Here is a 57671-nt window from a genome sequence, read left to right on the forward strand (position 1 = left end):
GGGGTGCCGCTCGTGCTCACCGCACGGGAATTCGATCTGCTCGCCTACCTCATCTGGCGACCGTCGAAGGTGCTCAGCCGCGAAGACCTGATGCGTTCGGTGTGGGGCTGGGAGTTCGGCGACCTCTCCACAGTGACGGTGCACGTGCGACGTCTGCGCGAGAAGATCGAGGCCGACCCGGCGCATCCGTTGCTGCTGAACACGGTCTGGGGCGTCGGCTACCGTTTCGACCCCGTGTTGCTGGGTCACCAGGACCTGGATACGGCTCCGACCGCCCCCGCGGCTCCGACCGGCGCTACCGCGTGACACCCGCCGGATTGGCCGCCGTGGCCACCGCGGCACTGCTCTGCTCGATTGTGTTGGGCGGGCTGGCGCTTGTCGCGATCGTGGTGGCCGCGCGCAGCATCCGTTCGGCACGTGCGGCGCCCCCAGCGGATGCGGCGGCTCCGGTGCAGCCAGAGTTCGCGTCACCCTCGCAGCTGGCCGAGCGAAACACCCAGCTGGCCGAAACGGCCGCCCGGCTCGCCGCGGCGCACCTGCTCGAGACCCGCATTGAGGCGAGCCGTCGGGAGCTCGTGGCGTGGATCTCCCACGACCTGCGCACGCCGCTGGCCGGTATTCGCGCCATGGCCGAGGCACTCGAAGACGGTATGGCGCCCGACCCCGAGCGCTATTACGCGCAGATTCGCGGGCAGGTCGACCAGCTCACCGGCATGGTGGATGACCTGTTCGAGCTGTCGCGCATCCACGCGGGCACACTGCGTCTCTCGCTCGAGTGCGTGTCGCTCTACGACCTGATCAGTGACACGGTGGCCGAACTCGCGCCGGTGGCCACGCACAAGAGGCTGGACCTGAGATTTGAGGGTGAGAGCGGCCTGTCAATTCTGGCCGATCCGCGCGAGCTGTCGCGGGCGGTGGGCAACCTCGTGATGAACGCCATCCAGCACGCGCCGCCCGGCAGCCCGATCGTGGTGTCGGCGACGCGGCACGACGACGGGCGGGCCTCGATCGCCGTGCAGGACGCCGCCGGCGGTATCGCGGAGCAGGACCTGGCGCGGGTGTTCGAGGCCGGCTGGCGGGCAAGTGAGCCGCGCACCCCGGCCGCTCCCGGTACGCCGGCCGGTGGTGGCGGGCTCGGACTCGCCATCGTGCAGGGGATCGTGCAGGCGCATCGCGGCGAAGTTGTGGTGCGCAATGTGCCCGGCGGCTGCCGGTTCGAGGTACTGCTGCCGCCGGCCGAGAACGCGGCACGCGTTCCGGTCTGACCCGCGCCGCGCAAGGACGGCGTAGGGTCTCGTCATGGACATAATCCTCGTACCCGGATTCTGGTTGGACGCTTCCTCGTGGTCGCAGGTCACCCCCTCGCTCGTCCAGGCCGGGCATCGCGTGCATCCGCTCACGCTGCCAGGGCTTGAAGCGCTCGACGCACCGCGAGCCGGCATCGGCCTGCGTGAACACATCGATGCTGTCGTGGCCACAGTCGATGCCCTCGACGGTGACGTCGTGCTGGTGGGGCACTCCGGCGGAGGCGCCATTATTCATGGGGTCGTCGATGCGCGCCCCGAGCGGGTCGCGCGCGCGGTCTACGTGGACAGTGGCCCGGTCGGCGACGGCGGCGTCATCAACGACGAGCTTCCCGCGGTGGGAGACGATGTGCCGCTTCCCCCGTGGGACGACTTCGACGACGCCGATCTCACCGACCTCACCGAGGAGTTGCGGGCCGATTTTCGTGCTCGCGCCATTCCGCAGCCGCGCGGTGTGGCCTACGACAAGCAGACGCTCGGCAATGTGCGCCGGTTCGATGTGCCGGTCACGGTGATCGCGTGTGAGTTTCCCACGGCGGCCCTGATCGGCTGGGTGCAGTCCGGCGACCCGCACGTGGCCGAGCTCGCGGACATCACCGATGTAGAGTACGTTGACCTGCCCACGGGGCACTGGCCACAGTTCACCAAGCCGGTCGAGCTCGGTGCCGCCATCCTGGCCGCAGTCGACCGCTGACCCGCGGCGTTACCGGTGCACCGGGGCTAACGGTGCACCGCGGCCCGGAGCGGGGCCGTGGCGAACTCACGCATGCCCTCTTCGAAGGTGACGGCCGGCATCCACTGCAATTCCGAGCGGATGCGTTCCGATGACGCGGTAATGTGCCGCACGTCGCCGAGGCGGTACTCCCCGGTGATCACAGGCGCGGGGCCGTGCGCGGCGGCGCTGAGCGCCTCGGCCATTTCGCCGATCGTGTGCACCGTGCCGCTGCCCACGTTGAAGGCGCGGAAGAACTGCTCGGCGGCCGTCTCGGTGAAGTCGATGGCAGCGAGGTTGGCGGACGCCACGTCGTGCACGTGCACGAAGTCCCGGCGCTGGGCGCCGTCTTCGAACACTGTTGGGGCTTCACCTCGCTCCAGGGCGGATCGGAACAGGGAGGCGACGCCCGCGTAAGGCGTGTTCTGCGGCATTCCGGGCCCGTAGACGTTGTGGTACCGCAGGGCGATGGCTCGGCCACCGGTGGAACGGGCCCAGGCCGTGGTGAGGTATTCCTGGCCGAGCTTGGTACTCGCGTACACGTTACGGGGGTCGAGGGGGTCGTCCTCGGAGATAAGGGCGGGATGCAGGCGGTCACCGGTGACCTCGTCGACGGGGTCGAAGCGGCCGTCGTCGAGGTCGACGGTGCGTCGCGGACCCGGGCGGGCGTGGCCGTGACGGCCCACGTAGCTGCCCTCGCCGTAGACGACCATCGAGGAGGCGAGCACGAGGCGGTCGGTGCCGGCGCGGGCCATCGCCGCGAGCAGCACGGCCGTGCCCACCTCGTTGCTCGTGACGTAGTCGGGGGCGTCGGCGAAGTTTACGCCGAGCCCTACCTTGGCGGCCTGGTGGCAGACCACATCGACGCCCAGAAGGGCGGCGTCCACGTCGGCGGGCACGGTTACGTCGCCGTGGATGAAATGTACTCGGGGGTCGATCACGGGCGGGGCGCCGTGCACGTCGGAGCGCAGGGAGTCGAGAACACGCACCCGCCAGCCGCGTTCGAGGGCCTGCTCCACGATGGCGCCGCCGATGAAGCCGGCTCCTCCGGTGACGAGCAGGTGCGGCGTTGTCATTCGACGCTCGAGGCGTCGGAGAGAGCGGATGTCGCGGCACCGGTACCGGCCGGCGGCGCCGCGGCGGCACTGTGACTGGCGGTTCGCGTGCGGGGCGTGCGCTCGAGCGCGATGCGCACCTCGGCGGCGGCCACGAGCTCGCGTGGCGCGTAGTCCTCCGGGAGTCCGCGCAGAATGCCGTCGATCGCGGCGAGGATGCGCGGCTGGGCCTCCCGCAGTCGCTTGAAAACGAGCGAGGCCGAAACCGTGTCCTCGGTTTCGAGCGGGGACAGTCCGGCATCCGCATCGGTGACGAACGACAGGTTGACCGTGCCCATGTTCAGTTCGGCGGCGAGCACGACCTCCGGGTACTGGGTCATGTTCACGATGTGGGCGCCCATGGAGCGAAACCAGGTGGATTCGGCACGGGTGGAGAAGCGCGGGCCCTGAATGACGACGACGGTTCCGGTGGGCGCGAAGTTTTCGCCGAGGGCCTCGAGAGACGCGATGGCCGCTGCGCGCAGCACCGGGTCGAACGGGTCGGCGGCGGCGAGGTGCTGCACGGATCCCTGATCAAAGAAGGTGTCAGGGCGGCCGGTGGTGCGGTCGATGAACTGGTCCGTGACCACGAGCATGCCCGTCGGGTAGTCCGGGCTGACGCCGCCTACCGCGGCCGAGGAGATGATGGCCTTCACGCCGAGGGAGGCGAGAGCCCAAATGTTGGCGCGGTAGTTGATGAGGTGCGGCGCCTCACTGTGCCCGGTGCCGTGGCGGGGCAGGAAGGCGACCTGCCGGCCGGCGCGCTCACCCACGGTGACCTGCGCGTGTCCGTAGGGTGTGTCGATCTCGAGAGTGGTCGATTCGCCCGGCTCAAAGAGCTCGTAGAGGCCGGAGCCGCCGATGACGGCGATCTGCGCCGTTGCGCTCAGGTCGGTCGCGCTGGTGTTGGTGGTCACGGATGGCTCCCAATATTCATGATCAAGTCGAACAATTCTTTCACGCTCCCGTTCCCCTGGTCGAGGAACGCCGTCTACGGCGTGTCTCGAGCTGAGGAGGCGCTTCGCGCCATCGTGGGATGCGGAATGCGTCGCGGTTTTCCCCTTTCCGCTGGTCGAGGAACGCCGTCTGCGGCGTGTCTCGAGACCGGGTGAGCCGAGTCTGAGAGTCGGCCTGCGCGGTCTCTGTAATGGTTATAGCTGGTCTGGTTATCAGCTGGCAGGCTGGTCTTGATTCGTGTGGGTTGCGTGACTCTTTTGGTCTCTGACCCTCTTCACGGAGGTGTCTTCGTCTCGACATGTCCGCTCCACGCATCGAATCGAGGCCGGCCTGTGACCCTCAGAGTGACTTGATTAGAAGCCTGTCCGTACCCCCGACAGGGTCGTGACTCATTACAGAGATGTTCTCCGAGGAACCCCAGACCGGCACGACATAACACCCATCGAAGGAGTTATCGTGACCATGGTCTCACAGCAGTTCAGTTATGTCATCGGGGTGGATACCCATGCCAAAACGCACACGCTGGTCGCCCTCGACCATCTGGGCGGCAAACACGGCACCGCGCAAACATTCCCGACAACTCCGCCCGGACTCAAACGGGCTCAGGCGTGGATCGAACGCGAAACAACGGGGCCGGTTTTGGTGGCCATGGAGGGCACCGGGTCCTACGGAGCCCAGTTCTGCGACCTCCTGACGGCCGCCGGCGTGCGCGTCACCGAAACCAGGCCGCCCAAGCGCGGCGTTCGCCGGGCCGGCAAAACCGACCCCATCGACGCCGAGCACGCCGCCCGCTACGCCCTCGCCCTGCCAATGGAGCACCTCATCACGCCCCGCAACCACGCTGGGCACCACGCAGCCTTGACGGTGCTACTGACCGCGCGCGCCGCCCTCAAGAAGGCCCACAGCGCCTCCAACAACCGCCTCACAGCGCTGCTGCGCGGGTACGGTTTCGGCCTGGACGTTCGCCTGGCCCTCACCGCCGAGCAAGTCAAAGTCGTCGCAGCCTGGCGCGCCCATCGAAACGATGACGTCGGCATGGTCACCATCCGCGCCGAGGCTGCCCGCGAAGCGCGAGAGATCCTCAGCCGTCAAGCCGAGCTCACGGCGAACGAGAAGGGCCTCCTCAAGCACGTGAAAGCCCTCGCCCCCTACCTGCTGCTTGAGCACGGCGTCGGCGCGATCGTCGCCGCGCAGCTGATCGTGTCGTGGTCGCACCAGGGACGCATCCGCTCCGAGGCCGCGTTCGCCCGCTTCGCGGGCATCGCGCCCATCCCCGCGTCATCGGGCAACACCATCCGCTACCGTCTGCACCGCGGCGGCGACCGGGCGCTCAACACCGCCATCTGGGTCACCACGTTCTACCGCTACCACCACGACCCGGCGACCGCCGCCTACGTCGAGAAACGGACGAAGGAAGGCAAGACACCCAAGGAGATCCAACGCGTCCTGAAACGCTACATCGCCCGGCACCTGTTCCGCGTCCTCGATAACCACACCATCTAAAACGTCACCACCGCCCAGCGGACAGGCCATCTTCGACGGCCCGCCCGCCACCCTCACGCGCCCAAAAACACGCCACACGACTCACAAAACATCATCAAAAAAGACCTCAACAGCTTGACAACTCCCATAGAAGCGTCGAGACGCTCGTGCCTCGCTCCTCGACCAGCGGGCTTCGTAGACCCCGTGGGCCAACCCTGCAACGCTGCACCGGGCACACTTCTAGCCCGATGCGGAGCTGGCCGTATTGGCGCGGTGGGTGGCGGCGGGCCGCCAGGAGCGGGTGGGGTCGAAGAGTACCGGACCTCGCACCTCGGGACGGCCTCGCACCATGCGTATCTCCCACCCGGAGCTGTCGATGGTGGCGTGGTGGTACCAGCAGAGCAAAGTTCCGTTGTCTATGTCGGTCTTTCCGTGGTGTTGCCACGGGATGATGTGGTGAACTTCGCACCACGCCGCCGCTACCGTGCACCCCGGTATGACACATCCGCCGTCCCTCGCGGCGATGGCCCGGCGCTGGGCGGTGGTGAAGAACCGCTTCTTTTCACCCAGCCGCAGTACCTCGCCGTCTTCGCCGAGGAACACGTTCTGGTAGCCGCCGGCGCACATCTTCTGCCTCACGGTGCGGAGTGAGATCGGCGCCTCGACCCCGTCGACCCACCCGACACCGGTCCCGCTCTTCAAATCTTTGGCGTTTACGTGCACCATCACCACGGGTGCCGCCCCTCCCATAGTGGGCGTCTTCGCGTCGCGCGCCTTCGACTCAAACACGCCCCGGAGGATGTCCGCTCGTTTCTCACCGCCGGTGCGCGGGTCGTCGAATTCTTCCGCCCCGGGAATCAGCTCCCCGGCCTCGATCAGGGCCTGCTGCTCCGCACTGGGGAACGCGGGGGCCGCGTGGGCCGAGAGGAACGTGTTGAAGATGCCGTCCATGATGCCCTTGAGTTCCGGCGTCACCCCGCCCCGCAACGGATACAGCCCGGCCTTGAAACGGCCGAACCCCACCGTGCTCTTCGCCGCTGTCTGCTCGTCACTGGGTGCGGCGCCGTCGGGGTCGAGTCGCGCTTCCCATTCGTGGGCCTGCGCCCGGATCAGGTCGGCGGAGAACGCGATCCCCGCCCCCGGCAGCCCCTCGGTCTCGGGCGTGATCGCCCCCGTCGCCGACGCCACCAGCGCCCGCTCCGCCCGATCCAAAACCTCCGGAGCAACCCGCCGCGACAGCGGCTCGAGGGCCGTCACAATCACCTCCGCCGCATCCACCCCCAACTCACCCGACGCGAGCCCCTCGGCGACCGCCGGATGTTGCACCGGGATCTCCTGCCCGAGCAGCCCGCTGGCGGAGTGGGCCGCGCCGCTGACCAGGCCGCCGAGCCGCATCCGCCGCTTCGCTTCCGAACCCGAGATGCGTGTCACGGCGGTGATCAGCTCGTACTTACCTCGACATCCGTTCTTATACGCCAGCGACTCATGACCCAGGGCCGCATCCGCCCGGCTGGCCACGTCTGTCGCCGACGCCACCCTCGCCCCATCCGCCCGGCGCCCCAGCTTCTCCACCGCCGCCATCACGGCCAGAGCCTCATCCCCGGTGAACTGCTGGAAATTCACCTCCGCCAACGCAGCAGCTACCGAGGCGTCTGCCCTCTCCAGTAGGGCGACCACCTCGGAACCTGACTTCTGCATCGTTAACATGCCCCCATTCTCCCACCAATCGAACACGAATGCGAGGATAACTCAGGTTAGGATGCAAAGAAATAGAAACTTTGCTCCAAGACTTCGACAGGGGGTTTCGAGAAAGCGCGCAGAAGTTATCCACAGGGCGGGCGGCATCCGCTTGTCACTGGCTACTGTGGAAAAGAACGAGGAGAGGTGTCGCCAGCATGACCCTCGATGCGCTCGCCCCGCCGAACACCACGCCAGACGTCTATTCAACGTGGCAGGCTCCGTACCCCACCAGTGTCGCCCTCACCCTCTCGCGGCTGCGGCGCGGGGCGGGCGATCCCACGCACCACGTGGCGACGGACGGAACGCTCTGGCGCACCACTCTCACCCCCGACGGCCCCGCCACGATGCGATTCACCCAGTCCGGACTCCACACGATGCGCTGCGAGGCCTGGGGTGAGGGCGCCCGAGCAGCCATCGACGCCGCGCCCGTGATGGTGGGAGCCCTGGACGACCCTGCGGGATTTGTGCCCGGCATCGAGAGTCTCGCGGTGGCGCACCGGCGCCTGCCTGGCCTACGAATCCCCTGCACCGGGCGGGTGATGGAGTCGCTCATCCCGGCCGTGCTCGAGCAGAAGGTGATCAGCCAGCAAGCCGCGGCGGCGTGGCGCCGCCTCGTGCGCGCCTATGGCACCCCCGCACCCGGGCCAACCCCGCTCGCCATGCTGGTGGTGCCCACCGTTCGCGCCTGGCAACTTATTCCCTCCTGGGAGTGGCACAAAGCCGGCGTCGACCCCCGCCGCGCCGGCATCGTGCAGGTCTGCCTCGGCTTGGCTCGCCAGCTCGAGGGCGCCACGAGCCTCTCGACAGCGGATGCCTCGGCCCGCCTCCGCGTGGCGCCGGGGGTGGGCGCGTGGACGGCGGCTGAAACCGCGCAGCGAGCGTTCGGGGATGCCGACGCCCTCTCGGTCGGGGACTTCCACCTGTCGGGCATGATCGGCCACACCCTCACCGGCGAGGCCTACACCGACGAGCAAATGCTGGTGGCCATGGAGAAATGGCGCCCGCACCGGTATCGGGTGGTGCGGCTGCTCGAGGCGAGCGGCCTCGGGGTCAAGCCGCGCCGCGGCCCGCGCGCGAGCTTCGTCGACCACCGCAAGCACTAGTCGACGAGGCGTAGCTCCATGTAGACGCTGTTCGGGTCGAGACTGTAGTCGGCGAAAGGTTCGCAATCGGTGAATCCGTTTCGGGAGTAGAGCCGGCGAGCCGGCGCAAAGTAGTCCTCAGTTCCCGTCTCCAGGTTCACCGTTTCGTTTCCGTCACGGCGCGCGGCCTCGATGATGCGCGCGAGCAGCAGAGTTGCCACGCCTCGCCCACGGGCGCCGGCGGTCGTGCGCATGGACTTGATCTCACCCTGGCGCGACGGCAGTTGCTTCAGAGCGCCGCAGCCCAAGAGGCCTCCGTCTTCGCGGGCCGTCCAGAAAGATATCTCAGGCTCACACAATTGGCGAACATCGAGCGCGTGCACGCTTTCGGCGGGCGAAGTGGCGAACATGTCGGCCAGATGCTCGCCGAGGAGCTGGCGCACATCCGCTCCAATGGGGGCCTCGCGTTCGATCTGAATCATGCCCCCAAATCTACTCGCCCGGCACGGAGGAACGACTTCGGGCCCCTGCACGCTCCGGGTCGGGTTGCCGGGAAAACCATGGGGTGAAATGCGACGCATCACGACGCGACTCGCCAACAGCCGCTTCATGGAGTCGCCGGCATGGGCCGCCCCGAATGGCCTGCTCCAGAGGGAAACGCAGCTCCGGGTGGTACAACGTGAGGGTTGGCCTAATGAAAGGGATCCCGATGAGCACTCTTCCCATACCCGTCGATCCTCCACAGGCGGTCCGCAGCCCCGCATTCGCCCAGGGCATGATCCTTCCCGCCGGGCCGACGCTCTATGTCGGCGGCCAGAACGGCATTGATAGCTCCGGCACCCTGCTCAAGGGGCTGGGACGGCAGACCGAACAAGCCCTGCGTAACGTGCTCGCCGTACTCGCCGAGGCGGGGACTGGTCCTGAGCATGTCGCCAAGCTGACTATTTATCTCGCCGCCGGAATCGATCCGGGGGCTGCCTTCGCCGCTTCTCAGTCCGTGTGGGGAGAGCGCCGCACGGCCGTCACAGTGCTCGCAGTCCCGATGGCGCGGCCCGGGGTTCTCGTTGAGATCGAGGCAATAGCGGCCGTGCCGCAGAGCTGACGGAACGACGCGTTAGGCGGTGCTGAAGAGGCATTCGGCGCGAGCACACGGATCGTACCTCGCCACGAAGTCACGTTCCTAGGGCGCCCACACCTCGTCCCACAATCTCTCGTGATCGGGGCCGAGCTCGCGATCTCGCCTTGCCACGTGTGGTCGCAACCTCGAGCGACAGGTCAATCCAGACCACGACGAAGAAGGCTCCGGCCATTTCGGGGTGGAACAGCGCGACCGCATCGACCACAAGCACGCGCCCGCGCCCGCCGGGAATCAACTCGGATTCGCCGAGCCCCCGGACACTTCAGTCGTATCATCCTACGGACGCGCCTCCCGGCGTCAACCAACAGGTGGCGGCGCGTGAGCCGGAACGACCTCGATTCCGAAGCAGACTGTTTCCGTCTTCGGGCGGCCGGTATCCGCATCCCGAACAACAACGGTGCGGCAGCGACTGAGGCGAATCTCGAACGGTACATAGTCCGGAGTCGGCTTGCCAAGCCGCCCGCCCCAGCCCAGCGGCACCAGATCAAGATGTCTGGGGAGAACGATCCCAAACTCGATCAGGGTGGCATCTCGGTCTTCGGCAAAGCGTCGCCCGACACTCGGGTCTTTCCAGATGGCTGTCGCGAGAGAGATGACGGGGTCCGTGATCGCGAACTCCTCCGCCTCGAGCACAAGGTCAAATTCACTCTCCATGGTGATCCTCCAGTTATTTGCCGGTCCTCGAATTCGTCACGTTCGACGTCGAAGACACTGCTCGCTTTTCCCCGGTCTGTCAACCGTGAGACTCCGGTCGCCGCCGGACAGTGCGTGCTGAGGCGACGTCAGCCTAGTGGGGGTACACGCGGATCGTGGCGGCGAGCGGCCCTGCCGGGCGCACGGTGTAAGACGAGAGGATGCCGTCTCCGGAATATCCCACTGAGGCCACGATGGCGGTCGGTCCGGACACCGTGTAGTTCGTGCCCGCAACGAGCGGAACGTCCACCGGCTTGCCGGCCGGAACCGCGACCGTGACGCGGGTGCCGTTCTCGGGCGTGATCGCGAGGCGGGCATCCGTTCGCGCGGTGTTGACCAGGTGCAGCACGGGCCCCGCGCCCTCGGCGACGCTCACCAGGAAGTCATCGTTGAGCGGTTCGGAGGCCGTGAACCAGGCGAAGTCCTTGCCCTCAGCGCCCACGGTCTCGGTGCGGGCCGCCGCCACGACGGGCTGGTCGGCCGTGACCGACACCGAGAAGGTACCCTCGGTGAGCTCCGGAAGCGGAACCTCGCTGGCGATGCCCGGCTCGAGCTCGACCTCCACGGAGGTGCCGACGGCCCCGTCTGTCGTGCTCGTGACGCCCACCTGAACGGTGGCCGGCTCCGTGCCAGTCACGAGAACGCGCACGCTCGGCGTGCCGTCGGCAATGCCGGCGTCGGTTCCCGAGATCTCGGCGGCGGGCGGCGCGAGCAGGCGCACTCCCGCGATCACATGCTGGAGCGCGGGAGTGGTCGTGGGCGCGATAAGCTCCACGCCCCCCGGTTCGATGCCACGGATGCTGCTCTGCTCGAGTGTGGCCGTGGTCTGGCCGCCGCGTGACTGAACGTGCACCACGGGGGACTTGAGGTTGGGCGCGAGTCCCGCAAGACTCACGATGCGCTGCTCGCCGGGCTGCACGAGAATGCCGGTCGAGCCAGGGGCGTCGACCGGTCCGGCCTCGCCGAACACGTTAAGGTCGACCGTGGCGAGCACCGTGGTTGGGTTGCTGAGCAGCACGAGGCTGGTGCGGCCCACGTCGGTGGAACCGCCCACCAGCCACGCGTCGCTCGTGGCCTCGGCGCACGCCGCCGCCGCGAAACCGCGCAGAGTCTCGGTGGCGACGGTCTGCGACTGGCTCCCGGCCATGAGGGGCGCGGCGGTCGAGTCGGCCTGCACCGGCACTGTCAGCAGCAGCGCCGCCGAACCTCCGGTCGAGTTGTCGACTGCGGTGATTTCGCTCGTCTCAACAGCAACGTTCTGCGAGCTCGACGCCGACTCGCGCGCCGTGTACACGGCCGCGGCCTCGCCAACGGATGTGGCGGCTTGCGCCTGCGTGGAGTCCTCCGCGAGCGTGAGCAGCGGCCCAGGACACACCCGCTGCTGCTCGCTCGGAGTGGGCGTCACCACTTCCGACACTGGAGCCGCAGCGATGGTGGGCCAGGGCAACAGGACGCCGCCGCCCACCACGCCCACGGCCAATGCCACGCCGATGAGGCCGACGGTGGCAGTGAAGGCTCGCTTTCCGATGCGGGCCGGTGCGGAATTACTTGGCATTGTCGGCCTCCTCGGAGTCAGGCGTTTCGGTGTTCGGCGCCGCGGGAGCGGGCGCCGCGGGAGCGGGCGCCGCGGTAGCGGGCGCCGCGGTAGCTTCAGGAGACTGCTCGTCGTCACGCTGCGCGGCCCTGACCGCTGCCTGGGTGCGCGCCTTGGCGTCGGCCTTCGCCGCAGATTTCGCGGCGGCTTCGGCCGTCTTGGCTGCCGCAGCCTCGGACTTCTTCGTCGCCAGGGAGGCCTTCGCCGCCGCGCGCGCGTCGCGCTTCCCGCCGGCGACCGATGCCCCAGCCGCCGCAGCGGCCGCAGCCGACGATGTGGCCGAGCCCGCGGCATCCGCTCTCGAAGGCTTGCGCCCCGTCCATTTCTTGACGCGGCCGGCACGCTTCTTCGGCTTGGTCTGCTTGGCCTGCTCGCGGGCGGCGCGGCGGATGGCGTCGCGGTTGGCCTGCCGCACCGCTTCCCGGCCGGCGCCGGTGGGGATGGACAGCAGCACCGTTACGCCGATCACCACGATGGCCGCGATCGTCCAGAGCAGGCCATACAGCCCGCCGGCGTTGGACGGAATGGCCGCCGAGGCGCGTTCCTCCGGCGTCGCCTCGTGCTGCCACAGGCGGCCGAAGCTGGTGTCACCCACCGGGGCTAGCGCCGCGTTACCGTCGAGAGCGGTCTCGGTGCGAATCGCTGTGGCGTCCGCCTCGGGGCCCGAAGGAGTGGGAACCCCGTTCTCGGGCTCGGCTTCGGTCTGCAGCACCACGAAGCGGATGCCGAAATCGGCCAGTCCCGCCGCCGCGTCAAACCCACTGCGCGAGGCAAGGTTGCCGGCCAGGGTGGCGAGGTCGTGCTGTTCCTGGTTGAGGGACGAGTCGGTGCTCTCGAGAGTCGCCTGCTGGTTGAGCACGGCTCCGGTACCGCGCACGACGGTGGCACGGATACCCCCATCGGCCTGCGGGGTGATCTGCAACGTGCCCACGCGCGAGTTGATCTGAGCCTCTGCGTCGATGAACGCTGGCTGGGTGCGATCAGTTCCCTTGGCCACGAGTGTCGTGCCGAGCGGCACCGCGATCACCAGAGGCAGGGCCACAATCGACAGCGCGAGTGCCGCGGTGATACCCGGCGCGAGGGCCACTCGACGCAGGGCACGCAGCGCGATGACCACGGCGCCCACGATGCCGAGCCAGTAGAGACTGAGGCCCGCACCCGCCCAGACTCCGATGGAGTCGGCGCCCACCGAGGCGAGAATGAGGTGGTTGGCGCCGAGCGCCGTCACGAATCCGAGCAGCGCCACGAGCAGGGCGAAGGCGCCGATGCGGGCACCGTTCAGCAGCAGGGCGGTGAGGGCCAGCAACGCCACGGGCACGAGCAGCACCGGCAAGAGAATTTCGGCATTCACGCCGGGAATTGCCAGCTGGTTTAGCAGGGGCACCCAGCCGCCGAGTTGGCCCGACGGAAAGCCGAGGGCAATCTGCCAGTCGCTGACCTGCGGGGTCGACAGCGGCACCCCGGGGTCGGCGAGCAGTGCCAGCCAGTTGCCGCGCAGGCCCTGATCGATCGCGAGCGGCGCGGCCAGCACGAGGGCGGGCAACGGAATGCCGATGAAGCGCATCACGCTGCGGCCGCTCGTGAGCAGCACGACGAGCCAGATGAGCAGCAACGCCGGGGCGAGCGACGGCGCGCAGGCCACGATGGCCGCAAAGAGAAGGGCAGCGGATGCCGACGCCGACCACGAGCGGGCCGCCGCGTACCCGGCGAAGAACAGCCAGGGCAGCAGCAGGTGCACGAGGATCGCCGCCGGACGTCCGGTGGAGAGCGCGCTCAGGAACGTGGGGGCGAACACCCACAGCACGGCGGCGAGGGCGCGCAGGCCCCCGCGTTCGGTGAGCCGGGTCGACGCCATCCACGCGCCGAGGGCGGCAAGCGGAAGGGCAAGCAGATACAGCAGCACGAGCGAGAACGACGGGGCCCAGAAGGTGAGCGATCCGAGCACGGCGAGCACGGCGCTGAAAGGATCGGCAGCGCCGACGAACCCGAGGCTGATGTCGCGCCATCCGTAGGTCGCACTCGACCACAGGTCGAACACGTTCCCCGAGAGCGGCAGCATTCCACCGCCGGTGAGGGTCTGCGCGTTGAGCAGCGGCGCGAACATGATCACGGAGAGAAAACCGGCGGCGAGCACGGTCCAGGCGCCGCCGCTGGCAAAGAAGCGGATCTCGGGCCGGTCACCGCGAACGCCGGCGAGACTCGCCTCACGCTGTAGGGCATGGCGGCGGCGCATTTCGGCGCTCGACACCCGCAGGCTCGCGATGGACGCCCAGCCGAGCGACCGGGTGGCGGCCAGCTGGCGGCGCGCGGTTCGCACGCGACCGCCATGGAAGGCCGCGCTGAACGCCGCGGCGAACTCGCCGAGAACGGCCCCGGGCTCCTTCTTGAGAAGCTGCCCGATGGAGCGGAGGAAGGCGAGCGGCACGAGCGAGAGCCAGTGGAAGGCGAGGGCCCAGCTCGGCGAGTACACCAGCCGGCGATGCAACTGGGCGGAGCGTTCGGCGCGCACCCGCCGGCGGCGCAAACGACCTCGGGACGATTGATTAGGGCCGGCCACACCGGCGCCGGCCGACGCCACGCGAGCCGCGGGAGCGACAGACACGCGGTAGCCCGCCAGACGCACCCGCACACAGAAGTCGAGGGAGTCGTCAACGATGGGCAGGGCGGGGTCGAAACCGCCGAGCTGGTTCCACACTGTGTGGCGCACGAGCATGCCGCCGGCACTCACGGCGAGTACGTCGCTCAGGCCGTCGTGCTGCCCCTGGTCAAGTTCGCTCTCCACAAGCGTGACGGTCGAACCTCCGGGGGTCATGGTGATGCCGAAGTCGTGGATGTACTTCTCGGCCTCCCACTCCATCACCTTGGGACCGGCCACAGCCACGGAGGGCGAAATCTCCAGCTCGTCGAGCAGCTTATCGAGGGCACCAGGCTCGGGAGCGCTGTCCTGTGCGAGCAGCCACAGCATTTCGCGGTCGTGTTCGGGGGGCGAGGTGACGCGCACGGCGGCGGCGATAGCCTGACCGAAGCTCAGATCAGCGGATGCCGCGATGAATTGGGTAGGTCCGAACTGGGCGAGAAGGTCGCCCGTGGCATCCGTTGACCCACAGTCGACCGTGATGACGATGTCGGGCTGGCGAGTTTGGCGGGCTAGCGCCTCGAGCGTTCGCTCAAGGTGCTTCGCACCGTTCCGGGCGACAAGGATGGCAGTGACTCGCGGTTGCATAACGTAGACAGCCTAGGTCGGGTATTGCCGCCGAGGGTCAGGCGGAAGGGCGCGCCTCGAAATGGGGCGGCTTGCTCGCCAGAAAAGGTCAGCTGTGCGGTGTCAGTGACACAGCGCAGAAGCATTCACGCAGCGCAGTCGTTGAACCAGCGCAGTCGTTGAACCAGCGCAGTCGTTGAACGAGCGAACCAGCACAGACGTTGAAACAGCACAGACGTCAAACCAGCACAGACGTCAAAAACCAGCACAGAGATCAGGCGCGTTTTCGAAGTTTGCGGCGTTCACGTTCGGAGAGACCGCCCCAGATGCCGAAACGCTCATCGTTGGCCAGCGCGTATTCCAGGCACTGCGTGCGCACCTCGCAGGACGCACAAATCTTCTTGGCATCGCGCGTTGATCCGCCCTTTTCCGGAAAAAACGCTTCGGGGTCGGTCTGAGCACACAAGGAATCGGTCTGCCAGGAGAGGGTGTTTCCTTCTCCCTGTTCCTGTCGAACGCCCGGAACACCCAAGCGAACAGGATCGACGAACCAGTCCTCGGGGACTCCAGAACGATAGTCAGGTATAGCCATATCGTCTCCCACCGATCAGGTGACGCCCCGGTTGCGCGTCACCCCCTAATTACACCCGTGTAATTCGCTTTCGTCAAGTCGCGGATAGTAAACCCTCAATAGTCTCTAGAGAGTTGCGACGCGCCCAACGAATCAAAGTCGGCTATTTGGGGGGTATTGCGCAGAATTACGCACCGTCGGCCCGCACTCTGCGCGGATTCAGCCCAGACGAATGAAATCGCCACGGTCGGGTGCGGCCGCCTCGGCGGCTCCCCCTGCCTGTGATGCTGCCCAGGCGCTACGCACCATGTCGTCGAGGGTGTGCCGCATTTTCCAGTCCAGGTCACGGGCGGCGAGCGCGCCGGACGCCACGATGCGGTCGGGATCCCCGGCGCGCCGCGGCCCCAGCTCCGGCACGAAGTCGATCCCCGTCACGGTCGCGACCGTCGCCATGATCTCGCCCACCGACACCCCGTCGCCACTGCCGAGGTTGTAGACAGGCTCGATGCTCTCACCGGCTCCGAGACGCCCGGCTGCCGCCACATGGGATGCGGCCAGGTCGGCCACGTGAATGTAATCCCGCACGCAGGTTCCGTCCGCGGTCCGGTAGTCGGTGCCATTGATGCGCGGGGTGCGCCCGGCTGCGAGCGCGGCGAATACCAGGGGAAAGAGGTTGTGCGGGCTCGTGTCGCGCAGGTCGAGCGCCCCCGAACCCACCACGTTGAAGTAGCGCAGAGACGTGTGCTTCAGGCCTGTCGCGATGCCTTGGTCGCGCAACAGCCATTCGCCGATGAGCTTGGACTCGCCGTAGGGCGATTCCGGACTCTTCGCGGTGGCCTCGGTCACCAGGTCGGTGTGCGGAGTGCCGTAGACCGCGGCGCTCGAAGAGAAAACTATCTTGTCGACACCGGCGCTCTCCATGGCAGCGAGGAGTGTCGCCGTGGCTGTCACGTTCTGCTCGTACGTGTGCAGGGGGCGCTGCACGGACACACCGGCGTACTTGAAGCCCGCCACGTGCACCACACCATCGATCTGGTGGTCGGCGAACAGGTTCAGCAACAGTTCGCCATTGAGCACGTCGCCGCGCACGAAAGGAACGTCCGCGGGCACGAACTCCGCGTGGCCGCTCGACAGATCGTCGAGAACGACCACCTTGATGCCTTCGGCCAGGAATGCGCGCACAACGTGTGAGCCGATGTATCCTGCGCCACCGGTGACCAACCAAGCCATGTGTCTTCCCTCGCCGTGCGTCGTCGTACCGTGTCGGTGCTGCGCTGAGCCCGCTGCGCCCGTTCAGACTATCGGCCCGCTCCACGAAAGCTGGCTGCGGGGTCGCACCGACACCTCCAGGCAACGAACCACCCACCCTCGCGGCACGGACCAGGGCGGAGGGGATGCGGGTGCGACGATTCAGCGGATGCGCGGCGCGGCGTCGGGCATCCGCTCTGCGCGGCGGTTGCGGCTGGCGATCTCGGGGCGACCGTAACCGTCGGTGGCGAGTCGAACGACCGTGGCGAGTAGTGCCCAGAGCGCCAGGGCTGCGAGCGTGAGGAAAACAAGTGTTGTGGTCATGGCAGAAACTCTACGTATTGTGATTTACTGCCACGAGTAGCAGTATTGCCAGTAATCATCACATTTCTGCCACTCTTGACACCCCTCATTCGCCACAGGAGAGAGATGCTCCACAAAGTCGTCTGCGTGGCCCTGCCGGGCCTCGCTCCCTTTGAATTCGGCGTGATCTGCGAGGTGTTCGGTATCGACCGCACGGACCAGGGCGGCCCCACCTTCGACTTTCACGTGGTCGCCGAGACGCCCGGGCCTATCCGCACGAAGATCGGTTTCGACGTCGTCGTGCACGACGATCTTTCCGCCGCGGCCGACGCCGACCTGATCGCCATCCCCGGCTACGAAGCCGGCACCGAGGTTTCGCAGGCCGTGCTCCAGCTGATCCGCGACGCGGAGGCCCGCGGCGCCTGGGTGCTGAGCGTCTGCAGCGGCGCCTTCGCCCTCGCGGCGGCGGGCATTCTCAACGGCCGACGCAGCACCACGCATTGGATGTACACGGATGCTCTCGCAGCGAGCTACCCACGAACAACCGTCGACCCCGATGTGCTCTTCGTCGACGACCGACGGGTGGTCACCGGGGCCGGCACGGCTGCCGGCATCGACGCGGCATTGCACATCGTTCGCAAGGAGCACGGGGCGGCCGCCGCGAACATCATCGCCCGTCGTATGGTCGTGCCCCCGCAGCGCGGCGGCGGCCAGTCCCAGTACATCGACGCACCGGTCACCGAGAGCCAGAGCGACTCCTTCGCTGCCATCACCGAGTGGATGCTGCGCCACCTCGACGAGAGCCTCACCGTCGACCAGCTCGCGCACCGCTCCCTGATGTCACCGCGCACTTTCGCGCGGCGGTTTCGTGCCGACATCGGCGCCACTCCAGCCGCGTGGCTGAACCGCCAACGCCTGATGCGCGCGCAAGAGCTGCTCGAGCAGACCTCGAACACTATCGAGCAGATCGCCGGGGACACCGGCTTCGGCGGCGCGGCCGTGATGCGGCACCACTTCGTGAAGGTGCTGCAGACCACCCCGGCCGCCTACCGCCGCGCGTTCGGCACCCGGCGCGCGCCGCAGCATCCGTAGCTCCTGAAGAGCCCCTCACCTGGTCTCGATCGCTCGTGCCTCGCGCCTCGACCGGCGGGCACCCCGTTGGTCGAGGCGCGACGAAGGAGCGATCGAGACCCCGCTGGCCACCCCGGCGGGCACCCCGCTGGTCGAGGCGCGACGAAGGAGCGATCGAGACCCCGCTGGCCAAAGCTCAAACGCGGGATCGCCTCTGAAGAGGGTCAGGCGCCGGTCGTGGCCAGAAACACCTCGCCGGCACCCGCGAACGTGAGCGTGCCCTCGTCGGGCGTCACGTACACCGACTGCCCGCGCTTGAGTGAAACGGATGCCCCGGCGCCCGCCACGAGAAACCCACCGGCCGTGCAAATAGCGATTCCAGGGCCCGTGAGCGTGAACTGGCGCATCGGAACCGAAGCACTGACGGTGCCCGCGCCGACGACCGGCGTGGAAGCCGACGCCTCGATGTGCACGAGCTGAAAGTCCGGCACGTCGGGACTGAACACCGACACTCCAGGGGATTCCACGATCGGCACCAGGTACGGCGGTGGTACGGGAGTGAAGTCGAGCACCGCGAGCAGCTCATCGATGTCGATGTGCTTCGGGGTGAGGCCGCCGCGCAGCACGTTGTCCGAGGCCGCCATCACCTCCACGCCGAGCCCGGAGAGGTAGGCGTGGATGTTGCCGGCCGGTAGATAGAGCGCCTCGCCGCGCTTGAGCGACACCCGGTTCACGAGCAGCGCGATCACAATGCCGGGGTCGCCCGGATAGTCTCGTGCAAGCAATTGCACCGTGGCCAGCTCACGCGCGAACGTGATCACCGCGCCGCCCTCGGCGAGGAACACAGCGTAGTCGGCGAGCGCCACGACACGTTCCACGAGCCATTTCACCTCGCCAGAATCGCCGCCGCGCCCGTCGCGCAGCAGCCAGTCCACTGTTTCGCGCACGGCATCGGGGCCCACCAGCCGCGCCTCCAGCGCGTCGAGGGCGCCGGGCTGCGGGTCGTCGGTGGCGGTGTCGAGGGCGCGCAGCTCCTCGATGATGCGCCGCACCTCGCCGAGGTCGCGGAAACCGCTGAGAGCCTCGAAGGTCTCGCTCAGCGCGAAGATCACTTCAGGTTTGTGGAACGGGTCGCGGTAGTTGCGGTTGCCGGCGCCCACGGGCACATCGGAGGAGTTCTCGAGTTCGAACCCGGCGAGCGCGCGCTCCGGCGTGGGGTGTGCCTGCAGCGACAGCGGCCGATCGGCGGCGAGGATCTTGAGCAGGAACGGAAGTCGCGGAGAGCCAACGGTCTCCCCCGCGCGTCCGGCAACCGGCGCGGATCCGCCGACCTTCTGCCCACCCACCAGGGCGGCACCGAGGGCCGTCTCGGGCGCCGCGGCGATCCACTCGGCGAGGTTTGTGGCGCCGCCGACCTGCTCGGGGTTCTCGATCACCGAGGGGGAGCCGGCGTGTGCGCCGAGCCAGAGTTCGGCCTCGGCAGAACCCGACGCCGCGTGACCCAGCAGGTCGGCGATCGCGGTGGCCGATCCCCAGGCGTAATCCCGAGGTGTATTGGTGATGCCCACAAACATGGCTGACTCTTTCCCTCGGCGTTTAGACCAAACTACCAACCGGCTTGGGTACGGTTGGCCCCCTACCTAGGCTGGCAGATACCCTGCGATTCCGCAGGCACCCCTTGCGAAGGAGCAAGCAATGACCTTTGAGCACCTCACGAGCGACTTCTACGGCTACCAGAATCTGCTGACCGACCGGGAAAAGAATGCGCTCACCGAGTTACGCGAGTACCTCGACGCCGAGGTGCGACCGATCGTGAACGGATGCTGGGAGCGCGCGGAATTCCCGCACCAGGTCATCAAGCCGCTCGCGAAGCTCGGCATGTACTCATACTCCTGGCCGGAGACCGCGCCGTTTACGAACTCGGCTGTGTTCCGCGGATTCGTGGCGCTCGAGCTGTCGCGAGTGGACGCATCCGTCGCCACCTTCGCCGGCGTGCAGAACGGACTCGTGGCCGGCAGCATCTCGGCCTGCGGGTCGGCAGAGCAGCGCGCCGAGTGGCTGCCGAAGATCGCCTCTGGTGACGTGGTGGGCGCCTTCGGCCTCACCGAGCCCCTCTCGGGCAGCGACGCGGCCCGAGGCCTGCAGACCACGGCCCGCCGCGACGGCGACACCTGGGTGCTCAACGGCGCCAAGCGCTGGATCGGTAACGGCACGTTCAGCGACATCACCATCATCTGGGCGCGCGACGTGGCCGACGAGCAGGTGAAGGGCTTCATCGTGCCCACCGACACCGAGGGGTACACGGCCACGAAGATCGAGGGCAAGATCAGCCTGCGCACCGTGCAGAACGCCGACATCGTGCTCGAAAACGTGGTCGTGCCCGAAACCCTGCGACTGCAGGAGGCCAACTCATTCAAGGACACCGCCAAGGTGTTGCGCCTCACCCGCGCCGAGGTCTCCTGGTCTGCCGTGGGCAACGCCGTGGGCGCCTACGACGCGGCCGTGGCGTATTCCAAGACGCGGATGCAATTCGGCAAGCCGATCGGCGGCCACCAGATGGTGCAGGACCTGCTCGTGAAAAGCCTCGGAAACATCACCGCGAGCCTCGGCATGGTGGTGCGGGTGTCGCAGATGCTCGACGAGGGCACCCAGCGCGACGAGCACTCCGCCCTCGCCAAGACGTATACCACCAGCCGCATGCGCGAGAGCGTGGCCTGGTGCCGCGAACTGTTCGGTGGGAACGGCATCGTACTGGAGTACGACGTGGCGCGTCATTTCGCCGACGCGGAGGCCATCTACTCCTACGAGGGCACCCAGGAGATGAATACTCTCATCGTGGGCCGCTCGATCACCGGCCAGGCCGCCTTCATCTGACCCGGCCGGTAAAGGCCGGGCTCACGAGGTCTCCACCGGCGATTGTGCGGCCGGCTTGCAGCAGCGGATGCGAAGGCGCTACCGTCTCGGGTATGGCAACACGTGGGCAGGCGCACCCGGTGAACGACGCAGACCTCGACGCTATCGTCGTCGGCTCCGGCCCCAACGGGCTGGCCGCCGCCGTCACCCTGGCCAGGGCCGGGCTCAGCGTGCGCGTGTACGAGAAGAACTCCCTCATCGGCGGCGGCGCGAGCACGGCCGAGCTCACCCTGCCGGGGTTCCGGCACGACGTCGGCTCCGCCGTGCACCCGATGGCCCTCGCCTCGGAATTCTTCCAGCGCTTCGGCCTGAAGGAGCGGATCGACCTGGTCGTGCCCGACATCTCCTACGGGCATCCGCTGCCGAACGGGGAGGCCGCCATCGCCTACCGCGATCTCGAGCGCACCGCGGCGGGTCTCGGCGTGGACGGGCTGGAGTGGCTGCGGCTGTTCCGTCCCCTGGTTCGCCACGTGGACGAGGTGTCGGCGCTCATCGGCAACCAGTTGCTGCGGGTGCCGCGGCATCCGCTTACCGTGGGCCGGTTCGGCCTGCGCGTTCTCGAGCAGGGCACCCCGTTCTGGAACCTGCGCTTTCGCGAGCAGAACGCGCCCGCCCTGCTCACCGGCGCGTACGCGCACGCCATCCGCTCCCTGCCGAGCCTGTCCACGGCCGGTGCCGGGCTCGTGCTCGCCACGCACGCGCATGTGCGAGGCTGGCCCATCCCGATCGGCGGCAGCAGCGCCATCGTGGGCGCGCTCGTGGACGACCTGCTCGCGCACGGCGGCGAGATATACCCCGACACGCATATTCGGCGTCTGAGCGACCTGCCGAAGGCCCGAATCGTGCTGCTCGACGTGACCCCTCGCGCCCTGATCGAGCTCGCCGATGGTGCCCTGCCCACGGCGTACGCCAGAAGCCTCGCCCGGTTTCGTTACGGCAACGGCGTGGCCAAGGTTGATTTCGCCCTCTCCGGCCCTGTGCCGTGGAGCGCGGAGTCACTGCGACACGCTCCCACCGTGCACGTGGGCGGCACGCGGGCGCAGATCGCCCGGGCCGAGAACAGTGTGGCGCGCGGCAAGCACGCCGCCGAGCCGTACGTACTCGTCTCACAGCCGAGCATCGTCGACCCCACGCGTGCGCCGGCCGGCCAGCACGCCCTCTGGGCGTACACGCACGTTCCGCGCGGCTCCGACAACGACCAGACCGAGCCCATCACCCGGCAGATCGAGCGCTACGCGCCGGGCTTCCGCGACGTGATCCTCGCGTCGGCCAGCCGCACCGCGCGCGACATGGCCGCCTACAACCCGAACCACATCGGCGGCGACATCGCGGCCGGAGACGTGTCGATGCCCCAGCTGATCGCCCGCCCCGTGCTCTCGACCAACCCGTGGCGCACGCCGCTGCCGGGCGTGTACCTCTGCTCCTCATCCACGCCGCCGGGCCCCGGCGTGCACGGCCTGGCGGGCTACCGCGCCGCGCTCAGCGCCCTCCGCCATGAGTACGACATTCGCGAACCCCCCGAGCTTTCCCCCACCCGCAGCTGAGAAGGGCACTCCCGTGGCCGTCAACTACCGCTTTGTCGCCTGCACCCCCGACGACGTGTTCGCCGTGCTCGCCAACGGCTGGCTCTACCCGAGCTGGGTGGTGGGCGCCTCCCGCATGCGCGGCGTCGACGAGGCGTGGCCAGCCCCCGGCAGCGCCCTGCACCATTCGGTGGGCGTCTGGCCCCTGCTGATCGACGACTCCACCTCCATTCTGGAGTGGGATCCGCCCCGGCATGCCCTGCTGAAGGCCCGCGGCTGGCCGCTTGGCGAGGCCACCGTGGCCGTCGATGTGCAGCAACGCGACAACGGATGCGTCATCCGCCTCCTCGAGGTGGGCACCGCCGGTCCCGCGCGGCTGGTGCCGCGCCTGATCACCGACCCTGCCCTGCGCATCCGCAATGTGGAGACCCTGCAGCGCCTCGCCTACCTCGCCGAGGGCCGCGCCTGACAGCCGCGCCCGCACGGCCCGGTAACGTTAGGGTCATGTCCGCCGTCCGCAGCCGTTTTGTCGTTCGCACCTTCGCGACGTTTGTGCTGTTCACGGTGCTCGCCGGCCAGTTCTGGCGCAATCTGGGCGGATGGTGGGGGTTCGGAGCCGTTGCGGCCCTCGTTGTCGTAGGCAGTGCGGTCGCACTCATCATGGAGAAGCCTGACTGGAAGTGGCGCCGGTTCCCCAAGGCGCTGATCCTGTTCATGCTTCTCGCCACACTGTCCATCCTGTGGTCGTTCTATCCGGGGGCGAGCGCTCTCGGCATCACCCTGCAGTGGGGCACGACCCTGGCCGCCCTGTTCGTGGCGCTCGTGCTCAGCTGGGCGGAGCTGCTGCGCACGCTTTCCGCGGCGCTGCGCCTCGTCCTCGGCCTCTCTCTGCTCTTCGAGCTGTACGTGAGCGTTGTCGTGGGCCACGCCGTGCTGCCGTTCTTCGTGCACTACGACCTCGAGAAGATCCCTCTCGCGTTCTACTGGTCGCGCGGTCTGCTGCTTGACGGCGGGCCCATCGAGGGCATCGTCGCCAACCGCAACCTGCTCGGTTTTCTCGCCCTGATCGCCGTGATCGTCTTCGCCGTGCAACTCGCGGCGAAGACAGTGCGCCGCGGCTGGGGCATGTTCTGGCTGGTCGTGGCGGCAGCGACGCTTCTGCTCACCCGCTCCGCCACCGTCACGCTGTCGGCGATCGTGGTGCTCGTGGCGCTCGGGTTCGCGCTCTGGGCCCGAAGCGTGCACCACCAGGCCAGGCGGCCGGTGTACCTGACGGCCGCGGCATCCGTTGTGGTGGCCGTCGGTGGCCTGGTGGCGTTCTTCCCCCTGCTGCTGCAGGCGTTCGGCAAGAGCGACGACCTCACCGGCCGCTTCGACATTTGGGCGAGCGTCTCAGAGCTGGCCAGCCAGCGTCCCGCGTTCGGCTGGGGCTGGGTGAGCTACTGGGTGCCATGGGTGGAACCGTTCAACGACCTCGCCGTGCGCAGGGGCGTCACCTACCTGCAGGCGCACAACGCGTGGCTCGACGTGTGGCTGCAACTCGGCATCGTGGGCCTCGTGCTGTTCATCGCGCTGGTGTCAGCCACCCTGTGGCGGTCGTGGTTTCTTGCGATCGACCGCCCGCGGCTGGGCGTGGCCGACACGGCGCCGTATGCGGCATCCGCTCTCCTGCCCCTACTGATCATGGTGGCGCTGCTCGCGCAGAGCCTCGCCGAGAGTCGGCTGCTCGTGGAGTACGGCTGGCTGCTGCTCGTGGCGATGGCGGTCATGACGAAGCGGCAGCAGGGTACGCCCTCGCCCATGCCGTAACTTGGTAAGTCCATGATTCCCCGCGACACTCCCCCCGTGCTCCCTGAGGCGATCAAGCGCGTGCTGGCGTCGCCGAAGTTCGCCGCGTCGATCACCCTCGTGATTCTTGCCGTGGCGTTCGGCACGCACCTGCTGCGCAGCATGATGGGCTGGGCCGGGCTGCTGGGCGTCGTGGTGGGGCTGGTACTTCTGGCCACGCTCTCGCTCATCGCCCGTCGCCCGATCGTGGAGTGGCACGGGCTGCTGCCCATTTCGATCATTATTTTCGTGGGCTGGTGCGCGCTCTCCATGGTGTGGAGCGACTACACCACGGTCACGCTCGCTGGGGTGGCCTACCAGGTGGCGTTCGGGTTTCTGGCCATCTATGTGGCGCTCGTGCGGGACACGTTCCAGGTGGTGCGGGCCACTGGCGACGTGCTGCGGGTGCTGCTCGGGCTCTCGATCGCCCTCGAGGTGCTCTCGGGCATTCTGCTCGACCTGCCCATCGCGTTTCTGAAGATCTCCGGAAGCATCGCCGAGCTCGGGCCCATCCAGGGCGTGTTCGGCAGCCGCAACGTGCTCGGCCTCGTCGCCCTCATCGCCGTGATCACGTTCGCGGTGGAGCTGCGGGCCCGGTCGATTCCCCGCGGCCGCGGCATCGCCTCGCTCTGGCTCGCCGTCGTGTGTCTGCTGTTCACGCGCTCCCCCGTGATCGTGGTCACTGGCCTCGTGGTGCTCGTGGCGGCCTACGCCCTCACGCTGCTGCGCCGCACCCCGGTGGCCACACGCTGGCGCCTACAGCTCGCCCTGCTGGGGCTCTCGCTCGTGACCCTCGTGGCCGCCTGGTTCGGCCGCGGCACCCTCATCACGCAGCTCAACGCCGGCAGCGAGTTCGAGGTGCGCTACACGCTGTGGACCGAGATGTGGCGGCTCACCCAGCTGCACCCGCTGGAAGGCTGGGGTTGGGCGGGCATCTGGCCCACCAGCGCCACGCCGTACGGTTGGCTCGACTTCACCACCGGCACGACGCAGACCTCAGGCCTGAACGCCTTCCTCGACGTGTACTTCCAGGTGGGACTCATCGGCTTCCTGGCCTTCGTGGTGCTGCTGGCGCTCGCGTTCGTGCGCTCCTGGCTGCTCGCCTCCAACAAGCGCTCCCTCGTGTACATGTGGCCCGCGCTCATACTCGTGGTGCTGCTCGTCACCAGCGCCGCCGAGAGCACCATCCTCGTGGAGTTCGGCTGGCTACTGCTCTGCATCTGCTCGGTGAAGGCCGCGCAGGGCCTGAGCTGGCGCAGTGCGCTCGCCTACAAGCCCGGCGCGCCCTGAGCCCTCTCAGGCCCGGCAGCCCATACCGCGGCGGGCACGCTCACGCGGACTCCGTGTCCGTTGACCAGGACCCACCCTACGCAGGGAAGCGGGCGACGGCGCGGGCGGCCATGTCACGGAGTTGTGCGCGCACCTCGTCCTCGCTACCGATCGCCACCTTTTCGGCACTGAACTCCACCCAGTTGCCCTCGATCACGGCATCCAGCGTGCAGAACCCGGAGTAGACGTGGCATCCGAAGGTTGCTCGCGAAACTCCAGCAATATCGGCAACCTCCTGAACTGCATCGCCGGCGGTCATCAAAACCGCGGATCGGTCGAAGGCCCACTCGCCACCGGGAAGAGCGGTGATGTAGAGGGGCCACGTTTGGCCTGTGCTTTCCGGCACCCACATGCACCGTTCTACCCCGACGCTCGTCCACGCCGCATTCTCGATTCCCCACCCGTCGCCATCGTTATCACCGCCGATGATGATTTCGCCGGTTGCGCCAAAAAGGGCCCTAAATTCTTCCGCCGTCGCATAAACCGTGCAGTCAGCGGGAAGCGCACCTGTCGTAGCGGGCGCAGTCCACGCCGGTGTGGGCGACGGAGCATCCGTGATCTTCCTGACGATGTCGGAAATGAGCGGGGAAACGTGTTCGGCAACTGCTTGATTGCTCAGGCTCGCATCAACATTGATGCCCTGCGCGGCAATGGCAATCCAGGCGCCATTGGCGAACACATCCACCGAGCACGCCGATTCGGTGCCGCGACCCAGGCAGGCAACAGCGGAGGCGTCCCCATAGGCAGCATCGGTCCCTGACACGACCTCTGGGTTGCTTTCCTCGTAGATCGCCCACTGGCTGAAGCTGTCAGGCAGAACCTGAACGCTCACGGAGCTATCGCCAACGCTGCCCAAACAGGAGACGCCCCCGAACTGAGTCACGGCATACCCCAGTGGTGTCGCAGAAGTCCGATTCGTCATCAACTCGGTCGTCACCATACCTGCGCTAATGGCGCTTGCGACCAAGTCAGTCGGAAGCACATGGTCGCACGTTAGCCCGATCCGAGATGTGGGAGCCGAGGGCGAGGCGGCGGACCCGGTAGCACTCGTTGGGGTGGGTGCAACACCCGTTGGAACGGCCGCAGGCGCGGATGCGCACGCAGCCAATAAGGCGGCTACCGCAGCCACGACTAGAAGCGTCAGGCCTCGCGGGTATTTTCCCCAAACAGCGCTGCTGCGGTGCCGCGCCACGTTGGGTCCCAAATTTTTACCGTTCATTTTCTCTTCCCCCCAGAGTTACTACATAACCTGTGCCACGGGGCGCACGCGTTTCGGCCTAAGCACGTCACGGCACATCGCTTCACAGCGGCAAATAAATATCCTGCGATACCGGGCCCGGGATTCCGACTAGCCGTTGCCGAAAATCAGCACGGTCGCGACGAGAGCCACGACCACGAGAACAAAGGCCAGTCCGCCCACGATGATGCCCACCCGCAACTTGCGGCGCCGGGCCTCGTCCGTGGAGCGTGCCGGGTCGGCGGCACCCCTGTTCCTGTCAATTCCAGCGGTCATGCCGACTCCTCACGTCACCTTCAAGGGTAAACGACTCCCGCAACGGATGGCACTACTGGCTGCCCCAGAGGTTAGCTACAACGTTCTCGGTGTAATTCGCGGGAGCAAAGTTCACGTATTTGGTGGCAAGCCAGAGGCTGTCTCGCAGGAAATGCGATTCGCCCCAGATATCCCCGTCGTTCGAACCGGACATCACGCATCGCAGCCCGGCGAGTTCGCCGTAGCAATTGGCGCCCACGGCCCGCAGCCGAGCTTCAATGGTCACGCTGACCTCGGGTGAAACGGATGCGACATCGGTTGACAGCCCGACCCCGGACCCGCCGTTGGCCGAAGCCCAATCACATTCCAGAGGCTCAGCGGCGGCCATCACGCCCTGCAACTCCTGATCGTCGGTGCCCGCCAGCTGGCCGTCGCCAGCCCCCCTCGACCATTCCGGGTTCAAAACCAACTCGCCGAAGACCGGAAGCATCGCCGGGTCGTAAAGTGCACTGCAGCCCATCGGCATCTGGACGGCTTCCTCGGCTGCCGCCGTTTGGCTGGCACTCGGCGTAGACGACGGCACCGCTGCGGCCGACGCGGTCGGCGTCGAACTCGCTGAGGGCGAGACCCCTGATTCTCCCGCCCTGGCTAGCATCTGAGCCGCGACAACGGCAACTACTAGTGATACGGCGGCTCCCGCGAGCCACCAGCGGAGACCCTTGTTTCTCCCCGAAGGCGGCACACTACCCACGCCCCTGGCTGAATTCCCTGCGCTCATTTCTGCTCCCCCAAGTTTGTGCCCAGCCTATAGCTGACCAGAAACCGGCGAGGCACGTTCCGGCCGAACGAAATCGAAGCGTTACTGGCGGATGGTGTCGGCGTGGTCGCGGTACCACTCAACTGTGGAGCGCAGGCCGGCCGTCAGGTCGATCTGGGCGGTCCAGCCGGCCTCGGCGAGCTTGGAGACATCGAGGAGCTTCTGCGGAGTGCCGTCGGGCTTGTCGGTGTCCCACTCGGTCGTACCGGTGAACCCCACCACCTGGGCGATCGTGTCCGCAATCTCCCGAATGGTCACGTCACGCCCGGTACCCACGTTCACCTGCTCGGGTCCGTCGTAGTGCTCCAGCAGGTGCAGGCACGCCTCGGCCATGTCGTCCACGTGCAAGAACTCACGCCGCGGAGTGCCGGTGCCCCAGTTCGTCACCGAGCTCGCGCCATTCTTCGCGGCCTCGTCGTACCGGCGAATCAACGCCGGCAACACATGCGACCCGGCGGGCGAGAAGTTATCGCCCGGGCCGTACAGGTTCGTGGGCATCGCCGAGATCCACGGCAACCCGTACTGACGCCTCACCGCCTGAATCTGCAAAATCCCGGCGATCTTCGCGATCGCGTACGCGTCGTTTGTGGGCTCGAGGTGCCCGGTGAGCAGCGAATCCTCCCGAATCGGCTGCGCCGCAAGCCGCGGATAAATGCAACTCGACCCGAGGAACAACAGTCTCTCCACGCCGTACTTCAGCGCCGCGTCGAGCACGTTCACCTGAATGCGCAGGTTGTCACTCAGAAAATCCACCGGATAGGTGTCGTTGGCGAGGATGCCGCCCACCTTCGCCGCGGCCAGCACCACGTAGCGCGGCGTCGTCTCGGCGAAGAATGCGAACACCGCGTCGCGGTCCTTCAAATCCAGCTCCGCCGATGACCGGCCGACCAGATCGGTGAACCCTTCGGCCTGCAGGCGCCGCCAAATAGCGGACCCCACCAGGCCACGGTGCCCGGCCACGTAAAACGTGCCGGTGCGCTCGAGCGGGCCGGACGTGAAGTCCACCTGATCGCGGGCGTCGATGACAGTCATGGTTACTTGGTGCCCCAGCTCGCGAGCTTGACCTCGTCGATCCACCGACCACCGGCGTGCCCGAGCGCGGTGATATCAGCGTCGACCATGATGCGCGCCAACTCGGCGGTGTCCACGGTGGCCTTCCAGCCGAGCTTCGCCTCCGCCTTGGACGCGTCGCCGACCAGGGCGTCCACCTCGGTGGGGCGCAGGTACCGCTCGTCAAAACGCACGTGCTCCTCCCACTCCAAGCCCGCATGCTCGAACGCCGTCTGCACGAAATCCCGCACCGTGAAGTTACCGCCGGTGGCCAGCACGAAGTCCTCAGGCTCATCCACCTGCAGCATGCGCCACATACCCTCCACATACTCCGCCGCGTAACCCCAGTCCCGAACCGAATCGAGGTTACCGAGGTACACGTGGTCCTGTTTGCCGGCCTTGATCGCCGCGACAGCGCGGGTGATCTTGCGCGTCACAAACGTCTCGCCTCGACGCGGCGACTCGTGGTTGAACAAAATACCGTTCACGGCGAACATGCCGTACGCCTCGCGGTAGTTCTTCGTGATCCAGTAGCTGTACACCTTCGCGGCCCCATACGGCGAGCGCGGGTAGAACGGCGTGTCCTCGTTCTGCGGCGGCGGCGTCGCCCCGAACATCTCCGAACTCGACGCCTGATAGAAGCGGCAGTGAATGCCCGACATCCGAACCGCCTCCAGCAGACGAATCGAGCCCATGCCCGTCGTGTCAGCGGTGTGCTCCGGCTCATCGAACGACACCCGCACGTGAGACTGCGCGGCCAGGTTGTAGACCTCGTCGGGCTTGATCTCCGCGAGCAACGTCGACAGGCGTGAACCGTCGCTCAGGTCGCCGTAGTGCAGGAACAGCTTCGCTGTCGTGTCATGCGGATCGACATAGAGGTGATCGATACGCGACGTATTGAACGTCGACGCACGACGAATCAAACCGTGAACCTCGTAACCCTTACCGAGCAACAATTCGGCGAGGTACGAACCGTCTTGTCCGGTGATCCCGGTAATAAAAGCACGCTTGGCCATGGAGTTCCCTACTGTGTGGCTGGAAGATCTCGGCAGCACAGGCGGTCCTCCGCTGTGGCCAAACCCTCGCCCATAGAGCTTACCGACCAATCGCGGTAGCGGCTCCCAGCCGCGGGTGACGACACTCTCCGTCCGCGTCAGCCGTCAGTCTCCTCGGCGAGTTCCCCCTCCCCGTGGTGAACTATGCAATCTTCCGCTCGTGCGCGGCCCGGTAGGCCTGAACGTGAGCGTCGCGGCATGTGTCCCAGGTGAATTTCTTCACCTGCAGCAGGCCCTTCTGGGTGAGCTCTTCTCGGCGAGCAACAGCTGCGAGGATTCCCGCCGCGATGGACTCGGGGTTGTGGGGATCGAACTGAACGGCAGCATCACCGACGACCTCCGGAAGCGAACCGGCGTTGGATGCCGCGACCGGGCATCCCGAGGCCATCGCCTCGAGGGGCGGCAGTCCGAAGCCCTCGTAGAGGCTGGGAAACACGAGCGCAGAGGCCGTTTGGTAGAGGCGAAGGAGCTCCTCCTGCGGTACCAGCCCACGGCGGTCAACCCAGCCGGGAAGTTCCCCCAAGTTCTCAAGTCCGCCGCCAGTGAGAACGAGCCGAAGGTCGGGCAGGTCCCGGCGAGCAAGCGTCATGGCTTCAATCAGGCGCGCATGGTTCTTGTGGGGCCAGCCACGGGCCGGGTACAGCACGAAGTTCTCCCGCAGGCCGAGGTTGGGCGTATAGCGAGCAGCATCGACACCGAGGTAGGCGACGTGGACTCGCTCGGGGTCGAGCCCCAGGCTGTTTATCAGGCGCGACTTAGTGAAATGGCTGATCGTGATCACGGCATCTGCCTTGGCCGCGAACCCCTCGTAGAAGAGGCGGCGGTAAAGCAGTTCCGCTGAGCTGAACATGTGAGGGAGCTCAAGATGCTGCACGTCGTGGAGTGTTTGAACGGATGCCTGTGAGCCCCGCGGCGTGGGTGCCGGCACCGTGAACGGGAAATGCACGACGTCGGCACCGGCCATACTACGCCGGATCGAGGAGGATCGGGCGATGATCCGCGAGAGGCCGGTGAGTCGCTCGCGGGTGCTCGCACCGACGCTGAGGTTCTCGATGACACGTTCGGGGATCCCCGCACTGAACCCGCGAGCCGATGCAGGCACGAATGCCTTCGCATCGACGGCGTCTGTGAGGGCAAGCTGCTCGGTGAGCGCCCGGGCGTATGTTTCGCTCCCGCCCATGCCCCCGCGCACGAGGGTTGCCATAGACAGCGCAACGCGCAACGGTTCGTTCATATAGTTCACTCCACGATTTCGGCAGGTTGGGGAACAGAACGGATCACGGCGAAAGTCGAGCTTACGCAGCCGGATCCTCAGGCTTGGGCGCTCACCCGCCGTGCAGCGAACGACGATGCCCAGCGAATCGGGTAGTTCCAAATGGGACTCAGGGGGCGCAGCGGAACCGGAAGGTGACGGCGCTTCACTGCTTCGGACTCAAGGCTGGAACTCAAACGGTTGGCCACTGTGAGCGAGTCGGGGTGCCAGCGAAAAGCGGAAACCGGGACACGAGTCGAGATGAATTTGCCGTGGCTGCGGAGCTTCAGGAAGGCGTCCAGGTCCATGGCGTATTTGAGTGTGACATCGAATCCACCGATCGCTTGCAGGGCGTCGAGGCGAATCATAGTGCCGGGGTGGGGAATGAGGTCCGGGCCCCACGCCAGGAGAAATGTGGCGAGCGGACCTGCGTTGCTGAGGGCAAGTTTCTTTCCGGTGGGGTCGATGTACTCGCAGCCGCCGAAGGCCAACACTGCGGCAGGGTCTTGGTCGAGCATCGCCTGCAACCGCTTGAGGCCCCCCGGGCGAAACAGATCATCGTCACCAATCCAGGCATAATAGCGTTCGGTCGTACGCGCCGCGAGGCCGCAGTTGATGGCGGCGGAGATGCCAGTCTTCGGGTCGTCAATGACGACTGCCCCGTACTCGGCAGCCATCGCCCTGGCCTCGGTCGCCCCTGCTGGGGCGACCAAGGCGAGCGTGAGGGCAACGTCGTTGCGCTGGTGATTGATGGCCTCCAGAGTTTCCCGAAGGCTGTCGATTCTGTCGCCGAGTGTCGGGAGGACGACGAGGATGTTTGAACTGCTCATGAGCTTGCGGAAGCCGCGTGCCTTTCACGTGTAGTGGTGTGGATAACATCGCGCCGGTCCGACAATAGTGGAGGCGAGCGCCAATGCGCAGGAGTGAGGTAAGAACGAGTCTATCGAGCGTGCTTACGGGTGCGCGGACGGCTCATGGGAGCGGGGCGACAGTGCCAGGTAGATGCCGTGGATCAGCAATCCGGCCACGGGGCCGGCAACCAGGGCCAGACATGTGCGCTGCGTGAAGTCGAGCGGCATGAGTAACGCCACGAGGGTGACAGCGGCCGCGATGACCCAACCTGCGGTGTACACGAAATGCTGCGACCGGGCGAGCACGGCCGGCGCGCTCACGCACAGGGCGCCCACGAGAGCCGAGGAGAACACCAGCACGGCAATGAACCACCCCTCAGGCTGGAGCTGCTCCGGGAAGAGGAATCCGAACACGGCCGGCCCAATCAGCCAGCCGACGCCGGCCAGTACCGCCGCGGTTCCGAGGATGAGTGACTGAATGCTCAGGAACCGCTTCCAGAAGCTGTCGCCAATGTCGCGAAACATGATGAGGAAATAGCTCTGCAGCGACATCGCGACGATGATCAGGGGCGCGCGCGTCAAGGTGATCGTCAGAATGAAGAGCCCGAGTAACTCCGACGATTCCCCGGCCGACGTAAGGCCGAGCAGCAGGGGAAAGCCGCTGACCATGACGCCGGTGGATGCCGCTGCGACCATGGTCCGAGACACGTTCCAAGTGAGGGCCAGATAGCCCACGTCCAGCTGAGTGCGCCCGACAATGGCACGCCTGATGAACGGCCACAGGACGACCAGGGTGACAGGGAAGGGGATCGCCACGGCCCAGGCCAGGGCGACGACGTCATGGGTCCAGACGAGTACAACGCCCACGGCGACCAAGCGAAGAACCGCGTCTACGGCGATCATGAACGCCACGGACACCCATTGCGAAGCGCCGTAAAGCGAGCCGGCCAAGACTGCGACCATGACGTATGCGGCGGCGCCGCAGGCCAGGGGCCAGACTAGATTCCAGCCGTCCGCGGGAAATACAGAAGCCACCCAGAGGGGGGCCGAACCGACGATGACGAGAAAAACAAGGAGGCCTGAAACCAGTCCGAAGTTGCGGGCACGGCTCGCGCGACCTCCGGCAGCTGTCTCGATCGGCGTTGTCGCGCGCGTGACCTCCTGCTGTATTCCCCCGAGCGTGCCGACGACCAAATACAGAAACGACCAAAAGGAGGCGAACACGGCGAAGCCTGCGAAGCCAATCTGGTTCGGCACGAGCCACGTAACGATATAGGAGGCGATTCCGGCTGTTGCCGTTGCCGCCATGATCAGGACGAACCCGGACAGCTTCGCTCGTGGTCGCCGCGCGGTCTGGGGATTATTCACGGAATTCATCCTAACGACGCTTCCGCGAAAATCCTGTGCCCTACCCGGCTCCAGCCTGCGAACTATGCGGGCTGAACCAGATCGCGCAGGACGTCCTGCAGGCCGAGTCCGTAGTTGGAGTATCGTCCGGTTCCCCATTCCGCTAAAACCGGTCGAAGTCGCCTCGCTCGGCCTACCGGGAGTGCGCTGCGCACACGCTCGTGTTCGAGCTTCTCAATAATTCGTCGGCTCACCTGGTTCGGCACTTCGAAACCGGGTGATGCGATCCACTCTGCCAAGGACCGGGCGCGGTTGAAGAGACGGGCGTTGCGGGCGGAACGTGACGTCCGAAGCCGTCCAAAACCGGTGTGCAGCGTCAAGGTACTGACCCCAATTTCGTTGGTGCCATGCTGTCGATAGTCGATCAGCGAGGTCTCCAGCAGGTCCATCTCACCGGACACCGCAGCAACCATCGCCAGCCATTCATCGTGCACCCACGATGAGGGGAACGACCCGGCACGCTCAAAGAGTTCTCGGCGCAACATGGCCGTGGCACCTGTCACGATATTCCGTCGAAGCAGGACCTTATAGGCATCCCCTCCATGTACGGAACGTTTCTCATCAATGGAGACACGCAATGTACCGAAAAGCGACTCCCCAGTAGGTTGCCCAGTGCTTCCCACGATTCGCGCATCCGTATGCAGGAGAAGCAGATTCGGGCGCGCCTCAAACTCCGCGATCATGCGCTCGATCTTCGTCGGGTCCCACACGTCGTCCTGATCGCACAAGGTGAGCAGGTCACCTGAGCAGGCTGCGAGCGCCTGTGCAAAATTCGACGTGACGCCCAGTGCCGTGGCGTTATGCAACACGATTAGAGAAGGGTTAACTCGGTCACCGAGAACCTCAGCCGCTACGGCCAGAGTCGCATCCGTTGACGCATCGTCGCTGATGACGATCTCATCGGGGACCCTGGTTTGGTTCAGGATGCTCTCAAGCTGCGACCGCAGGAATGCATCACCGTTGTGGGTGCACAGGGCGACCGAAACTGTCGGACGGGGCGTCATGTTCGATGGATTTTCCACCAGCCGAGCCTACCTAACAACGGAGGGACGATCACCACTTTGGTAGGATTCGCCTATGACAAGCTCTCTCACGGCCACGTTAATTGTGATGCCTGCACTCAATGAGGAGGAGTCGGTCGCAGCCGTCGTCACCGAGGTTTTCGCTAAGCTGCCTGGAGTCAGCGTTCTCGTTGTGGACGATGGTTCGACCGACCGAACTGTTGAACGGGCACGCCGCGCGGGCGCCACTGTCATCAGCCTGCCGTTCAATCTCGGCGTTGGGGGTGCCATGCGCGCGGGCTTCAAGTACGCCCTGCTCCATGGTTTCGAGAACGTCGTGCAGGTCGACTCCGACGGCCAACACGACCCGGCCGGAGTCCCCGAACTTCTGCAGGGTCTGGAGTCCGCCGATCTCGTTCTCGGCGCCCGCTTCGCCGGAGAAGGTGACTATCTGGTCACCGGTCCCCGGCGGTGGGCAATGGTCGTGCTCGCAGGCATCCTCAGCGCGCTGGCCAGAACGAAGCTGACCGATACGACGTCCGGATTTCGGGCCACGGGACCCCGCGCCGTCCGCCTCTTCGCCGAGCACTACCCGGCCGAGTACCTCGGGGACACTATTGAGTCGCTCGTCATCGCTGCTCGTGCGGGGTGTACGATCCGACAACTGCCCGTGTCAATGCGCCCGCGCGCGGGCGGAGTCCCGTCCCACGATCCGCTCAAAGCCGCTGCCTACCTGGGCCGGGCCGGTATGGCTCTGCTTATCGCGCTCATGAGACCTCGGGTGCCCCTCACCAACGAAGGAATCCCCGCATGAACGTCGCAAGCTACATATTCGGCATCGTGGCCGCTCTCTTAGCGCTGTCGGTGGTAATCGAGATGCTGCGCCGACGCCGACTGCGCGAACGGCACGCCGTATGGTGGATCGTCGCCGGGCTGTTGGCACTGCTGCTGGGGATATTTCCCCAGGCACTGGTTTGGGCCGCTGACGTCGTGGGCGTCGAGATTCCGACCAACCTCGCGTTCTTCCTTAGCCTCTTGGTGCTCTTCCTGGTCTGCATCCAGCAGAGCGCGGAGCTGACAGATCTAGAAGGCAAGACGCGCATCCTTGCGGAAGAGTGCGCCCTCCAGGAAGAGCGCCTCAATCGCTTGGAGAAGGCGTACTCGCGGCGGCCTTCGGGGGCGGACGAGAATTCCTGACACCTGGGCCGTAGCCGTTCCCAGGCCCGTATTAGCCGCGGCCTGCTGGGACGATCTCGTAGATGCGCATCTCGACCTGACCTTGCTGGATCGTCGACTTCTCTAAGACGCAATCCAGTTCAGCGCTTACGGGCGAATCCGCAAGAATGTACGACACCTCGTCTTGGGCAAAGGACGAGCAGGGATCCACGGTCACGGCGATCAAATTCGCCTGGGGATTGGCGATCTTCAACGCACCGGTTCCGAGGCTCCACTGCACCTGCCCCAACCGGTTCCACTCATTCTCGTACTTTGACGTCGGGTCGATCTCGTCCCACATTTGCTCGGTGGGGTAATTCTGCACGCCACTGAGTGAGCTCACTCCCGACTCGACGAGAATAGCCATGGTTTCGTACGATCCGATTCCGATCCACACTCCTGTTTCTGCCTTGTCCGCCTTCAGTATTGCTTCTCCAGTGTCTGTCTTACTGAGGTCGAAAACGCCCTGATAAATGGGATTCACCCCCCATCCCATCAATACTGAGGCGACGAGGAGCATCGCCGCGGCGGCGACGACTCCACGTTTGATAAACAGGAGAAGTGTCATGAGTACCAGCAGAACTGCGATGATCTTCCACGTCGGGGCGAGCCCGAGTATCTCAGGGTTGAGCGAACGGATCCGAGACCACAGCGCAAAGATGATCACAGCCGCGAATACGCTGCAACAGAGGCCGACGATCCACGCGCGTTTTGTTTCGGCTCTGTCCACGTGGTCGACCACAAGAATGGCAAAGAGGGGGAGCAAGACCACAAAGACGACCCTGAATCGTTCGGCAGGAACTCGGTCCAACTGTAGAACGTGCGCAACGGCATCCCACCCCGGTACCAAGAGGTAGGCCGCGATCAGCGCAAACAGGAGAACAGCGCTGACCAGCAGCCAATCGACTCGATGCTTCGATCCAAAGGACCGAACGGCAAACCAGATCAGGCCAGGCAGGACAAACAGACTTAGCAGGATCACTGATGACGACTCGGACGAATTGAGCCCGAGAAGGCTCCCCCCCGGAATCGCCTTGAGGGCCTGATTCCAGGGTGCGCCACCAATGCCAGCCAAGTAGGGGTCTCCCACAAGAACACCGCCAGTCGCGGCCAAACGCTGGCCCGGATACACGGTCGACTGGATAGCGTCAAAGGTGGCAATTCTCGTGAGTGCCCAAACAGCCGTAATCACAATCGCAGCCAACCCCGAGGCGATCAAGGGTGTCAGTCTTCCCCAAGCCGCCCGGGCACCCCCAACGGCCCAAGGCCGCACGCGAAAGAGGAAGCCGACCGAGAAAGTTAGAAAAACAAGCAGGCCTGGAATAATGTAGGGCACATAAAGGCCCATAGCCAGGGTTACTGCGAAATACCCCGTGGCCACGGACCAGACAATACGAACCCAACGCCTAGTGTCGACGAGCACCCAAACTACAGCAGCCATGGCCAGAAGTGGCCAAGCGACGGAAAACAGCGTGCTGGGCCCGTACCACCACTGCAGGAAAGGTGTGAAGAAGAGCGCGATGGAAATCAACGCGGCTGTGACTGGACGACGCGGCAGCAACGTGACCGCAAGCAAATAGCACGAACTCACAAGGACGAACGCCGGAACCCACCAGTGCCAGGCCATGCCAACGTTCAGACCAAACAGAAGATAGCCCCACACGTGCGGCCGAAACAACGAAGACCAGTCCCAGGAGGGAAGTTCGTTTAGCACCGTCATGTCGGTGCCGCCCGGGAACATCGTGTTGAGAGCTGGGAACCCTTGGTTGACCTGCGACACAACCCAGCCCTGCTGAACCAACCACTCGTCGGCGCGGATTCCTCGCGGAATTCCATCGAGGAGTCGCGGGTCAGGTCCAGAACCAAGCGTGAACCAGTGCGCACCGGATGAGGTTCCACTGATGCCAAAGGCGATCAGCACCGTAGCCCCCAAAGCAACAAGAATCGGGAACCACGCTATGACACGCCAATTCGGAAGGCCAACACTATTAGGCGTCACGAGTTGGGAAAAATACGCCGCCCCGCGCGACCATAACCCCGGGATACCAAACATGCTTCACTCCTCGACTGACGAAAATCGCACGTACGCGACGGTTGAGATCCGGGACGCTCAACGGGCGATTTCGAATCGGCGGGTAGCTATGTGAAGCTACGTGGCCGACCCCAGACTAACAAAGCTTCAGGGCGGTCACCTTTCCCGGTCGAATGTTCCTACGTTTACGCGCACCGTCTCCCGCTCGCGTCCCGACGACAAAGTCTCGCGCGCTAGGAGTGCAAGGAAGCCGCCGAACGCCAGAGACCCCACAGCCCATACCAACATGGGCGACACCGAAATATCCCACCACCACTGCGCCCCGGCATCCAAATCCGGACCCCGCTCATCCAGGCCGGTCAGGTAGCGCCTCATGTTCGTGTGCAGAGCCAGAGAGTTCCCCCCGGCAAGCACAGTCAGGGGAATAAGAGTTTGGGTCCATGACAGCCGAAACCGCCATAGGTCGATGTCCAGCAACGCCAGCCCGCCCAACATCACGACGAGGGGTAGAACATATCGCGGTTGGACATCGGTCCCGACCTGCGCGCCAGATCTTGCAAGAATGTATGCAGGAATTACACACATCGATGCAACAACAATGCCGACAGCAAGAATTTTTCGGATTGACGACTCTTTCAGGCCGACTGAGACGCAGGCGACAAATACGCCAAGCCCGCCGACCCAAACGACGGAGGGAAGGTGGGTGTCTAACCATCCGAGATCCCAAGACCCGAATACGCCGACCCAGAGCGAGGGCACCTCAAGGAGGTTGACCAGGAAAAGGCTCTGCCAGCTGGCAGGCCCCGGCGAGCCCAGTCCGGACAGGGCGACGGACGACTGAGATGCTGAGAGGGCGAATCCAACTGCCACCACGACAAGCAGGAACGGTAACAGGGCAGCACCAACCCATCGCCACGTCTTCTCCACGGTGAGCACACAAACAACGAGTATCGCGAGCACCGCGTATACGCTTGCGTCGGCTCTGGCCCCGGCGCCTATTATCAACGCCAATACGGCAAGCGCTCCTAGACCGGCCCTCCTCCAACCTGATGATTCGAAGTATCCCAGCAAAGACATCCACAGAGCACCAGCTGAGATGATCGCCCACGAGCTGGGATTGTTAGAAGCCAGCAGGAACATGCCCAAGGGCACGGACGTTATCACGAGTCCCCAGACCAAGGTCAGTCTGCGATTACCTGGCAGCAGATTCCAGAGGGCACAGAAGATCCCGACGAGAAGGAGAATGCTGACGGACCTCATCAGGACGGCGGAAGACTCAGGTTCGCCGGAGACGAAAGCACTCATCGTCATGTAAAAAACCGGCGGATAGAGACTATTGAAGTTGCCTCTATCCGTTGCAATCAGACTGTCCTCCCCATGAAACGTCTGACACTCCGCGCTTTGGGACGGGACGAAGGCGTAACTGAATATTGGCTTCGATGGACACCACCTATGGTGCGGTTGAGCCCCACTGTTCAGATGCGTGACTTGCATCGTTCAGCCCCACTACCGGCGTGGTTGAGCCCCACCTGAAAAGCTCCTTCCACCAGGTGAGCGCCACCTGGTGGAAGGAGTACCGGTAATGGTACGGAAGATCAAAGCGAAGCAGATCCTGCAGCTTCGTAATCAGGGCTTGTCGCGACGGGCGATCGAGTCCGCCCAGGGCATGTCCCGGCACAGCATTCGAGCGGTGCTCGATGCTGCAGAGCGGCTCGGGCTCGGCTGGGATGACGTCGCCGAGTTGTCGGAGGCCGCGGTGTATTCGACGTTGTTCCCCGGCCGCGGCGTCCACGAGTCTGTCTTCGCGCAGCCGGACTGGGGCCGGGTGCATACCGAACTCGCGCGGGTGGGAGTGACGTTGAAGCTGTTGCACCAGGAGTATGTCGACCAGGCAGCGATGGCGCAGGCGACGATGAGTTACGACCGGTTCTGCCGGCTCTATGCCGAGCACGCCGCAGTCTCGGGGGCGACATCCCGGGTCGGCCACAAAGCCGGCCGCAGCATCGAGGTCGACTGGTCCGGGCCGACGATGCAACTGCTCGACCCGACGACGGGCGAGATGTCGAAGGTGTATTTATTCGTCGCGTGCCTGCCGTTCAGCCGCTATGCGTTTGTTGAAGCGACCCTGGATATGCGGCAGGAGGCGTGGTTGCGTGCGCACACGGCGATGTTCGCCTTCTTCGGCGGCAGCGTCCCGCGCCTGGTGCCGGACAACTTGAAGACCGGAGTCATCTCCCACCCCAAGGAGGGCGAAGTCGTTCTCAACGATGCCTACCGGGAAATGGCGGCGCACTACTCGGCGGCGGTGCTGCCCGGGAGGGTTCGGCACCCGCGCGACAAAAGTAGCACTGAGAACACGGTGGCCCATGTCGCGACCTGGGTCATCGCCGGTTTGAGGAAGGAGACGTTCACCTCGCTGGCGCAGTTGCGCCGGCGAATCCGGGAACAGATGGAGGCCTACAACCGGGAGCCTTTCCAGAAACGTGTCGGGTCCCGCCTCAGCGTGTTCACCACCGAGGAGAAGCCGTTGTTGCAGGCGCTGCCGGCGGCACCGTTTGAAATCAGCACGTGGTCCTATAAACGCAAGGTCAACGCCAACGCCCACGTGGTCTGGGCCAAGAATTTCTACTCCGTTCCCTTCAGCCACATCGGCGCCCTGGTGGACCTTCGCCTCACCGAGACGGTGTTAGAGGTTTATCGGCGCGATGAGCGTCTGGCCAGCCATTTGCTGCTGCCAGCAACGACCAGCAACCAGTATCGGACCAACGATGCGGACTTGCCCGAGGGGCGCAGCTTCCAGGCCTGGGACCGACCTCGGATCGAGGAATGGGCCGCGCGGATCGGGCCGGCAACACTCACCGTGACGGCCAAGATCTTCGAGACCGTCTTCATCGACGAGGCCGGCTTCGACGCCGCACTGGCCGTGCTGAAACTCTCGCGCCGTTTCCCGTCGGCCCGGGTCGAGGCCGCCTGCGCACTCGCGCTGCGGGGCCCGGTCCGCTCTCCGCGTTATGCGCATTTGCGACCGATCCTCGATACCGGGCAAGACAAAACCGGACAGGCCCCTGAACCGGAACCGGACCATGGCGGTTACGTTCGTGGCAGCGCTTATTACGCCGGAGGGAACCGTTGAGCGCTCTGGACGGTGAGACCAAACGCAAGCTCCGCGAGATGAACGCCGGCGAGTGGCGGATAGTCGTAAATGGTACGGGTAGTCCACGTTGTTGGTACTGCTGTTCCGGGGAGGTGGAACTGGCCAGGCTGGCGATGGGGCCAGCCCGGCCAGATCGTCTGGACGACGTTCGGGCGTTACTCCCAGTAGTCCTTCGCGGTCTTTGCTTCGTCGCTGCGCAGGCGTCGCATGTCGACCTCGCCGAGGTTGAGCGTGCGAGCTTGACTGGCGAGCCGGTTGACGGTGGAGTCGGCCGCTATCCGGTCGGGTAGGGCCTCGACCCAGTAGGCTGGCCCGGATTGGCTGACGATGATCGTCGGCAACCGATGATCACGGTTGGCCAGGATCGAGAAGAGATCGCTGGAAGCATTGGGGTCGATCCCCACCGTTAAAAAGTCGTCGATGATCAGCAAATCCACGTCGCTGAGCTTGTTGAGCATGTTCTGGTGCCCGATCGCGTCGCCTCGAGCGATGACCAGCTGGCGGGCCAGATCATCCATCCGGGTGTAGTGAACGCTGTGCTCGCTGTGGCAGGCAGCGATGCCGATCGCGCAGGCCAGATAGGTTTTACCGCCGCCGGTGGGCGAGATGATGAGTAGGTTTCTCGGGTCGGCCTTCCAGTCGTGGGCGGCGTAGCGTTTCATCCGCACCGGGGTGATGTTGCGTCCCGGCGGGTAGTTCAGCTCAGCCACCGATGCCTCCGGGATCGGGAACTTGGCTTGACGGATCAGTTTCTCGATCCGGATTGAGCGGCGAAGCTCCAACGCCTCATCGACGGCCGTGAGGAACAGCTCCTCGGGCGCGGCAGCATCGTTGGCTTCGTCCTTGATCAGTTCCTCGAACCGCGCCGCGAGGTGCGTGATGCGCAGAGCCTTGAATTTGTCGTGGTCGACGCTGGTGAATACGCTGCCGATCATCAGCGGTCCTTGTAGTAGTCGGCGCCGCGGACCATGACGCTGGGCGTATCGGCAGGCCCGGGCGGGCTCTTCGTATTCGTGGCCGCCGGCACCAATGGGTGGCTTTGTTTCTTATCGCCGGTGATGGTCGCCATGATGCGTTTCAGCGTCGTGTAGGTCGGGTAACCGCGCTGGTTGACGATCTGCTGGCACGCCGATTCGAGTCGCTGCTTGTTGCTCTTGCCGAGGGTCATCAGGATGTTTTGGCAGTCGAGGTAGGCCTGAGCTTCGATGACGGAACGGTCCAAGATCATCTTGATCACCGTCACGGTCGCCGGCCCGAAGCTCTTGGCGCGATGCTCGAACCACTCCCGTGTCCAGAGCCCTTCGAGGTCGTGGTGGCGTTCCGGGGCGTGCTCGGCAACGGTGGAGTATTGGCCCTTGCGTCCGGATTTGCGCGGGTGTTCGCAGATGAGCGTGTCGCCATCAAAGATGGTGACGTTGCTGCCGGTCAGACGCACTCGCAACATCTGCCCGGCCAGTTTGTAAGGCACCGAGTAGTGCTGGTACTCGGCAGTGACATGGTAATTTCGCCCCACCTTCAGTTGCTTCCACGAGACCGTATCGAATCGGTGCGCCGGTAACGGCTGGAGCAGCTCGGCCTCGGCGGCGCGGAATCGTTCGGACCGGGTGGTGCCGTCGGCGCGGCGCATCTGCTCGTTCACTTCGACCATGCGTTCCTTGATTGCAGAATTGAGCTCGGTGAAGGTTGTCCATATTTCTTCGGCGAGGTAGCCTATTACTCGCTTGTTGATGGTGTTTACCGCTGATTCTGCGGCGGCTTTGTCCCGGGGGCGGCGGACGCGGGCTGGCACGACGGCGGTGGAATAGTGGTCGGCGAGCTCTTGGTATCGGGCCTGGACGACGCGAGCACTATCGTCTTTCACCGTTCGGTGGGTGGCGGTGGCGGCGTTATCGGGGACGATGAGCTGGGTTGAACCGCCGAGGAACTCGAAGGCCTGAACGTGGGCGTTGTTCCAGGAGTCTTGCTTCATGTCGGCATAGGCCGAGCAGAAGATCAGCCCGGAAAACGGTAGGACCGCGACGAAGAGGTAGCCCTTGCGGATCTCCCCGGTGACCATGTCTGCAACCGGGAGTGTGTCGCCGGCCCAGTCCACGAGTAGTGCTCGGCCCGGATCGTGGTGCAGAGTCGCCACGACGTCATGCGTGTTCACGAACTCGGTGAACAGCTCGCAGTACCGCGAATACCCGTACTTACGCCCCGGCCGTGCCGAATCCAAACCCACATACATTCGCCATCCCTGCTGCAGCGTGAAGTGCTTATTGCTCTTCATCGACTTCAGCGTTCCCACGAAGTCAGGCTGGATGAAGGCTTCCGATACGCTGCGGCGTTTGTCGGGGAACAGTTCTGCCCACTGCTCGTCACTCATCGCCGCGGTCGCCGCGGCGGTCAAGTTCTTCGCTGTGATGGTCTTCTTCACCATCGAGATTTCGCGGCGTGAACATCCCACTAGGCCCGTGATCTCGTCGTAGCTGCGGCCCTCGAATACCAACGCTGTTATGGCTTTGTAGCTCGCCATCAATGCCCCCTCCGTTAGGAATCGGCAACACCGGTCGTGCTGCCGTCCTGTCAAAGGGATCAAATCAAGATGGCCGCCGTACCAACTCCGTGGAACGGCAGTACCAACAACGTGGACTAACCGTACCGAGTCGGACTACTCGCCAGGCGAGCTCCTGCAGGCCATCGACCTGCAGGACGAGATTCTCTCGATCAGCCTGACCTTCGAGGAACGGGTCCGGCTCGTTGTTGACGACGCCTACTCGACGTTCATGCATTCCAAGGTTGACGGGCTGATCCGGCGGGCGGGACTTCGTTATCCGAACGCGGATCTGCGCCGCATCGACCTCCTTGACGAGCGCGGCCTCAACCGGCAGGTGCTGACCCAGCTCGGGACCTGCTCGTTCGTCACCCGGCAACAGAACGTCGTCTTCCAAGGCTTCACCGGGTCGGGAAAGTCGTATCTAGGATGCGCTCTCGCCAAACGTGCTTGCGAGCATCGCATCCGCGCCCATTACGTCCGAATGCCCGACCTCGAGGAAGCTTGGGTCGCCGCCCAGGATACAACCGGTGGGGCGGGAAAGTTCCTGCGGAAGTATGCCGCCTTCACGCTCTTGGTCATCGATGAGTGGCTGCTGGATAAGCCGACGGAATCGATGCGGACGATGCTGCTGGAGCTGATGGAGCGCCGTTACGGCGAGACGTCGACGGTGTTCTGCACCCAGTATCAGCAGAAGGACTGGCACCAACGCCTCGGCGCCGGCGTTCACGCCGACGCCATCATGGATCGCATCATCCACAACACGACCTGGGTCGACACTGGCACCTACAACATGAGAGAACAAGCCGCCCTCGCGACCGCGTAATCGGTGACGGGGAGCACCAGTGGGGCTGAGCCACACCACCCCTGGTGCTCTTCCGCACGACTGGTGGGGCTCAACGGCACGATCGGGTGGGGCTCAACGGCTCGAATACTCACGTAACAGTTCGCCGTGATGAGAGACTCTGGCACGGCGCGCTGCGCCGCATCGGGTACGGCCTGACAGATTTCTGCCCGTTCTCCGCCTGCACACCAAATACTGACCAAATGGAAGTCATCGTCGGGGCTGGAACCTACCGGCGAAGCGAGTGCCCAGCACATGAGCGCAACGACGGCGAGCACGGGCGCCAGAATGATACTCGAGAACCTGCCACGTGCAAACGACAACCTGCCCACCCCTTAAACTCTTCGATTGATGAAATCGCAGCCCCTGCAGAGGCAGCGCGCCCGGACATTCAGGGGGGCGATTGCGAGCACACAGGAAGGCCATGTTTAGCCGCGGTAATTGCCTAGACTACCAAGGCAGACAGCTGGACTTCCTGTCCAAACCTCATCTATTCAGGGGAAAAAGCCTTCCCCAGACGTTCGCCTAAGATCGGAGCAAGTGTCTCCGCGAAAGACCGGGTGAAGTGACTCCCATCGGCATACACGACCAAGCCGCCGATCACCGGATAACAGTAAATGTCATCGCAAAACGTGTCAGAAAGGTCCACAAATTCTATTGAGGGTAGCTCACTGACAGCTCTCACCATGGTGTCATCTGTCAGCAGGTCACCACGTTTTACGGCGCAAGGCGCGTCACTTTCCGACGTCTTTCCGAGGCACTCGGTCACATTTAGTCCCTCGGTGCCGTCATCACCTCTCACCGACCCCGGCGGGTCTCGCAGGACGATCACTTGCTTCCCCGCGTCCACGAGTGACTTTAGGTCACGCTTGACCAGGGCTTCGTCGAGCATCGAACTCATGCCTCCCACATACTTGCTCGTGGCGTTGGAGATGATTACGGCATCGACGCTGGGCTCAGCCTTGAGCAACTCCATGACGTTGGCCCCCCACTCACTGCAGTCCGTATTCGACGGCGCGACACCGATTCCGGGGCATCCACCCTTAATGTATGTCATCACCTTCCAGCCATTCGTTTCCGCAGCAGGAGCAAGCGCCTCAATGAATTGACCGGCATGGGAATCCCCGAAAAGAGCAATCGTCACGGTGGGGCTTGCTACTTCTCCAAAGGTGCACGGTTCAAGAGGCACCGCACCTCCGCCAAGTTCACAAGGGCCAATGGCGACGCCGACGCCGATATCACCGGCGGCGAGTGCGACATCCGTTGTGGATGTCGTATTGAAGGGGTGAGGACATTCATGATCGGGTTCGGTGGCGCCAGCACCGAGACATGGCGTGCCACGTAAGGCGTCAACCGCCGACGATGCGACGTCGACTTGGTTACGAAGGACAAGGAAGCCCGTCGTGCAAGTCAGGAGGATGACCAACATCGATGCCGCCACGAAGACGAATGGCTTCTTGGACCCGACGACATTCCAAGTCTTGGCGCGCTGAAAAGGAAGTTCCACGTACCGCCAGGTGCCGAACGCAAGGACGCCAGTGAGGCCAAGTACTGCCAGCTTCTGTTGAACCCCCCACGGACCGTCCGCTATAAACGGCCAGAAGACGATTAGAGGCCAGTGCCACAGGTAGATGGAATAGGAAATACTGCCCAGAAGTTGCACTGGGCGCACCGCACTCAACGTCCTGAACCAGCTTGGCTGGCCCAGCCCCGACGCTATAACCAAGAGCGTGCCACTGACTGGAAGCAACGCCGCATACCCGGGAAAGGCCGTCTCTCCGGAGTACGCCACGGCCGAGATCAGAATGAGAGCTACGCCAATTGCGCCCGTCAAACCTGAGCGAAGCCCTGAACGCATCGGGCGCCTTGGCCTTTGCCAGGCAAGGAAGGCCGCCAGACAACCACCACTGGCGAATTCCCAGATTCTCGTGGGTGTGACGAAGTACGCAGCCTCCGGATTGACGTTCGTGTACGTCATGGAGTAAATGAACGACGTGAGCGTCACGGCTGTTATGACAAGCAATATTGTCCTACGCCGCCTTCGGGCAACAAAAAAGGACATCATAAGAAACAGCGGCCAAATAAGGTAAAACTGCTCCTCAACCGACAATGTCCAGAAGTGCTGTACCGGTGACGCACTATTTTCTGCAGCTAGGTAGTCCACGGCGTTTCCCGCGAGGAGCCAGTTTTGCACGTAGAAGGCCGAGGCCAGGAACTCCCCACCAAACTGCTGCCACAGGGAGCGAGGTACGACCAAGAGGGTGAATCCCACGCTAGCCACAAGAACCAGAAATGACGCAGGGAGGAGTCTTCTTATCCGTCGCGCATAGAAATCCCCAACCGCGAAGTTTCGGTCTTCCATTTGGCGGCTGATATGAGTCGTAATGAGAAATCCGGATATCACGAAGAACACGTCGACACCCACGTAGCCGCCACTAAGGCGGTTGGGCCATAGATGAAAAACAACGACAAGTATCACTGCGATTGCGCGCAGTGCCTGGATCTCGGGGATTATGGCCGATCGCACCGGCGACGCCGGGTAAGACAAGTGAGAATTGATGCGAGCGTCGTCCCGTTCCTTCTCCAGAGAGATCACGTCACTGCGTTTCATCCAACTCACGAAGCACGACTAGCCCTTTCCCTGTGTACCCGCCAAGCGGATTCACCTTTGCCAGACCTGAGCGCGCCAAGGGCACATTCCTACCTGTGATCTCATGAGTCGATGGCTTCTGTTAGGCGATGCCTCCAGTGGGAATCATGTCCGCAAAACGTGGGATGACCTGGAGCCAGGATCGCCCCCCACTCAGCTGCGCAAATCGCTCCATGGATGTCACAGGGCGCTTTTCCCCTGACACAAGCTGATAGATCGCACCATTCGGCGTCCGAATGAAGTCGGTGGCGTCGGAGCCGACGATAAGTTGGTTGCAGGTAAATGAGTCCAGCGCGACAAACGTGAACGGATACAACGCATGGGCCGCCGGGGCAACTTTGTGAAGGCTGCCGCCGCTCGAAACATAACGCGTGTCCCCACACGTAATCCCGAAGGTTAGGGGGATATTCGACAACGGATATGCGTTGATCCGCTCGGCCGGCTCATATGTAAATCCGGTTAGCCCCGCCTCTGTCGTGAAGTCGAAGCTTGACAACGGGATTCGGTTAGTAACCCCATTAACAAGGAACACCGCGGCGTTGTCCGGGGAGCGCACTAGTGTTCCCGCAGTCAGCGCCACCGCGCCCTTCGGGATCGCCGCGATGACGCCGGCAGTAACAGGATGGATCGTCGGCGTCGCTGTGTCTGACAGCGCGAGCAATGCCTCCCAAGACGAAATCGGCCTGATCTCGTTGCCCATGAGCACATAGACCGTTTTGGAACTCGGGTCCTGCAGCAGCGCCCCGGCGGAGATATCTCCCCCCAGGGCATTGGAGTTGAGGAAGGCTTGCGAAACGCGAGTCGCCGGCAACCCGAACTGAGTTGCTGCTGCATCCCACCGGGCACGACCCTTGGCAGTCAGGACCCATGTACCAGCGACACCATCTGCTTTCACCAAACCATTGAATTCGGTCCCCGACGGGGTCAGCTTGCTGTGGCTGGTGGCATGTAGAGAGCCAGCGACCCTGTTCTGCAGACCCAGGGCCGCGGCATAGGCCGTGCCGATAGGCGACCGTGTTCCGTTCGCGAAAAAGGCATAGTCCGACGTGGATCGTTTTCTGATCAAAACTGAATCGCGCACAATTGGAGAGCCAAATGCCAATTCTTCTACCGCAGCCTCCGTCAGGACGTTTTGCTGAAGTGGTATGCCGGCAGCAACCTGGGATTGATCATCAAGGATCTCCCTCTTTGTGCCAAGGGTTATGTAATAGCGGTGGCCCGCTGTCGTCGCCAGAACGGGACCGATCAACGGCCCGGTCTGGAACGCACCCACTTGCTTATCAGTCAGCTGAACATAACCGTCAGAATTGCACGATCCGCCGTAATCTAGGACCTGTGCGCAGGAGTCGAAAGGCAACTTGATTCCGGCGTCGTGAAAGAACATGCGCCCGCCGGGCGACCGGAAGATCCGGCCAGCGTCGTGCTTCGTCGTGAAATTATTCAGGTAGCTCTGGGACACAAACCCGACCTGGCCCAGAGGCGCGAACGCTGTCATGAGCGCCAAGCTCCGGACTGGAAACTTGGAGGTTTCGGAAACAAGATAAACCTGAGCGCTGTCCGCCGATCGCAGCAGACTCGTCGAAGCAATGGGCGCGCCGAACCAGTCCGAGAAGATGCGCCAGAAATTGCGATTGCCGTAGGAACTGCACCCATCGCCCGTTCCGTACAGGTTTGCGAGCGCAGCCGGGTTGGGCTGATACGGCGTGTAGTTATAAAGACCGGCCGTTGCCTGATTTTCAATGTAGACCTCGCCGGTGCCGCACGCTGCATTGGGGTGATATCGGACATTGTTGACTCGTCCGGGTACGTGATTCCACCGAGTGGGATTGTTGGCGTAGAAGTTGAACTGCAACGCGGCGGCATAGACCTGATTGAAGAACCCGTAATAGGTGGAATCGCAGTCAGCCGTGTCTGGACAGCCGTAGCCCGTCGCGCTCCGGTACTGACGTGCCGACGGCGACGAATCAGAGACGATTCCCTGCTCCTTTTCGAGCAGGACCAGCATGGCCTTCTGGCTAATTCCGCAGGCGACACCGACGCGTGTGATGATGTCGGCAGCGCTTTCAGACGCCCGCCCCGCGTAAGCGGAGCAGGCATTTGCTACAGCTCCCCGTGTAGGCGTGTCTTGGCGAAAGTCTTTCAGGCAGACGTAGCCCGATTGACAGCCCGAGACTTGGGAGTTCAGGAAGCCCTGAACTGCACCCGCATCCATCGCACCACCGTCAAAGAACTGCACATCACTAATGATGTTTCCTGGATTGAAATCTTGAGCATTGGCCGCATCTGCCTGAAGAGCTGGACCAACACCTGTCAGAATTGAGCCCAGGAGTCCAGCGATGGCCAGGAGTCCAAGGAATCGTCTGCTTTTCACGATATCTCCACGTTCATGGGTTGCGACATGGTCGAAACCGTATCCAATTCGTATTTCAAGGTGACCGTCCACAAACCAACGGCAAAGTCCGAGACGGGGGCGCTGATTACTCCGCAGGACGTTGTCATGCGATCAGCGATTCCCTCACTTGCGACCCTGACGACTCGTCCGTCCCCCGCAAACTCAAAGGTGCATTTTCCGCCTGTCTCGATGAGACCGGAAACGTATCCCGAAGCAGACACGGACTTCCCGTCTGGATCAACTCCTGCCAGGACGATAACTGCCTCAATCTGGCTCGAAGTATCATCGTCTTCAGCAGGCGGGGTGCCGGGTTCGCGCGACTCCCCTGGCGCCCCATCCGGCATTCGAGTCGGCGATGGAAGCCCGGTGCAGCCAGTTACTGCAGCGACAACGGCCACTGCTATAACCAAGAAGCTGAGCCGTCGTGCGTCGCGGATCTTCACGGGGAGGCGTACTCTCTATCTTCGAACAACTCGGAAATAACCCGATTGGCTTAAGAGTAACCGCAAGTTTGCACATTATCGATGCAGACTTGTGTGCTTAGACTGTGTGGTTAGGTCGTCGACACCATTAAAGGATCAATCTTGGACTCTGAAACGCTCGAACAGAAGCGCAAAGCCGAACGTCAAATCTTCATTGCCGAACAGGATTTCTTTGACGCTGGGCAGCCCACGGGCTTCTTCAAGGGTTCCAGTCGATCGCTTGTAGACATTTGGAAGCACCGCGAGCTACTGTCCCGCCTAGTCAAAAGAGAGATCAAGGCACGGTATAAGGACAGTTCGCTCGGCATCCTTTGGAGCCTCTTCCGTCCGCTAGTGCAGCTCTTGATCTATTACTTCGCCATTGGCCAGATCTTGGGTGCCGCGCGGTCTGTCCCCGACTTCGCTGTATTCGTGTTTATCGGCCTCACGATGTGGACCCTATATAGCGAGATAATCAGCGGCAGTACGACGTCCATTCTCGGCAATGCCGGTCTCGTAAAGAAGGTGTATCTGCCCAGGGAAATTTTCCCTCTCAGTTCAGTCGGAAGCGCCCTCGTCAACTTCGGCATTCAGTCCATCGTGCTCCTGGGCGGTATTGCCGTCTTGAGCACCTTCTTGTGGTCCTACGACCTACTTCTGGCACCCGCGGCCGTCATCACGATTCTCGTATTCGGCACCGCCGTGGGACTTCTACTGTCTGCCCTGAACGTCTACCTGAGAGATGTTCAGCACTTTGTGGAAATTTACCTCATCGTTTTCTTCTGGGTTTCACCCATCGTGTATCCGTTCACGTTCATCCAGAATCAGCTCAACGGCAATTGGATGGAACAGATTTACCTGATGAACCCCGTGACTTTGTCAATCATCGCGGCACAGAAGGCACTCTGGACCGGTGGATCTACCGGTGTCGGCGATATGGCCCAAGCGTGGCCGGACAACCTAGAGCTCCGTCTCCTCGTCGCGTTCTTGTGCAGCGTTGTACTTCTCTGGATTTCTCAGCGTGTGTTCTCACGTCTGCAAGGCAACTTTGCTCAGGAGCTCTAACCCGTGTCGACACCAGTCATTATCAGCGTCAGCGACGTTTCCAAGAAATTCGTTCTGCACAAGCACAAGTCGCTCAAGGAGCGAATCGTGAGTGCGAACACCGCCAAGGCTCATCGGCAGGATTTCTGGGCCCTGCGAAACATCGACCTGAACGTTGAGACTGGAAGCACCGTTGGCCTCGTCGGCCACAACGGTTCAGGCAAAAGCACCCTCTTAAAGGTCATCGGCGGCATCATTGAACCGTCCAGCGGCACAGTGAAGCGCCGCGGGCGAATGGCCGCGCTCTTGGAACTCGGAGCAGGATTTCACCCTGACCTGACCGGCCGCGAGAATGTGTATCTTAACGCCGCCATCCTCGGTCTGAACCAGAAGGAAATTGACCGTCACTTCGAGGCAATCGTTGATTTTTCCGGCATCGAGGATTTCATCGACACCCAGGTGAAGTTTTACAGCTCCGGAATGTATGTGCGTCTTGCATTCGCCGTGGCTGTTCATGTGGACCCTGATCTCCTTCTCGTCGACGAAGTCCTCGCCGTCGGCGATGAGCCTTTCCAGAACAAGTGCATGGAAAAGATCAGAGAATTTCAACGGGAAGGTCGCACGATAGTTGTGGTCAGCCACTCTGCTTCTCAGATCAGTCGGCTATGCGACCGCGTCGTGGTAATGAATCACGGAGAGATGACCTTTGATGGCCCGCCCGCAGACGGCTTGCGCGTTCTTCGTTTCGGATACGAAGAACAGCGGCGCCACGAAGAACGCCAACGCGCCGGAGGCACTTTAGCCAAAGAAGAACTCGTCGCCCCGGCACGTATCACTGAAGTTGCAGTGGTGTCCGACCAAGCCGCTGACAAAGTCACAGCGGAGTCTGGCGATGACATAACGGTTGCGTTTACCTATGAGCTCATGGAATCTCAGCCGCCGTTAGTCGCGGGGATTGCAATAGAGACCGCTCAGGGGGACCCCATCTATGGATTGAACACGCGGATGCTCAAGTTGGACCTGCCCTCGGAAAAAGGGCGGCACACCGTGGAATTCAATTTTGCACAGCAAGCGCTCGGCGCTGGACAGTACACCCTTCGCGGCAGCCTCGAAACCTTGGCCGGCGAGTCCCTCGACCGCCTGAACCCAGCATCTAGTTTCGGGGTCACGAGCCCCGAGTTCGGAACCGGCTACCTCCGCATGAATGTGATTGCTGCGGTTCGCACAAAACAGCGCAGCTAGCGTCCCTGGGCCCAGTCGAACTGGCGTTGGAGCCCCTCTTGGATATCAACGAGGGGGCTCCATCCCAGTGCAGACGCGACCAGGGTTGCGCTTCCTCCGGTTCTCGTGACGTCGCCGTCCATCGCCGGAAGGTACGTCAGGTTGAGGGCCATCCCCGTGGTCTTCTCCACGAGGTCAAGTATCTCCAGGACCGTAACGCTGGACCCGCCCGACAAGTTCATCACCGGCGGCAACTCGCCATCGGCGTCAATGGCAGCGACGAGGGCGGCAACGATGTCATCGACATACGTGAAATCGCGAATCTGGAGCCCGTCACCATAGACAGTGATCGGCTCGCCTTGCCTGGCAGCGCCGAAGAACCGGGAAAAGGCCATGTCGGGGCGTTGACGTGGGCCGTAGACAGTGAAGAACCGAAAGCTGACCGTCGGAAGACCGAAGTTCTCCCTGTAGAGAGTCGTGAGGTGCTCGCCAGCCAGCTTCGTGACGCCATACGGGCTGTAGGGACGCGTCAGAGTGTCCTCGGATGTCGGGTACGACGTGGCTTGCCCATAGACCGAAGACGACGACCCAAAGACAAAACGCCTCAAGCTGGAGCTCCCGCGCGCGGCCTCGAGGAGCTTCTGCGTGGCCTCCACGTTGTTCCGCGTGTATGAATCGAATTGCGTCCCCCACGAGCCGCGCACTCCGGGTTGGCCGGCAAGGTGAATGACCGCGTCGACTCCGACGAGCACCTCCGACAGTGGAAGGGCGTTAAGATCGCCCTCGATTACAGTGAGTCGCTGTTGAGGGAGAGCCGCTATGTTCCGCCGCTTGATCTCGGTGTCGTAATAGTCCGAAAAAACGTCGATTCCAACGACATCAATCCCTCGGTCCAGAAGTGCCCGTGCTGTTGTTGAACCGATGAACCCTGCGATTCCAGTGACTAAGACTCTAATGAGTAATCCTTCCAACGGTGCGACTAGTGAAACTCCGTATTCGCCGAACGAATGCAGCCGTACGAATCACGCGGCGCGCTCCAACTTCGCCGAAGACCACGACTGCCGCTTCACCGCGAGTTTGCGGGATAGCGAGCTCGGCGACGAAGGCCGCAATTTCGCGGTCCTTACCCTCGAGCGCTTTCGCAATCCGCGTCTCTTCGCCGGCCTTGAGGTCTTTCATATCTTGCAGGGCCTGAGTCAGTTCACGTTCGGCCCGGCGAAGCTCAGACAGCAACGGCCCGGACCTGTGGCGAGTAATTTCGGTCAGGTGCGTCCGACGGTTCACCCCCGCCGGCCACTGATGATTCTGAGAATTCAGGTTATCCTGGTCAACGGCGTTGATCGAAACTCCGCTGAGCGCAAAGGCGACGTTTGCGGACAATTGGTCCCGCCGCGAGAAACGAAGAACGTGGTCAAACCACGTATTCATCATCGTCGTGACGGCGGGCGTGCTTCTTCGGGCAGACATGCCGTTCCAGAAGGGACGCTGATCGAGGATATCGGGGTACAGCTCGGCGTACTGCATGAGTTGCTCACTGACTCGAGCCGGGTCGTCATAGTTGAGCGCCAGCACCTCGTCGAATTCGTCAATCACTCGCTCGCGAAAGCTGTGGGGGGACACCGCATAGTCGCAGTCAGCAAGCCACTCGTCGAGAATGTCGTCCGGGTCCCGCTTGAGGAGCACGGCGTTGTCAATGTACAACAGCTCGTCATACTCGGCCAAGGACTCGTGGCCCCGAATCTTGAGGCTGCGCTGACTCCGAACCATATCGAAGGGGAATATCGGCTCGATGACCTTCAGCTGCCACGAGGTACTCTTAGCGTCCGGGTCGTCGGTGAAGCAGATGAAGTCGACGCTGGAATCGTGTGCCACGGGCTGTTCGATCAGGTCCTCGTATCCGCCGATGAGTGCCGTGTATACGACGCGTCTTGGGGTCATCCCGCATGTCTCCTTGGTTCGGAATCCACCACGTCCACAGCGTCAGATCTTCCAGATCGACAGCAGGTCAGAAGCTAGGCGGGAGTCGTACAACTGAGAATCCAGTCTACGCGTCCGGGTAGAATTCAAATTCACCCACAAGAATGGAGCGGGATGTTTCGTCGTGCACGCCCAGTGAGATTCGTGTACGCAGCGCAATATCGGCACTCCGGCTCTACCGTCATGCGAGGCGCCCAGCTCAGCGCGATTGCCGCGCAGTCGATGCCCGACCGAGACGTGAAATATGTCGAGTTGAATGTGGATATTCGCAACTCCGTCGTCTTCTTGACCAAAGGCGCGCTGAAGGCAATGACAATGGAGCGATTGGAGTCGCTCAAGAAGCACAAGAATGTACTGCTTTTTGATGTGGTCGACGAGCTACCGCCGCCCATCACGCATGGGTATGCCGATGTTCTAATCGCCGCATCTCACACCGCGTTTGTGCAACACTCCATTAATTTTCCGCATCTTCCCGTCCGGTTGGTCAACCATCACGTTGACCCTCGCGTCTCTGCGTTGCAGGTCGCCCCGCCCGATGACAGATTGCGGACGGCCTATTTCGGCGAGACGATCAACGCAATCTTCACCTCCATGATTACCGAGACGGTGCAGGTCGTGCCTATCGACACGTCTAGGCAGAGTTCGTCCTGGATCGACCACCTCGCCGCCTACAACCTCCACTATGCCGTCCGTGCCACCCGTGACCTCGACAATTACAAGCCGTTCTTGAAAGGATTCACCGCGGCCCATTGCGACTCGAACATCCTCATCCAGGCAACGGAAGCAGAGCCAGCCCAGTGGCTCGGCACGGACTATCCGTTTCTCGTACAAGGTCCAGCCACTGAAGCCTCAATTTTGGCAGCCATCGAGCACGCACGCGGCTGCTTTGGCGGCCCTGAGTGGAATCAAGGACTTGTGAGGATGCGCGAGGTCCGTGAACGCACATCCCCGGAACGAATTGGCGCAGAAGTCAGGTCCGCCTGCGCCGTCTAAACGGCCCTATTTGGTTTTCCGCTGGCCTTCCAGCGAACCTGTGAGAATCGCAGCCTCATCAGCTAAGTCGACGTCGACCGCGCGTCGGTAGCTGGTCCACTTTCGAATCTGAAAGAACGGGTTAATCGCCAGCCAATACAGCCGCCGCTTCGACGTGTATTGAGGGTCCTTCAGAATGCGAAGCGTATCCCCCGCAATCCCGCGAGCGATCAGACGGTACATGCCCTTGCGGTCAAGCATTCCCACTGCCGTGCCGATCTGCCGCAAGCCGACAGTCTCGTCGAATATTCGCGCTCCGAACTCAGAATAGGTGAGGTCGTTGGAGTGCTCAACTGCGGCCCGCGGGGCGTAAGCCTTGTGATAACCAGCCTCGATCAAGTCCTGGCCAAACATCTGATCTTCGGCATAACGCACGTCACGGTACGGAAGGCGGTCGACGAGAACCTCCCGTCGAGCGGCAGAATTCACGTCGGAATAGAACGTGATAGCGCCGAGAACTCCAGGGTTTGTTACGAACGTATCCTTGTAAAAGACGGTCGTACCGAAGTCGGGGCCGAATTGTGCGAAGACGCCGTTGATTTCATATTTCATGAGAGGGAAGCATTTCAGCCGGGGAACCTGCTTACCCATCACGGCGACGATGCGGTCATCCATGCTGAACGGCGTTATGAGTTCGCGCAGCCAGTCCTCAGAAAGTGGCACGGCATCGTGCGTCAGATAAGCGATGTACGTGCCCGTGCCGAGCTGCGCCGCCAGATTGCGAGTCTTGCCATGGCCGAAGTCAGAATTGGCGATTTGGTGCAAAATCACGTGGGGAAAGTCCCGCACAATCTCAAGTGTCGAATCGGTCGATCCCGAATCGATCACAAGAATCTCGACCAGTCCATCGACTTTCTGGATCGAAACCATCTCGAGAATCCGCCGCAGGTACGTCTCGCCGTTGTAGGTGGGAATAACGACTGTCGCAAGTGGTTGTTCAGCTGGCATGTTGGTCCCTGATCTCTTCGTAAGTTCGGCGAACGCCCTCATCCAGCGGCGTCAGCGGAACGTCACCGAACTCTGCCTTGTAGCGAGCGGTATCGAGCACGATACTGTCGACGAAGGTAGCCGGAACGGGTCGCTCGTCAATGTCAAAATCGGTGCCGGTGACCCGTCGCAAAGAATTGAGTATGTCAGTCACCGAATGGCCGGCACCGCTCCCCAGATTGTAGGTGTCCAATCTCGGCGGCGTGTCGACCATTCTGGCAATCATTGCGACGAGATCTTCTACGTAGAGATAGTCGCGAACCATCGAACCGCTTCCAAACCGGGCGACCGGGCGTCCCAGAACGATCTGGCGAAGGGCGATCGGGATAAGTCCTTGGCGCTTGTTCGGTCGCTGGCGCGTTCCAAACGGATTCGAGATGCGCAAGGTCGTCGACTCGAGGTGGTGCATCACCGAAAAATAGCGCAGGTAGTTCTCGATCGCGAGCTTGCCGATCGCATAGGGCGACACCGGCAAGGTTCGGTCTTGTTCGTCGTGAACGGGCTTGCCCTGGGGCCCGTAAATAGCCCCGCCTGTTGATGCGAAGTAAAAGTGCTTGGTGCCGGCGGTGACGCAGGCCTCCAGGAGCTCCACGCTTTGGGCAATGTTCGTACGAATATCCAGCGTGGGATCGCTCTCTGCAGTAGCTGGGCTGGTCGTCGAGAGGAAGTGGAAGACGAGATCCTGGCCGCGTACGGCCTCTTCCAGGTCTGCCCTGCTGAGGAACTCCCCTCGAAGGATCGATACGTCCCGGGCAGCAAACGTAGGTTCGCTCGAGCTGAAGCGGTCGAATGCAGTAACGTCGTGTCCCGCACCGACGAGCGAATCTACGAGGTGTGACCCCACAAATCCGTTGGCCCCTATGACAACCGCCCTAGCCACGCATGGCCCTTTCGAACGCCTGGACGAATTGCACTCCGGACTGCTCCCACGTGACGCCGTCCAGCGATTTCGACATAGCAACCGACCGTTCGCCATCCGCACGATCGACCACGTCGATCAGCCGTTTTGCAATGGCCCCCGGCGCGCTCGGCACATATTCGATGAAGGGATTGTCCGTCACCATGCGGTTATTCGGAGCGTCGTTTACGACTGGCGTGACCCCACTCGCCATGAGCTCAAGCGGGAGCAACGAAAGGTTCGACGCAGACAGCACGAGCCCTGCTGCGCAGCGGTTGTAAATCGCGTTCAACTGCGAAATATCGACACCCGACAAATTCTTGTGCGGAAACGGAATATCCCAGCTGGAAACGTCCCATCCGGCAAGGTTGATCGTGATGTCTGGTCGCGCGGCCGCGAATTGCTCCAGAGCCATGAGCCCGAGCTCCCAGCCGCGGCGTGGTGTGACCGGGCGGGCATAAAAGAAGATTTCCTTTCGCGGCGCAGTGTTGGTCACGTTGTAGAACTGGGTCTCAACCGCGAA

50 protein-coding genes (2 of these 50 cut by a window edge) are annotated in these 57671 nt (G+C 63.7%); 19 read left to right on the forward strand and 31 right to left on the reverse strand.

The genetic code is table 11. The features are described 5' to 3' along the window. The 3 genes in view from BJ997_RS13170 to BJ997_RS13180 are tightly spaced (at most 34 nt apart) and all read left to right on the forward strand, a layout consistent with a single transcriptional unit that may run on beyond the window. Positions 1–306 carry the 3' end of a response regulator transcription factor gene (locus BJ997_RS13170; protein WP_236629117.1) on the forward strand. Its footprint begins 486 nt before the window's first position, so the window shows 306 of its 792 coding nt (coding positions 487–792); its start codon lies beyond the left edge, outside the window; the stop codon is at positions 304–306. Then, complete coding sequence (locus BJ997_RS13175) at positions 303–1265, forward strand: sensor histidine kinase (protein WP_160175920.1); 963 nt, start codon at positions 303–305, stop codon at positions 1263–1265. The genes BJ997_RS13170 and BJ997_RS13175 overlap by 4 nt, the downstream gene beginning before the upstream one ends. A gap of 34 nt (positions 1266–1299) precedes the next feature. Continuing rightward, entirely contained in the window at positions 1300–1998 is a 699-nt protein-coding gene (locus BJ997_RS13180) for an alpha/beta fold hydrolase (RefSeq protein WP_035839695.1), read from the forward strand. 26 nt (positions 1999–2024) lie between these two features. On the opposite strand, the gene BJ997_RS13185 is transcribed toward BJ997_RS13180, so the two are convergent. Both BJ997_RS13185 and BJ997_RS13190 read right to left on the reverse strand, forming a co-directional pair. Then, on the reverse strand, positions 2025–3092 hold the full coding sequence (locus BJ997_RS13185) for an NAD-dependent epimerase/dehydratase family protein (protein ID WP_035839693.1): 1068 nt from the start codon (positions 3090–3092) through the stop codon (positions 2025–2027). Next, on the reverse strand, positions 3089–4027 hold the full coding sequence (locus BJ997_RS13190; RefSeq protein WP_084141710.1) for an MTAP family purine nucleoside phosphorylase: 939 nt from the start codon (positions 4025–4027) through the stop codon (positions 3089–3091). The genes BJ997_RS13185 and BJ997_RS13190 overlap by 4 nt, the downstream gene beginning before the upstream one ends. A gap of 502 nt (positions 4028–4529) precedes the next feature. Between BJ997_RS13190 and BJ997_RS13195 the strand changes: the two genes are divergently transcribed. Continuing rightward, a complete protein-coding gene (locus BJ997_RS13195) occupies positions 4530–5570 on the forward strand; it encodes an IS110 family RNA-guided transposase (protein WP_052542858.1) in 1041 nt (346 codons plus the stop codon). 219 nt (positions 5571–5789) lie between these two features. Here the strand turns inward: BJ997_RS13195 and BJ997_RS13200 are convergent, their stop codons facing one another. Beyond that, positions 5790–7256 carry an HNH endonuclease signature motif containing protein gene (locus BJ997_RS13200; protein WP_183323517.1) on the reverse strand — a complete coding sequence of 489 codons (1467 nt, stop codon included), beginning with the start codon at positions 7254–7256 and terminating at the stop codon, positions 5790–5792. 188 nt (positions 7257–7444) lie between these two features. Here BJ997_RS13200 and BJ997_RS13205 point away from each other — a divergent pair, with 188 nt between their 5' ends. Then, the gene (locus BJ997_RS13205) at positions 7445–8392 is read left to right on the forward strand and encodes a DNA-3-methyladenine glycosylase family protein (protein WP_035839430.1); all 948 of its coding nucleotides are present in this window, start codon (positions 7445–7447) and stop codon (positions 8390–8392) included. On the opposite strand, the gene BJ997_RS13210 is transcribed toward BJ997_RS13205, so the two are convergent. Next, complete coding sequence (locus BJ997_RS13210; protein WP_035839426.1) at positions 8389–8853, reverse strand: GNAT family N-acetyltransferase; 465 nt, start codon at positions 8851–8853, stop codon at positions 8389–8391. The two genes, BJ997_RS13205 and BJ997_RS13210, sit on opposite strands and share 4 nt — an antisense overlap. Positions 8854–9080: 227 nt before the next feature. On the opposite strand from BJ997_RS13210, the gene BJ997_RS13215 reads away from it, so the two are divergent. Then, positions 9081–9473 carry a RidA family protein gene (locus BJ997_RS13215; protein WP_035839423.1) on the forward strand — a complete coding sequence of 131 codons (393 nt, stop codon included), beginning with the start codon at positions 9081–9083 and terminating at the stop codon, positions 9471–9473. A gap of 333 nt (positions 9474–9806) precedes the next feature. Here BJ997_RS13215 and BJ997_RS13220 read toward each other — a convergent pair whose 3' ends face one another. The 6 genes from BJ997_RS13220 to BJ997_RS13245 all read right to left on the reverse strand — a co-directional run bounded on the left by BJ997_RS13220 (position 9807) and on the right by BJ997_RS13245 (position 17141). Next, on the reverse strand, positions 9807–10163 hold the full coding sequence (locus tag BJ997_RS13220; protein ID WP_035839417.1) for a hypothetical protein: 357 nt from the start codon (positions 10161–10163) through the stop codon (positions 9807–9809). A gap of 133 nt (positions 10164–10296) precedes the next feature. Beyond that, on the reverse strand, positions 10297–11757 hold the full coding sequence (locus tag BJ997_RS13225; protein WP_035839438.1) for a DUF5719 family protein: 1461 nt from the start codon (positions 11755–11757) through the stop codon (positions 10297–10299). Next, entirely contained in the window at positions 11747–15019 is a 3273-nt protein-coding gene (locus tag BJ997_RS13230) for a glycosyltransferase family 2 protein (protein WP_183323519.1), read from the reverse strand. The genes BJ997_RS13225 and BJ997_RS13230 overlap by 11 nt, the downstream gene beginning before the upstream one ends. Positions 15020–15272: 253 nt before the next feature. Beyond that, positions 15273–15590: a WhiB family transcriptional regulator gene (locus tag BJ997_RS13235; RefSeq protein ID WP_084141666.1), complete on the reverse strand. Its 318-nt coding sequence runs from the start codon at positions 15588–15590 to the stop codon at positions 15273–15275. Positions 15591–15788: 198 nt separating this feature from the next. Beyond that, a complete protein-coding gene (galE, locus tag BJ997_RS13240; RefSeq protein ID WP_052542626.1) occupies positions 15789–16799 on the reverse strand; it encodes a UDP-glucose 4-epimerase GalE in 1011 nt (336 codons plus the stop codon). A gap of 180 nt (positions 16800–16979) precedes the next feature. Next, entirely contained in the window at positions 16980–17141 is a 162-nt protein-coding gene (locus BJ997_RS13245) for a hypothetical protein (protein WP_160175917.1), read from the reverse strand. 105 nt (positions 17142–17246) lie between these two features. Here BJ997_RS13245 and BJ997_RS13250 point away from each other — a divergent pair, with 105 nt between their 5' ends. Then, positions 17247–18212: a GlxA family transcriptional regulator gene (locus tag BJ997_RS13250; protein WP_035839411.1), complete on the forward strand. Its 966-nt coding sequence runs from the start codon at positions 17247–17249 to the stop codon at positions 18210–18212. 203 nt (positions 18213–18415) lie between these two features. On the opposite strand, the gene manA is transcribed toward BJ997_RS13250, so the two are convergent. Then, entirely contained in the window at positions 18416–19765 is a 1350-nt protein-coding gene (manA, locus tag BJ997_RS13255; RefSeq protein ID WP_035839408.1) for a mannose-6-phosphate isomerase, class I, read from the reverse strand. 121 nt (positions 19766–19886) lie between these two features. Here manA and BJ997_RS13260 point away from each other — a divergent pair, with 121 nt between their 5' ends. From BJ997_RS13260 to BJ997_RS13280, 5 genes are all read left to right on the forward strand, one after another. Further along, the gene (locus tag BJ997_RS13260) at positions 19887–21065 is read left to right on the forward strand and encodes an acyl-CoA dehydrogenase family protein (RefSeq protein WP_035839405.1); all 1179 of its coding nucleotides are present in this window, start codon (positions 19887–19889) and stop codon (positions 21063–21065) included. Positions 21066–21157: 92 nt separating this feature from the next. Then, entirely contained in the window at positions 21158–22648 is a 1491-nt protein-coding gene (locus BJ997_RS13265) for a phytoene desaturase family protein (protein ID WP_183323521.1), read from the forward strand. Positions 22649–22661: 13 nt separating this feature from the next. After that, positions 22662–23096, forward strand: a complete 435-nt coding sequence (locus BJ997_RS13270; RefSeq protein ID WP_035838529.1) for an SRPBCC family protein — start codon at positions 22662–22664, stop codon at positions 23094–23096. A 35-nt stretch (positions 23097–23131) separates the two neighbouring features. After that, complete coding sequence (locus BJ997_RS13275; protein ID WP_052542540.1) at positions 23132–24436, forward strand: O-antigen ligase family protein; 1305 nt, start codon at positions 23132–23134, stop codon at positions 24434–24436. A 12-nt stretch (positions 24437–24448) separates the two neighbouring features. After that, the gene (locus tag BJ997_RS13280; protein ID WP_035838530.1) at positions 24449–25744 is read left to right on the forward strand and encodes an O-antigen ligase family protein; all 1296 of its coding nucleotides are present in this window, start codon (positions 24449–24451) and stop codon (positions 25742–25744) included. Positions 25745–25820: 76 nt separating this feature from the next. On the opposite strand, the gene BJ997_RS13285 is transcribed toward BJ997_RS13280, so the two are convergent. The 9 genes from BJ997_RS13285 to BJ997_RS13325 form a co-directional block, all read right to left on the reverse strand. After that, the gene (locus BJ997_RS13285; RefSeq protein WP_035838531.1) at positions 25821–26615 is read right to left on the reverse strand and encodes a hypothetical protein; all 795 of its coding nucleotides are present in this window, start codon (positions 26613–26615) and stop codon (positions 25821–25823) included. Between the two features lie 516 nt (positions 26616–27131). Beyond that, a complete protein-coding gene (locus tag BJ997_RS13290; protein ID WP_160175905.1) occupies positions 27132–27296 on the reverse strand; it encodes a hypothetical protein in 165 nt (54 codons plus the stop codon). A gap of 52 nt (positions 27297–27348) precedes the next feature. Next, positions 27349–27765: a hypothetical protein gene (locus BJ997_RS13295; RefSeq protein WP_152602308.1), complete on the reverse strand. Its 417-nt coding sequence runs from the start codon at positions 27763–27765 to the stop codon at positions 27349–27351. A 369-nt stretch (positions 27766–28134) separates the two neighbouring features. Next, positions 28135–29124: a GDP-L-fucose synthase family protein gene (locus BJ997_RS13300; RefSeq protein ID WP_035838536.1), complete on the reverse strand. Its 990-nt coding sequence runs from the start codon at positions 29122–29124 to the stop codon at positions 28135–28137. 2 nt (positions 29125–29126) lie between these two features. Continuing rightward, positions 29127–30158, reverse strand: a complete 1032-nt coding sequence (gmd, locus tag BJ997_RS13305; protein WP_035838538.1) for a GDP-mannose 4,6-dehydratase — start codon at positions 30156–30158, stop codon at positions 29127–29129. Positions 30159–30339: 181 nt separating this feature from the next. Further along, positions 30340–31431: a glycosyltransferase family 4 protein gene (locus BJ997_RS13310; protein ID WP_052542541.1), complete on the reverse strand. Its 1092-nt coding sequence runs from the start codon at positions 31429–31431 to the stop codon at positions 30340–30342. Between the two features lie 77 nt (positions 31432–31508). Continuing rightward, positions 31509–32279, reverse strand: coding sequence for a glycosyltransferase (locus tag BJ997_RS13315; protein WP_052542542.1), 771 nt, complete (start codon positions 32277–32279; stop codon positions 31509–31511). A 123-nt stretch (positions 32280–32402) separates the two neighbouring features. Then, positions 32403–33668 carry a hypothetical protein gene (locus BJ997_RS13320; protein WP_152602309.1) on the reverse strand — a complete coding sequence of 422 codons (1266 nt, stop codon included), beginning with the start codon at positions 33666–33668 and terminating at the stop codon, positions 32403–32405. A 62-nt stretch (positions 33669–33730) separates the two neighbouring features. Next, a complete protein-coding gene (locus tag BJ997_RS13325) occupies positions 33731–34729 on the reverse strand; it encodes a glycosyltransferase family 2 protein (RefSeq protein WP_152602310.1) in 999 nt (332 codons plus the stop codon). 55 nt (positions 34730–34784) lie between these two features. Between BJ997_RS13325 and BJ997_RS13330 the strand changes: the two genes are divergently transcribed. Both BJ997_RS13330 and BJ997_RS13335 read left to right on the forward strand, forming a co-directional pair. After that, positions 34785–35522 carry a glycosyltransferase family 2 protein gene (locus tag BJ997_RS13330; protein ID WP_035838548.1) on the forward strand — a complete coding sequence of 246 codons (738 nt, stop codon included), beginning with the start codon at positions 34785–34787 and terminating at the stop codon, positions 35520–35522. Beyond that, the gene (locus BJ997_RS13335) at positions 35519–35905 is read left to right on the forward strand and encodes a DUF2304 domain-containing protein (protein ID WP_035838550.1); all 387 of its coding nucleotides are present in this window, start codon (positions 35519–35521) and stop codon (positions 35903–35905) included. Before BJ997_RS13330 ends, BJ997_RS13335 begins: the two co-directional genes overlap by 4 nt. Before the next feature lie 31 nt (positions 35906–35936). Here the strand turns inward: BJ997_RS13335 and BJ997_RS13340 are convergent, their stop codons facing one another. Together BJ997_RS13340 and BJ997_RS13345 are read right to left on the reverse strand one after the other, a co-directional pair. Continuing rightward, positions 35937–37976, reverse strand: a complete 2040-nt coding sequence (locus tag BJ997_RS13340; protein WP_152602311.1) for a DUF7657 domain-containing protein — start codon at positions 37974–37976, stop codon at positions 35937–35939. 135 nt (positions 37977–38111) lie between these two features. Then, positions 38112–39449: a DUF2142 domain-containing protein gene (locus tag BJ997_RS13345; protein ID WP_183323523.1), complete on the reverse strand. Its 1338-nt coding sequence runs from the start codon at positions 39447–39449 to the stop codon at positions 38112–38114. Between the two features lie 88 nt (positions 39450–39537). Here BJ997_RS13345 and istA (BJ997_RS13350) point away from each other — a divergent pair, with 88 nt between their 5' ends. Beyond that, positions 39538–41088 carry an IS21 family transposase gene (istA, locus tag BJ997_RS13350; RefSeq protein WP_035841013.1) on the forward strand — a complete coding sequence of 517 codons (1551 nt, stop codon included), beginning with the start codon at positions 39538–39540 and terminating at the stop codon, positions 41086–41088. Positions 41089–41264: 176 nt separating this feature from the next. On the opposite strand, the gene BJ997_RS13355 is transcribed toward istA (BJ997_RS13350), so the two are convergent. Continuing rightward, entirely contained in the window at positions 41265–42044 is a 780-nt protein-coding gene (locus tag BJ997_RS13355) for an ATP-binding protein (protein ID WP_035840897.1), read from the reverse strand. Then, positions 42044–43624 carry an IS21 family transposase gene (gene istA / locus BJ997_RS13360; RefSeq protein WP_035840899.1) on the reverse strand — a complete coding sequence of 527 codons (1581 nt, stop codon included), beginning with the start codon at positions 43622–43624 and terminating at the stop codon, positions 42044–42046. The genes BJ997_RS13355 and istA (BJ997_RS13360) overlap by 1 nt, the downstream gene beginning before the upstream one ends. Positions 43625–43778: 154 nt before the next feature. On the opposite strand from istA (BJ997_RS13360), the gene BJ997_RS13365 reads away from it, so the two are divergent. Further along, positions 43779–44468 (forward strand): ATP-binding protein, encoded by a 690-nt coding sequence (locus BJ997_RS13365; protein WP_052542860.1) that lies wholly within the window; start codon positions 43779–43781, stop codon positions 44466–44468. A gap of 508 nt (positions 44469–44976) precedes the next feature. On the opposite strand, the gene BJ997_RS13370 is transcribed toward BJ997_RS13365, so the two are convergent. Both BJ997_RS13370 and BJ997_RS13375 read right to left on the reverse strand, forming a co-directional pair. After that, positions 44977–47097, reverse strand: a complete 2121-nt coding sequence (locus BJ997_RS13370) for an acyltransferase family protein (protein WP_084141163.1) — start codon at positions 47095–47097, stop codon at positions 44977–44979. A 121-nt stretch (positions 47098–47218) separates the two neighbouring features. After that, positions 47219–49507, reverse strand: coding sequence for a hypothetical protein (locus tag BJ997_RS13375; protein ID WP_152602143.1), 2289 nt, complete (start codon positions 49505–49507; stop codon positions 47219–47221). Between the two features lie 605 nt (positions 49508–50112). Between BJ997_RS13375 and BJ997_RS13380 the strand changes: the two genes are divergently transcribed. Beyond that, positions 50113–51054, forward strand: coding sequence for an ABC transporter permease (locus tag BJ997_RS13380; protein WP_052542154.1), 942 nt, complete (start codon positions 50113–50115; stop codon positions 51052–51054). Between the two features lie 3 nt (positions 51055–51057). Further along, positions 51058–52275, forward strand: coding sequence for an ABC transporter ATP-binding protein (locus BJ997_RS13385; RefSeq protein WP_035836287.1), 1218 nt, complete (start codon positions 51058–51060; stop codon positions 52273–52275). Here the strand turns inward: BJ997_RS13385 and BJ997_RS13390 are convergent. Both BJ997_RS13390 and BJ997_RS13395 read right to left on the reverse strand, forming a co-directional pair. After that, complete coding sequence (locus BJ997_RS13390) at positions 52272–53225, reverse strand: NAD-dependent epimerase/dehydratase family protein (RefSeq protein ID WP_221243968.1); 954 nt, start codon at positions 53223–53225, stop codon at positions 52272–52274. The genes BJ997_RS13385 and BJ997_RS13390 overlap by 4 nt on opposite strands. After that, positions 53206–54192, reverse strand: coding sequence for a glycosyltransferase domain-containing protein (locus BJ997_RS13395; RefSeq protein ID WP_052542153.1), 987 nt, complete (start codon positions 54190–54192; stop codon positions 53206–53208). The genes BJ997_RS13390 and BJ997_RS13395 overlap by 20 nt, the downstream gene beginning before the upstream one ends. A gap of 183 nt (positions 54193–54375) precedes the next feature. Between BJ997_RS13395 and BJ997_RS13400 the strand changes: the two genes are divergently transcribed. Continuing rightward, positions 54376–55224: a hypothetical protein gene (locus BJ997_RS13400; RefSeq protein WP_152602142.1), complete on the forward strand. Its 849-nt coding sequence runs from the start codon at positions 54376–54378 to the stop codon at positions 55222–55224. 6 nt (positions 55225–55230) lie between these two features. Here BJ997_RS13400 and BJ997_RS13405 read toward each other — a convergent pair whose 3' ends face one another. The 3 genes in view from BJ997_RS13405 to BJ997_RS13415 are tightly spaced (each overlapping or abutting the next) and all read right to left on the reverse strand, a layout consistent with a single transcriptional unit that may run on beyond the window. Beyond that, positions 55231–56211, reverse strand: a complete 981-nt coding sequence (locus BJ997_RS13405; RefSeq protein ID WP_035836285.1) for a glycosyltransferase family 2 protein — start codon at positions 56209–56211, stop codon at positions 55231–55233. Then, positions 56201–57130, reverse strand: coding sequence for an NAD-dependent epimerase/dehydratase family protein (locus BJ997_RS13410; RefSeq protein ID WP_035836284.1), 930 nt, complete (start codon positions 57128–57130; stop codon positions 56201–56203). Before BJ997_RS13410 ends, BJ997_RS13405 begins: the two co-directional genes overlap by 11 nt. Then, positions 57123–57671, reverse strand: partial view of a rhamnosyltransferase WsaF family glycosyltransferase gene (locus BJ997_RS13415; RefSeq protein WP_052542152.1) — the end only. 573 nt of this gene lie beyond the right edge of the window; 549 of the gene's 1122 nt are visible here — the last part of the coding sequence; its start codon lies off the right edge, out of view — the gene reads right to left on this strand; it ends in the stop codon at positions 57123–57125. Before BJ997_RS13415 ends, BJ997_RS13410 begins: the two co-directional genes overlap by 8 nt.

This window comes from Cryobacterium roopkundense (assembly GCF_014200405.1).
In the GTDB taxonomy this organism is placed as follows: domain Bacteria; phylum Actinomycetota; class Actinomycetes; order Actinomycetales; family Microbacteriaceae; genus Cryobacterium; species Cryobacterium roopkundense.

What these genes read in the sequence shown, in the direction of transcription:
- BJ997_RS13195 (WP_052542858.1), top strand. Translation starts at nt 4,530, where the DNA reads ATGGTCTCACAGCAGTTCAGTTATGTCATCGGGGTGGATACCCATGCC.
- BJ997_RS13185 (WP_035839693.1), bottom strand. Translation starts at nt 3,092, where the DNA reads ATGACAACGCCGCACCTGCTCGTCACCGGAGGAGCCGGCTTCATCGGC.
- BJ997_RS13260 (WP_035839405.1), top strand. Translation starts at nt 19,887, where the DNA reads ATGACCTTTGAGCACCTCACGAGCGACTTCTACGGCTACCAGAATCTG.
- BJ997_RS13300 (WP_035838536.1), bottom strand. Translation starts at nt 29,124, where the DNA reads ATGACTGTCATCGACGCCCGCGATCAGGTGGACTTCACGTCCGGCCCG.
- BJ997_RS13340 (WP_152602311.1), bottom strand. Translation starts at nt 37,976, where the DNA reads ATGTTTGGTATCCCGGGGTTATGGTCGCGCGGGGCGGCGTATTTTTCC.
- istA (WP_035840899.1), bottom strand. Translation starts at nt 43,624, where the DNA reads ATGGCGAGCTACAAAGCCATAACAGCGTTGGTATTCGAGGGCCGCAGC.
- galE (WP_052542626.1), bottom strand. Translation starts at nt 16,799, where the DNA reads ATGGCTTGGTTGGTCACCGGTGGCGCAGGATACATCGGCTCACACGTT.
- BJ997_RS13345 (WP_183323523.1), bottom strand. Translation starts at nt 39,449, where the DNA reads ATGCAAGTCACGCATCTGAACAGTGGGGCTCAACCGCACCATAGGTGG.
- manA (WP_035839408.1), bottom strand. Translation starts at nt 19,765, where the DNA reads ATGTTTGTGGGCATCACCAATACACCTCGGGATTACGCCTGGGGATCG.
- istA (WP_035841013.1), top strand. Translation starts at nt 39,538, where the DNA reads ATGGTACGGAAGATCAAAGCGAAGCAGATCCTGCAGCTTCGTAATCAG.
- BJ997_RS13395 (WP_052542153.1), bottom strand. Translation starts at nt 54,192, where the DNA reads ATGACCCCAAGACGCGTCGTATACACGGCACTCATCGGCGGATACGAG.
- BJ997_RS13225 (WP_035839438.1), bottom strand. Translation starts at nt 11,757, where the DNA reads ATGCCAAGTAATTCCGCACCGGCCCGCATCGGAAAGCGAGCCTTCACT.
- BJ997_RS13235 (WP_084141666.1), bottom strand. Translation starts at nt 15,590, where the DNA reads ATGGCTATACCTGACTATCGTTCTGGAGTCCCCGAGGACTGGTTCGTC.
- BJ997_RS13210 (WP_035839426.1), bottom strand. Translation starts at nt 8,853, where the DNA reads ATGATTCAGATCGAACGCGAGGCCCCCATTGGAGCGGATGTGCGCCAG.
- BJ997_RS13250 (WP_035839411.1), top strand. Translation starts at nt 17,247, where the DNA reads ATGCTCCACAAAGTCGTCTGCGTGGCCCTGCCGGGCCTCGCTCCCTTT.
- BJ997_RS13355 (WP_035840897.1), bottom strand. Translation starts at nt 42,044, where the DNA reads ATGATCGGCAGCGTATTCACCAGCGTCGACCACGACAAATTCAAGGCT.
- BJ997_RS13275 (WP_052542540.1), top strand. Translation starts at nt 23,132, where the DNA reads ATGTCCGCCGTCCGCAGCCGTTTTGTCGTTCGCACCTTCGCGACGTTT.
- BJ997_RS13335 (WP_035838550.1), top strand. Translation starts at nt 35,519, where the DNA reads ATGAACGTCGCAAGCTACATATTCGGCATCGTGGCCGCTCTCTTAGCG.
- BJ997_RS13215 (WP_035839423.1), top strand. Translation starts at nt 9,081, where the DNA reads ATGAGCACTCTTCCCATACCCGTCGATCCTCCACAGGCGGTCCGCAGC.
- BJ997_RS13295 (WP_152602308.1), bottom strand. Translation starts at nt 27,765, where the DNA reads ATGCTTCCGGTCTTCGGCGAGTTGGTTTTGAACCCGGAATGGTCGAGG.
- BJ997_RS13220 (WP_035839417.1), bottom strand. Translation starts at nt 10,163, where the DNA reads ATGGAGAGTGAATTTGACCTTGTGCTCGAGGCGGAGGAGTTCGCGATC.
- BJ997_RS13310 (WP_052542541.1), bottom strand. Translation starts at nt 31,431, where the DNA reads ATGAACGAACCGTTGCGCGTTGCGCTGTCTATGGCAACCCTCGTGCGC.
- BJ997_RS13280 (WP_035838530.1), top strand. Translation starts at nt 24,449, where the DNA reads ATGATTCCCCGCGACACTCCCCCCGTGCTCCCTGAGGCGATCAAGCGC.
- gmd (WP_035838538.1), bottom strand. Translation starts at nt 30,158, where the DNA reads ATGGCCAAGCGTGCTTTTATTACCGGGATCACCGGACAAGACGGTTCG.
- BJ997_RS13370 (WP_084141163.1), bottom strand. Translation starts at nt 47,097, where the DNA reads ATGAAACGCAGTGACGTGATCTCTCTGGAGAAGGAACGGGACGACGCT.
- BJ997_RS13405 (WP_035836285.1), bottom strand. Translation starts at nt 56,211, where the DNA reads ATGCCAGCTGAACAACCACTTGCGACAGTCGTTATTCCCACCTACAAC.
- BJ997_RS13290 (WP_160175905.1), bottom strand. Translation starts at nt 27,296, where the DNA reads ATGACCGCTGGAATTGACAGGAACAGGGGTGCCGCCGACCCGGCACGC.
- BJ997_RS13330 (WP_035838548.1), top strand. Translation starts at nt 34,785, where the DNA reads ATGACAAGCTCTCTCACGGCCACGTTAATTGTGATGCCTGCACTCAAT.
- BJ997_RS13315 (WP_052542542.1), bottom strand. Translation starts at nt 32,279, where the DNA reads ATGAGCAGTTCAAACATCCTCGTCGTCCTCCCGACACTCGGCGACAGA.
- BJ997_RS13205 (WP_035839430.1), top strand. Translation starts at nt 7,445, where the DNA reads ATGACCCTCGATGCGCTCGCCCCGCCGAACACCACGCCAGACGTCTAT.
- BJ997_RS13245 (WP_160175917.1), bottom strand. Translation starts at nt 17,141, where the DNA reads ATGACCACAACACTTGTTTTCCTCACGCTCGCAGCCCTGGCGCTCTGG.
- BJ997_RS13180 (WP_035839695.1), top strand. Translation starts at nt 1,300, where the DNA reads ATGGACATAATCCTCGTACCCGGATTCTGGTTGGACGCTTCCTCGTGG.
- BJ997_RS13200 (WP_183323517.1), bottom strand. Translation starts at nt 7,256, where the DNA reads ATGTTAACGATGCAGAAGTCAGGTTCCGAGGTGGTCGCCCTACTGGAG.
- BJ997_RS13265 (WP_183323521.1), top strand. Translation starts at nt 21,158, where the DNA reads ATGGCAACACGTGGGCAGGCGCACCCGGTGAACGACGCAGACCTCGAC.
- BJ997_RS13230 (WP_183323519.1), bottom strand. Translation starts at nt 15,019, where the DNA reads ATGCAACCGCGAGTCACTGCCATCCTTGTCGCCCGGAACGGTGCGAAG.